Below are 55,635 nucleotides of genomic sequence, written 5' to 3'. Positions count from 1 at the left end.
TCCGAGGAGTACGGCGGCGAGGCCGGGGCCGAGGGCTTTGCCATGGTCGAGGACCTACTGCTGGAAAAACGCAACCTGGGCTGGATCGACCGGCTGGAGTCGCAGGTCGCGCCGGGCGAGCATGTGCTCATCGCCGTGGGCGCCGGCCACCTGCCGGGCGAGGTGGGCATCCTCAGGCTGCTCGAAGACAAGGGCTACACCGTCACCCGCGTGGACCTCTGACGCCACCGGCCACGCGCCCGTCCCGGACGTGATCCGGGACCTCGTAGGGTGGGGTTCCACCCCACCACGCACCCTACGACTTCACCCACCCAAATCGCGCAGGGCTATCTTCACCCCGCCACCCAAACCGCGTAGGGTGGGTGAAAACCCACGCGCCCTGCGTTAACCACCCCTTAACCACGCACGCTCGGTTAACCACCGCTCCCGCGACAACCGCACCGTCGCAATACCACCCGAATACCGACGAGATACCGACGTCGATTTCGCCACGCCGGCCCGATTAACCCTTTGATTCGCTAAGCCGGTCCAACACCCGCTGCGCCGCCACGCTGGGCACCGTGCGCCCCGCAGCCACGTCCTCGGCGCCCTCTTCCATAAGCGCCCGCGCCTCCGGTGTTTCCAGCTGCGCCATCAGGCCCCGCTTCACTTCCTCGCCGAACCAGTACCGCGCCTGTTCCTCGCGCCGCGCATCGAAATGCCCGTTCTCACGGCGCCAGTCGACCAGCGCATTCATCTCGTCCCAGGCCGCGTTCAACCCCTCGTCCTGCAAGGCCGACACCATCATCGCCTTGGGAAAGCCCTCCGGATCCTGCGGCCGTTTGCGCAACAATCGCAACGCGCCGGCATAGTCGGTGCAGGTCCTTGTCGCCGCCGATTTCAGATCGCCATCCGCCTTGTTCACAAGGATCAGATCAGCAATCTCCATGATCCCGCGCTTCACCCCCTGCAACTCGTCGCCGCCCGCCGGGGCCAGCAGCAGCAGGAACAAATCGCACATCTCCGACACCACCGTCTCGGACTGTCCCACGCCCACGGTCTCGATCAGCACCACGTCGAACCCCGCCGCCTCGCACAGCGTCACCGCCTCGCGCGTGCGCCGCGCCACGCCGCCCAGATGCGTCTGGCTGGGCGAGGGGCGAATGAACGCACCAGGCTCGCGGCTCAGCCGCTCCATCCGCGTCTTGTCGCCCAGGATCGACCCGCCCGACCGCGCCGAGCTGGGGTCCACCGCCAGCACCGCCACACGCAGGCCCTTGCCGGTCAACATCATGCCAAACGCCTCGATAAACGTGCTTTTTCCAACCCCCGGCGTGCCCGACAACCCGATGCGAACGGCCTGTTTTCCATGCCCCGCCACCCGGTCCAGCAGGGCCTGCGCCGCGTCCCGGTGATCGGCCCGCCCGCTTTCCACCAGCGTGATCGCCCGCGCCAGCGCCCGGCGTTCCTGCGCCACCAACTGCTCGGCCAGCTTTTCGGTATCGGTCATCGCGCGTCGTCTCCTCCGGTCCGGATCGCCGCATTGCGATCCCTGTCAGGGCCTTCCGCCTTGTGCCCCAGCCGGGCCGGAAATGTCCAGCAACCGCAACAGCCCCCGGCACCGCAGGGCCGGTTTACCCGATGGTAACCACTTGCGCGCCACACTCCCGCACGGACCCACTTCATATGCCGGGATGAAATCCGGGCTGAACGTGTTACTTTCGTTCTTGCGCCATGTCCTTCCACGGATGCAATGCAAGAGGCCCGCACGTGACAGTCAAGATCCGGTTAACCTTTGTCGCCCTCGCGGCGCTTCTTACCGCGCTCGGCGCGACCACCGCGCTCGCGGACAGCAGCCAGGCCCGCTACGACGTCCGCCTGATCGGCGCCAAGGTCGGCGAAATGGCCATGGCCAGCAACGAAACCGCCAGCGCCTACAGCACCCGCGCCCGCTTCGCCACCACGGGCGCACTCTCCGCGCTGAAACAGGCCAGCTTCGATCTGTCCGCCAGCGGCGGCAAATCCGGCAATCGTTTCGTCCCGCGAAGCTATTCCGAGGTCACCTCCGAGGGCCGCCGCTCGACCAACCTCAAGATCTCCTTTTCCGGCGGCGTCGCCACGCGAGTCACCGGCGACACCGGCAGCAGCGCACCCGCCGTCAATCCACGCACCCTGCCCGGCGCCTACGACCCGTTGACGGCGCTCTATGCCGCCCTGCGCGACCAGGCTCCGAACCAGCTTTGTTCCTTGAACGCGGACGTTTACGACGGCCACCGCCACGCCCGTCTCAGCCTTACCAGCCGCAAGGCCCTCGATGGCGGACGCGTCCAATGCTCGGGGCAGTACCGCCGCATCGCCGGCTATTCCACCAGCGAACTGCGCCACAGCGCCGCTCCGGTGTCGATCATCTATGTCCCGCAGGGGAACGCCATGCGCGCCGACACCGTGGTCGTGCGCACCCGCTATGGCAAAGTGTCGATGCATCGCCGATAAGGCGGGACATGACCCGCGACAGGCTTCCCATCGACGACGCCATTCCGGCGCTTCTGACCGCGTTACGCAACACCGGCCGCGCCGTGCTGCAAGCGCCCCCCGGGGCGGGCAAGACCACCGTCGTGCCCTTGGAAATGCTGACCGCCCGCCTCACCCAAGGCCGCATCGTCATGCTGGAGCCTCGCCGCCTCGCCGCCCGGGCCGCCGCCGAGCGCATGGCGTCCACCTTGGGCGAAAAAACAGGCGAAACAGTGGGCTACCGTGTCCGCGGCGATGCCAAAGTCTCCGAGGCGACCCGGATCGAGGTCGTCACCGAAGGCATCCTCACCCGCCGCATCCAGTCCGACCCGGAACTCACCGGCATCGGCGCCGTGATCTTCGACGAGTTCCACGAACGCTCTCTCAACGCCGATCTCGGGCTTGCTCTCTGCCTCGAAGTGGCCGGTGCCCTGCGCGACGACCTGTTGCTCCTGGCCATGTCCGCCACACTCGACGCCACCCCGGTGGCCGAGCTGATGCAGGCCCCCATCGTCACCTCCGAAGGCCGCAGCTTCCCGGTCGAAACCCGCCACATCGACGCGCCCATACCTAAGAAAACAAGGTGGGACGCGGCCCTTTCCGACCTCGTTACCAAGGCCGTGTCCGAGACCACGGGCGGCGTCCTCGTCTTCCTCCCCGGCGAAGGCGAGATCCGTCGCACCGAGGCCCTGCTGAAGGACCGCCTGCCGCCCGACTGCCAAATCCGCCCGCTCTTCGGCGCGATGGACTTCGCCGCCCAGCGCGCCGCCATCGCCCCCGTGTCCGAAGGCCGAAAGGTGGTCCTTGCGACCTCCATCGCCGAAACCTCGCTGACCATCGAGGATATCCGCGTGGTGGTCGACGGCGGCAAGTCCCGCCGCGCCCGGTTCAACCCCGGCTCCGGCATGTCGCGGCTGGTGACCGAGCCCGTCACGCGCGCCGAGGCCACGCAACGCGCAGGCCGCGCGGGGCGCGTCGCGGAAGGCACCTGTTACCGCCTCTGGACCAAGGGAGAGGAAGGCGCCCTGCCCGCCTATCCCCCGGCCGAAATCGAGGCGACCGACCTGTCGGGCCTCGCCCTCGAACTGGCGCTCTGGGGCGCCACGCCCGAAGACCTGCCCTTCCTGACCCCGCCCAATCCCGGCAGCTATGCCGAGGCGCAGGCGCTCTTGCAGATGCTGGGTGCCCTCGATGCACAGGCCCGCATCACCGAGCATGGCAAGGCTTTGGCGAAGCTCCCCCTGCACCCGCGCCTCGCCCATATGCTGGGCACGGCCGGGCCCGACGCGGCCCTGCTCGCCGCCCTGCTGGCCGACCGCGACCCGCTGCCACGCGGCGCCCCGGTTGACCTCACCCTGCGCATGGCCACCCTGCGCGACCCCAAGGGCCGACACCCGCACCCTGCCAACCACGGCGCGGTGATGCGCATCCGTGCCGAAGCCAAGCGCCTGGCGGCACAGGCAAAATCGACGCGGGCCAACGGGATGTCCGACGCGGAATGCGCCGCGCTCGCCTACCCTGACCGCATCGGCCTGCGCCGCAAGGGGGACGCCCCTCGCTTCGTCCTTTCGGGCGGCAAGGGCGCGCTTTTGCCCGACGAAGACCCCCTCGCCGGTCAACGCCTGCTGGTCGCCACCGACCTTGACGGCAACCCGCGCGAGGCCCGCATCCGGCAGGCCGTCGCGCTTTCCGAGTCCGAGCTTCGCGCCCTCTTCGCCGATCAGATCGCCTGGCACGACGTCTGCCACTGGGACCGCCGCGACCGCCGCGTCGTCACCCGCAGACAGGAACGTTTCGGCGCGCTGGTTCTGGACGACCGCATGTGGAAGGACGCCCCTGACGACGCCATCGCCCGTGCCATGCTCGACGGCATCCGCGACCTCGGCCTGAACTGGTCCGACCCCGCCCGCCGCTTCGCCGCCCGCGTTGCCCTGCTGCGCGAGGCAGGCGAGGACCTGCCCGACATGTCAGACGCCGCCCTCCTCGAAGACCTCGAAACCTGGCTCCTGCCTTACATCACCGGCCTCAAGACCGCCGCCGACTGGAAGCGCTTCGACATGCTGGACGCCCTGCGCGCGCGGCTGACCTATGACCAGATGCAGCGCGTTGACGCCGCCGCCCCGGCGCATTTCACCACGCCCCTCGGTCGCCGCATCCCCATCGATTATTCCGGCGACCATCCCGAAATTTCCCTGCGCCTGCAGGAAATGTTCGGCCAGACCACCCACCCCACCGTGGGCCGCACGCCGCTGCGCGTCACCCTTCTGTCGCCCGCAGGCCGCCCGGTGCAAACCACGCTCGACATTCCCGGCTTCTGGGACAGTTCGTATGCGGACGTCCGCAAGGACATGCGCGGGCAGTATCCCAAGCACCCCTGGCCCGAAAACCCGCGCGAGGCCGACCCGACCCTGCGCGCCAAACGCCGCCAGGGCTGAGCCTCTTTCTTTTGCAACAGCCAAAAGTTGATTCCTGCGGCAAAAAACGTATATACTTAAAAGAAAACAAATATATTGAGAGCAGCGGCATGACGACAGCGATGAAAAAAGCCTGGACGGAACTTTTCCAACCCATTCTGCGACGCCCGCCGGAATTGCAGGTGGCCGCTCTATGTTACCGCAACAGTAAAAAGCACGGCACGCAGGTTCTTTTGATCACCAGCCGCGGCACGGGCCGCTGGATTGTCCCAAAGGGCTGGCCGATGGAAGGCAAGAAAGCCGCCGAGGCCGCGCTGCAGGAAGCCTGGGAAGAGGCCGGTGTCAGCAAGGGCGCCAAGATCGAAGGGCATGTCGGCAGTTTCGGCTACGACAAGCAACTCGACGGCGGCTATGAAGCCCCGGTCGAGGTCGAGGTTTTCAAGGTCCACGTCGACCAGCTCGCCGATATCTACCCAGAACATGACGAACGCAAGCGTCGCTGGGTCAGCCCCGCCGATGCGGCTGAAATGGTACAGGAACCGGGTCTGAAGTCCATTCTGCTGGAAATGTAACGGTTTTATGACATCGCGGCATTGAACCGCCGCGCCAGAACGGCTAGCGCTCTGCCCCGAACCGGACCGGGAGGGACCGTTGGCCGATAACCCGCAGAACAACCAGTGGAAGACGCTCGACAAGGATCTCGGGCGGATCTCCCAGATCGAATACGCGACGGCCTATGTCTCGCGGCCGCTGGTTTCGCTTGGCATCGCACTGGCCTTCATGGTCATCGCCGGTCTCGGTGCGGCCCTTTTCTTTGGTGCCTTCCCCAACAACATGGTGGTGATCGCCGCGGCGACATTTGGCGCCTACATGGCGCTCAACATCGGCGCCAACGACGTGGCCAACAACATGGGCCCCGCCGTGGGGGCCAACGCCCTCACCATGGGCGGCGCGATCGTCATCGCGGCGATCTGCGAAAGCGCGGGCGCGCTTCTGGCGGGGGGCGACGTGGTCTCGACCATCTCCAAGGGCATCATCGACCCCGAGGGGATGCAGACTGCACAGACCTTCATCTGGGCAATGATGGCCGCCCTCATCTCTGCCGCGCTCTGGGTCAACCTCGCCACCAAGGTCGGCGCCCCTGTGTCGACCACGCACTCCGTCGTGGGCGGGGTCATGGGCGCCGGCATCGCCGCCGCGGGCCTTGCCACGGTGAACTGGCCGACCATGGGCGCCATCGCCGCCAGCTGGGTGATCTCGCCCGTGCTGGGCGGGGTCATCGCCGCCGGCTTCCTGGCCCTGATCAAGACCCGGATTGTCTATCGCGAAGACAAGATCGCCGCCGCCCGCCGCTGGGTGCCGATCCTTGTGGGGCTCATGGCCGGCACATTCGCCACCTACCTTGCCATGAAGGGCCTCAAACGCATCGTCAAGATCGACATCGGCACCGCCCTTCTGATCGGCGCGGCGACCGGGGCAGCGATCTACGCCCTGACCATCCCCCTGATCCGGCGCCAGTCCGAGGGAATGGAAAACCGCCGCCGCTCGCTCAAGGCGCTCTTCGGCCTGCCGCTCATCATCTCGGCGGCGCTCCTGTCCTTCGCTCACGGCGCGAATGACGTCGCCAACGCCGTGGGCCCCCTCGCGGCCATCGTCTACGCCTCCGAGGCCGGCGGCTTTGCCGGCGAGGTGGCGATCCCGCTCTGGGTCATGATCATCGGCGCCTTCGGCATTTCTTTCGGCCTGTTCCTCTTTGGCCCCAAGCTCATCCGCATGGTCGGCAGCCAGATCACCAAGCTCGATCCGATGCGCGCCTATTGCGTCGCCCTGTCGGCGGCCATCACCGTCATCGTCGCCAGCTGGCTGGGCCTGCCGGTCAGCTCTACGCATATCGCGGTGGGCGGCGTCTTCGGCGTCGGCTTCTTCCGCGAATGGTACATGGAACGCCGCCTTCAGAAAGGGCTGACAACCGGCGGCACGGGCAAGCGCCTCGCCCCCGAGGAACGCCGCCGCCGCAAGCTGGTGCGCCGCAGCCATTTCATGACCATCGTCGCCGCCTGGATCATCACGGTCCCCGCCGCCGCAGTAATGTCCGCGGTCATCTTCTTCGTGCTCAACAGCCTGACAGGCTGACCCTCAGGCGCGCCGGTCTTTCAGGGCGCCTCGACCGTGCCGTCGCTCGAGACGCGTGCCCTTCGGGCATAAGGATCAATCCCACCACGGCCCGTGAAACTTGCCGTCCTGTCCCAGCCGCGCGAAGCCGTGATAGCCGAAGAAATCCCGTTGCGCCTGGATGATGTTGGCGGTGCCATAGCCCTGACGCATACTGTCGTACCATTGCAGCGCCGCCGACAGCGCCGGGATCGCGTGGCCATGCGCCACAGCCTCCGCAACGACCTTGCGCAGCGCCGGCACGGTCCGTTTCAGGATCTCCGCGAAACGCGGCGACAGGAACAACTGCCCGTGCGGCAGATCCTCGCGAAACGCCTCCGAGATATCATCCAGCAGAACAGATCTGATTATGCAGCCCGCCCGCCAGACCTCGGCGATCCGGGCGCAATCGAGCGCCCACTCATACTCCTGCGATGCCGCCTCCAGCACGCGAAACCCCTGCGCATAGCACAGAACCCGCGCCGCCATGAACGCCTCTGCCAGGATGTCCTCGTCGAGGGACAGCAGACCGCGCTCGCCGCCCAGCAATTCCTGCGCCTTGATGCGCGTGTCCTTCTCCGACGACCAAGCGCGCGCGCCCACCGCTGCCTCGATCATGGTCGCGGCCTGGCCCATGCGAACGGCCTCCACCACGGTCCAGCGCCCCGTACCCTTTTGTCCCGCGGCATCCTTGATGACATCCACCACCGGATGCCCCGTCGCCGGATCGGTATAGGCCAACAGTTCGCCGGTGATCTCCACGAGGTAGGATTTCAGCGCGCCGTCGTTCCAACTGGAAAACAGCGCCCCGATCTGCGCCGGCGACCAGACACAGCCGTAATGCAACAGGCCATAGATCTCGGCGATCACCTGCATGTCGGCATATTCGATGCCGTTATGCACGGTCTTGACGAAATGCCCCGCCCCGTCCGGGCCAAAGTGATCGACGCACGGGTCATCTTCATACCGCGCCGCGATTGCCCGCAACACGTCGCGCAACTGATCCCAGCTGTGGTCGCTGCCACCCACCATCATCGACGGCCCGTGCCGCGCGCCGTGCTCGCCGCCCGACACCCCCATGCCGACGAAATGCAGACCTTTCTCCGCCAGCGCCTTCGCGCGTCGCCGCGTGTCGTGGAAATCGGCATTGCCGCCGTCGATGATCGTGTCGCCCTCCTCCAGCAATGGGGCCACCTCCTCGATCATCGCATCCATGGGCTTGCCGGACGGGATCATGAACAGCATCACCCGCGGCGTCTTCAGCCCGGCCACGAAATCGCGCAAGTTTTCATGCGGATGCAACCGCGCGGCCAGCGGCCCGGCCTCATCGACAAAATCGCTGATCCAGTCGGCTTCGCGGTTGGTCACCGCCACCTCGAAGCCCTTCTCGGCCATGTTCAGCGCCAGGGCGCTGCCCATTGTCCCCAGCCCGTAAACGCCGATCTGTGCGAAACCGCCTGCCATGTCCGCTCCTATGCTTCACGGCCAGCGTAGACCGCCCCGCACCGGATGCCAAGGAACCCGACCATGCGGTCCGGGGAGGTTCCCACGGCGCGCCCTTTTTCTTGGCAGAAATACTCTCGCCGAAGGCAGCCCCGCCTTTCGCAAGGCCGCCTGACCGTGCCCTGACGCGTCACGCCCGCCAGACGCCCCCCGAGGCTTTGCCCGCAAGGGCAACGACGAGACAAACCTGCGCGCGTGAAACGCGCTCCTTCGCACCGGCGTCAGACGCCCAGACACCAGCGCATGATCGCTTTCTGCGCGTGCAGGCGGTTCTCGGCCTCGTCGAACACGACCGAATGCGGCCCGTCCATCACCGGGCTCGTCACCTCTTCCTCGCGATGCGCGGGCAGGCAATGCATGAAAAGCGCGTCGTCCTTGGCGTGCTTCATCAACTCCGCGTTCACCTGGTAGGGGCGCAGCATGTTGTGGCGGCGTTCCTTGCTCGACTGGCTGTCGTGCATGCTGACCCAGGTATCGGTCACCACCAGGTCCGCGCCCTCCACGGCCTTGGCCGCGTCGCGCTCGATGGTGATCGTGCTGCCCGCCTTGCGCGCCAGCCCGACGAATTCCTCCTCCGGGTCCAGCTGCGCCGGCCCGGTGAATGTCATGTCGAACCCGAACTGTCCCGCCGCATGCAGGAAGGATGAACACACGTTGTTGCCATCTCCGGCCCAGACCACCTTCTTACCCTTGATCGGTCCGCGATGTTCCTCGTAGGTCATCACGTCCGCCATGATCTGGCAGGGATGCGTGCGGTCGGTCAGCCCGTTGATCACCGGCACGTCGGCATATTCGGCCATCTCCTGCAGCACGCTTTCGTCGAAGGTCCGGATCATGATCAGGTCCACGTAACGGCTCATCACACGCGCGGTGTCGGCGATGGTCTCGCCATGGCCCAGCTGCATGTCCGCGCCCGACAGCACCATCGTCTCGCCGCCCATCTGGCGCACGCCCACGTCGAAACTGGTGCGCGTCCGCGTCGACGGCTTCTCGAAGATCAGCGCCACCATCCGGCCCGCCAGCGGCTGCTCGTCATCGGCCGCGCCGCGCGGACGGCCCTCGCGCGCGGTCTTCATGTGCCGCGCTCCGTCGATGATCCCGCGCAACTCGCCCGCGTCGGTGGTGTGAATATCCAGGAAATGCCGCATCGGTCCGCTCCTCATGCCTCGGCCAGGGCCGTCTTCACCGCGGTCGCGGCCTTGTCCAGCCGCGCCACCGCCTCGCCGATCTCGTCGTCCGAGATGATCAGCGGCGGCAACAGGCGCACCACGTTCTCCGCCGCCGGCACCACCGCGACCTCGGCATCATAGCCCGCGGCCACCACGTCGGTATTGGTCACCACACATTCCAGCCCCAGCATCAGGCCCGATCCGCGCACGCCCTTGAACACCTCCGGATGCGCCGCGACCAAGCCTTCCAGCTTCTGCCGGAACAGGCCCGACTTGCGGTTCACCTCGGCCAGGAATTCGGGATCGGCGATGATGTCCATGACCGCGCAGCCAACGGCACAGCCCAACGGGTTGCCGCCATAGGTCGAGCCATGCGTGCCCGCCGTCATCCCGCTGGCCGCATCCTCGGTGGCCAGCACCGCGCCCAACGGAAAGCCCCCGCCGATGCCCTTGGCAACCATCATGATATCCGGGGTGGCCCCGGACCATTCATGCGCGAACAGCTTGCCGGTCCGGCCCATCCCGCACTGTACCTCGTCGAATATCAGCAGGATGCCCGTCTCGTCGCACAGATCGCGCAGCCCTTTCAGGCACTGATCGGGCACCGGCTTGATCCCGCCCTCGCCCAGCACGGGCTCCAGCAGGATCGCAGCCGTGTTGTCGTCGATGGCGGCGTGCAACGCGTCGTGATCGCCGAACGGCACATGCTTGAATCCCGGCAAGAGCGGCCCGAACCCCTTGGTCATCTTCTCCGACCCGGCAGCGGCAATCCCCGCGCTGGACCGGCCGTGGAACGCGCCCTCGAAGCCAATGATGTCGGTCCGCTCCGGCTGGCCTTTGTCATGGAAATACTTGCGGCACATCTTCACCGCCAGTTCGCAGGCCTCGGTGCCCGAATTGCAGAAGAAGGCCGTGTCGGCAAAGGTCTCGGCCACCAACTTGTCGGCCAACTCCTGCTGCTTGGGTATCTGGTAGAGGTTCGAGGTGTGCCACAGCGCCCCCGCCTGCTCGGTCAACGCCGCCACCAGCGCCGGGTGCGCATGGCCCAGCGCGTTCACCGCGATGCCCGCGCCAAGGTCCAGAAAACGTCGACCATCCGCCTCGATCAACCAGGCGCCCTCGCCTTTGACAAAGCTGAGCGGTGCACGATTATACGTCGGCAGAACGGAGGGGATCATCTGTGGTATCCTCAAGTATGGAAGCCCTTTGAGTGCCGTATGGCAGGGCGTTCGTCAATGGTGGAAAGGGTTTGGTGCGCTCCGGCACCGGATGGATCGAACAGGCGAGCGGGACGTCAGGCGCAGGTGCGGCGGCGTCGGCTCCGAATATTTGTGCGGCGTTCGATCATGCGCGCTGACATAGCCGGTTCCGCGCCCCGCGCAAAGTGTTTTCTGCGCGCTCCGATATGGCGCTTGAGTTTCTCCCGCCCGCCTGCCACTGGACAGGCGATGACACCGCCCGTCCAGAACCCCGGCGCCGCCGCGCTCCTGACCCTTGCCGCCGCAGCCTTCATCGCGGGATGCACGCTCCTGGCCAAGGCGCTCGGCACCGACGCGCTCGGCCCCGCGCTGCATCCGCTGCAGATCAGCCAGGGCCGGTTCCTCTTCGCGCTCATCGCCTTCTCGACCTTCGCCGCCGCCACGCGGTTCCCCATCGTGCGCCCGGCCCTGCACCTCCACCTTCTGCGCTCGGGCCTCGGCTGGGGCGGCGTCACCCTGATGTTCGCTGCCGCCGCCTTCATTCCGCTGTCCGACGCCACCGCGATCAGCTTCCTGAACCCGGTCTTCGGCATGATGCTGGCCATTCCCATCCTTGGTGAGAAAGTCGGCCCCGTCCGCTGGACCGCCGCCGCCATCGCCCTTTGCGGCGCGCTGATCCTGACCCGCCCCGGCGGCGGCACGATCGAGCCCGGCGCGCTACTTGCCCTCGCCGCCGCTGCCTGCCTCGGGGCCGAACTTATCGCGATCAAGTTTCTCTCTGGCCGCGAACGCCCGCTTCAGATTCTACTGATCAACAACGGCTTCGGCTGTCTCATCGCCAGTGCGGCGGCGTTCTTCGTCTGGGCCGCACCCACCCCGGCGCAATGGGCCGCCCTCGCCGGGATCGGCCTGCTGATGGCCACCGCACAAACCTGCTTCGTCAACGCGCTGGCCCGCGCCGATGCCAGCTTCGTCGCCCCCTTCTTCTATGCGACGCTTGTCTTCGCCGCGCTCTACGATGCCGCCGTGTTCTCTGTCCTGCCCGATGCGATATCTGTCCTCGGCGCGTTGACCATCCTCTCCGGCGCGGCCCTTCTGGCGTGGCGCGAGGCGCGGCTCAAATCTCCCACCGTGCCGCCCGCGCGCCCGCTCTGACCCGGCTTGCCATCGTGGGCCAAATGCGTACCGTCCGCCCCGACGCTGAAAGGAATCTGCCCCATGGCCCATCGCCCCAACCGCCCGCTTTCGCCCGCCACCAAGCTCGCGCAGGCCCTGCGCTATCTCGACCCCGCCACCGGTGCCATCGTGCCGCAGATCCAGACCGCCGCCACCTACGCGAGGGATGACAACTACGAACTGCGCCAAAGCTACATGTACCGCCGCGACAGCAACGTGACGACCGAACAGGCCGAGGCGATCATCGCCGACCTCGAAGGCGCCGCCGAGAGCCTGCTCTTTTCGTCGGGCATGGGCGCGGCCACTGCGGTGATCGAACACCTGCCCGCGGACGCGCACGTGGTGGTGCCCGAGGTGATGTATCACGGTGTCCTCGCCCAGTTCAAAACCTACGAGGCCAAGAACCGCCTGCGGGTCAGCTACTATCCCGCCGGCGATCTCGACGCGATGAAGGCAGCAACGGTCAAAGGCGAGACCGCGCTGGTCTGGGTCGAGACCCCCAACAATCCCAACTGGGACACGACCGACATCGCCGCCGCCGCCGAGATCGCCCATGCCGCCGGGGCGAAACTGGTCACCGACTGCACCGGCACGCCGCCCTGCGCCACCCGCGCGCTGGAACTTGGCGCGGATATCTCCTTTCATTCCGCCACCAAGTACCTCAACGGCCATTCCGACGTGACCGCCGGCGTACTGTCTGTGCGCGAAACCGGGACCTACTGGGACGAGATCTTCCACGTCCGCATGATTCAAGGGACCGTCCTGCATTCCTTCGACGCCTTTCTGCTCATTCGCGGAATGCGCACGTTGATGCTGCGCTACGAACGCGCGACCGAGAACGCCCTGGCCGTGGCGCAACATTTCGAAGGCCATCCCGGCATCGACGCCGTGATGTATCCCGGCCTGCCCTCGCATCCCGACCACGAGATCGCCAAACGCCAGACCGGCGGCCTCTATGGCGGTATGCTCTCGATCCTCGTCAAGGGCACCGAGCAGACCGCCATCGACGTCAGCCGCTATTGCGAGGTCTTCTATCCCGCCACGTCGCTTGGCGGCGTCGAAAGCCTGATCGAACACCGCAAGACCGTCTCGGGCGAAGGCTTTCCCGTCCATCCCCGCCTTCTGCGCCTGTCGATCGGTATCGAGGACGCGGACGATCTCATCGCCGACCTCGAACAGGCGCTGGACCGCGCGGGGGCGGCGTCGTAACGTCACCCTTGATCGCCGCCCCCCTTCCTTGGCTAAATGCGGCGCGAGGGAAGAGGACATGCCGCTCAGCATCTTGCTACCGATGGTCGTGCTCGGCATCGCAGGGATTGCGGTGCTGCTGCACCTGCTCGGCCTCTCGAAACCCGCCACGTTCGATGACGGGTCCGCCGCCACCCGCGCCTGGCTCCGCGAATTCCCCGACGATACGCCCACGCGCGTGATCCTCAGCCACGACCGCCACGCCGCCCTCGTGGAAACGTCCCGCGGTCCCGGCGTGGTCTGGCCCATGGGCGCCGACACCACCGCGCGGTATCTCGACGGCGCGCGGATCACGCAGACCGACACAGGGCTGCGCATCGCCCTGCCCGATTACACCGCGCCGCGCATCACCCTGAAGCTCGACCCCGACGAGGCCCGCCTCTGGCCCGGCCTGATGGAGGCCTCCCGATGACGGATCAACTGACCTATCCCGACGTGGTGAACTTCGCCGTGCCGGTCTTCATCGCGCTCATCCTGATCGAACTCACCTGGATCGTTCTCAAGCGCCGCGGTGGCCGGTACGAGACCTACGACGCGCTGACATCGCTCGTGATGGGCGCCGGCAACGTGGCCTCCGGCATCCTGCTGGGCTTTGTCGCATACGGGTTCTTCATGGCGCTCTGGGCCATCACACCGCTCGACCTCGGCACGTCGGTCTGGGTGGTGATCCTCTGCTTCGTGCTGGACGACCTGCGCTACTACTGGGTGCACCGTTTCGGGCATCGCATCCGCTGGGTCTGGGCCAGCCACGTCAATCATCACTCCTCGCAGCACTACAACCTCACCACCGCCCTGCGCCAAACATGGACCGGCACCTTCACCTTCATGATGCTGGTCCGGGCGCCGCTGATCCTGCTGGGCTTTCACCCCGCGATGGTGCTGTTTTGCGGCGGTTTGAACCTGATCTACCAGTTCTGGATCCATACCGAGGCGATCACCCGACTGCCCCGCTGGTTCGAGGCGTTGATGAACACACCCTCGCACCACCGCGTCCACCACGGCCGCAATGCGCGCTATCTCGATGCCAACTATGCCGGTGTCTTCATCATCTGGGACAAGATGTTCGGCACCTTCGTCCCGGAACAGGACAGCGAAAAGGTCGATTACGGTCTCGTCCGCAACCTGGGCACCTTCAATCCCATCCGCGTGGCCTTCCACGAGTGGGTGGGTATCTTCCGCGACGTGATCCAGCCCGGACTCACCTGGCGCGATCGACTGAACTACTGCATCAAGCCCCCGGGATGGAGCCACGACGGCAGCCGCGATACCTCCGAGACGATCAAGCGCAAGCACCTTGCCAATCACCCCGAGGATGCGAACACGCCGGGCTTCGAGACCCTCGGCTAACGCGGGCGCGGGAATTTTCTTTCAAAGAAAATTGCCCGGAATTTTTTCAAAATTCCGCCCCCGCGCCAATGTGAGTTTCCTTCCACCCAGCCCCGCGCTACGCATGGTCCCATGCGTCTCTTCCTGCTCACCGCCCTGACGATGGTGGCCTTCGCCGCCAACTCCATCCTCAACCGGCTCGCCCTGGCGGGCGGGCATATCGACGCCGTTCCCTTCGGGGCGATCCGTCTCGTCGCGGGCGCAGCGATGCTGGCGGGGCTTTGCATCGTCCTGCGCGGCGGGCTCCGCCTTGGCGGTCCCGCGCGCGTATCTGGCGTCCTGTCGCTGCTGGTCTACATGTACGGCTTCTCATTGGCCTACACCGCGCTCGACGCGGGGCTTGGCGCGCTCATCCTCTTTGGCATGGTGCAGATCACCATGTTCGCCGCTGCCCTACTCACACGCGAGATCCTGCCCGCCCGCCGCTGGATCGGCGCGGGTCTGGCGCTCGCCGGCCTCGCATGGCTGATGTGGCCCGGGGCCGGCACGACCGTCAGCCCGTGGCATGGTGCGCTCATGGCGCTCGCAGGCATCGGTTGGGGCATTTATTCTCTGGCCGGCCGTAAATCCAAAGACGCGCTTCAAGCCACAGCCGCCAACTTCACCCTCGCCGCGCCCGTCGGCCTGCTGGCCTGGCTCGCCCTGCCCAGCCCTGCCGACGCAGCGCCACTCTCCGGCTACGGCATCTTTCTCGCCATCATCACCGGCGCAGTCACCTCGGGGCTGGGATATGCGCTCTGGTACACCGTCCTGCCCTCGCTTGCCGCTTCCGTGGCCGCCGTCGCGCAACTCACAGTGCCGATCATCGCGCTCCTGGGCGGCATCCTTCTGTTGAGCGAGTCCCTGACCGTGCAGATCGTGCTCTCCTCCGCCCTCGTTCTGGGCGGGGTTGCGCTTTCCATGCCGCGCCGCCGCAATTCCTGACGCAGGGGGCTGTATCTGCGAGGCCCGAAGGCTTATCTCCCTATCCATGAAATCCGCGCTGACCGCCCTTGCCCTTCTGCTCCCCGCTCCGGCTTTGGCCGATTGCGTGGTGCTGCTGCATGGCCTGGCGCGGACCGAAACCTCCTTCATCGTGATGGAGGAAGTGCTGAAAAACGAAGGTTACACCACCTTCCGCACCGATTATCCCTCGACCGAACTCGATATCGCCGAACTGGCCGAGGAAACCCTGCCCTACGCCGCCCGCGTCTGTGGTCAGGACAAGATCCATTTTGTCACCCATTCGATGGGCGGCATCCTTCTGCGCCATTGGCTGCGCTACAACCGCCCCGACGACATGGGCCGTGTCGTCATGCTTGGCCCACCCAACCACGGCTCGGAACTGGTGGACCAACTGGGCGGGCTGGAGCTTTTCGAGTGGATCAACGGGCCCGCCGGGATGCAGCTCGACACCGGCGAGGACGGATTTGCCAACAGCCTTCCGCCGATTGACTTCGAGCTTGGCGTCATCGCCGGCACGCGCTCGCTCAACCCCTATTATTCCACGCTGATCGAGGGCGCCGATGACGGCAAGGTCTCTGTCGAGTCCACCAAGGTCGACGGCATGGCCGACCATATCGAACTGCCCGTCAGCCACACCTTCATGATGAACAATCCTTACGTGATCGCGCAGGTTCTGTCCTTCCTGAGGACCGGCAAGTTCGACCACGACATGAACATCACAGACATGTTCATGGGCCTCACGGAATGAGCCTGTCGTTGCGCCTGACCGGGGCCGAGGTGCTGACGCCCTCGGACCTCGCAGACACGCCACTCTGCCTGTCGGACGGTGTGATCACTGATGAGACGCCAGCGCGCGAGATCGACCTTTCGGGTTATCTCATCCTGCCGGGCCTGGTCGATGCCCATGGCGATGCCTTCGAAAAACATCTCGCCCCGCGGCGCGGGGCCATGAAAGACCTCGACCAGGGCCTGATCGTGGCCGAGGCCGAGCTGGCCGCGAACGGCATCACCACCGCCACACTGGCACAGTTCTACAGCTGGGAAGGCGGGATGCGCGGGCCGGACTTCGCCCAGCGCGTGCTGGAAAGCCTCGACGATATACGCCCCCGCGTCGGCACCGACCTGCGCGTGCAGCTGCGCTTCGAGATCTCGATGCTGGACGACTACGCCACGATAGAGGATTGGATCACACGCTACGCAATCCCCTATCTGGTGTTCAACGACCACCTGCCGCATGACCTGCTGGCCAAGGGCAAGACACCCCCGGGCCACGTCGGCAAATCGCTCAGGATCGGCAAGAACCCCGACAAGCATCTCGAAGACATTCACGCGCTCCACGACGGCATGGCCGACGTTCCGTCCGCCCTCGACGCCCTCTGCGCCCGGCTGGCAGACCTGCCCGTGCGCCTTGGCAGCCACGACGACGCCACCACCGAACAACGCGCTGCATGGACCGCGCGCGGTGTGCATATTGCCGAATTTCCCGAAACCGCCGAGGCGGCGGAAGCCGCGCGCGACACCGGCGCACCGATCGTGCTGGGTGCCCCGAACGTGGTGCGCGGCGGCTCGCACAAGGGCAATGCCAGCGCGCTCGACCTGATCGCGATGGGGCTGTGCGATTCACTCGCCTCGGACTACCACTACCCGTCGATGCGCCGCGCCGCGTTCCTGCTGGCCGATGGCGGCCTGATGGACTTCGCTGCCGCCTGGGGGATGATCTCGTCGGGTCCGGCACAGCTTCTGGGTCTGTCCGACCGCGGCACGCTTACCCCCGGACAACGCGCGGACCTCGTCATCGTCGATGCCAGTACCCGCGATATCTGCGCCACGATCTCGGGCGGCCAGGTCACCTACTTGAAAGGCGACGTCGCGCACCGCTTTATCGCTTAGCCCGACCGCGTGACCCGGTTCACATGCCCCATCTTGCGCCCCGGCTTGGCCTCGGCCTTGCCGTAAAGATGCAGGCTCGCGCCCGCCTCCCCGGCAATCGCCGGCACGCGGTCCATGTCATCGCCAATGAGGTTTTCCATCACCACGTCGGCATAGCGCGACCCGTCGCCCAGCGGCCACCCGGCCACCGCCCGGATATGCTGCTCGAACTGGTCCACCGTGCAACCCTGCTGCGTCCAGTGGCCCGAGTTGTGCACCCTTGGCGCAATCTCGTTCACGATCAGGCCCTGCGCCGTCACGAACAGTTCCACGCCCATCACGCCGACATAGTCCAGCGCGTTCAATATCCGCCCGGCCAGCAGCACGGCATCCGTCCGCTGCGCCGTGCTCAGCGTCGCCGGAACCGTAGTCGTGTGCAAAATCCCGTCGCTGTGCACGTTCTCGCCCGGATCGAAACAAGCCACCTGCCCGTCCACGCCGCGCGCACCGATCACCGATACCTCGTGACTGAAAGCCACGAACCCTTCCAGGATCGCGGGTGCGCCGTTCATCTCGGCCAGCGCTGCTTCAGCTTCGGCGGCATCGTTGATCCGCACTTGGCCCTTGCCATCATAGCCAAACCGCCGTGTTTTCAGGATCGCGGGCGTGCCCATCTCCTCCAGCGCGGCCTCAAGGCTCGCAAGATCGGTGATGTCGGCGTAAGGCGCGGTGCTCAGTCCCAGCCTGGTCAGGAACGCCTTCTCGGTCAGCCGGTCCTGGCTCACCCGCAGCGCCTCGCGCCCCGGACGAATCGGGCGGGCCGCTTCCAGCACGTCCAGCGCCGAGGTCGGGATGTTCTCGAACTCGTAGGTCACCACGTCCACGGCATCCGCGAACTGCCGCAGCGCGTCTGCGTCTTCGTAAGACTTCTGCAAGTGAAAGTTCGAAACATGGCTGGCCGGGCAATCGCCCCCCGGCTCGAAAATGCAGGTCTTGAACCCCAGCCGGCTGGCCGCGACGGACAGCATCCGCCCAAGTTGCCCGCCACCCAGGATTCCGATCACCGCACCCTGCGGCAAAGGTTCAGTCATCCGATGGCTCCTCCGCGATCGATGCCGACAACGCATCACGCCACTTGTCCAGCCGCTCCGCCAACGCCGCATCGCCATTGGCAAGGATCGCCGCCGCCATCAGCCCGGCATTGGCCGCGCCCGCCGATCCGATCGCCATGGTCGCCACGGGAAACCCCTTTGGCATCTGCACGATGGAATAAAGGCTGTCCACACCGCTCAGCGCCTTGGTCTGCACCGGCACGCCGATCACGGGCACGCGCGTCTTGCTGGCCATCATGCCCGGCAGATGCGCGGCACCGCCCGCACCCGCGATGATCGCCTTCAGGCCGCGGTCCACGGCGCTTTTGCCATAGTCCCACAGCCGGTCCGGCGTGCGATGCGCCGAGACGATCTTCGTCTCGTACGACACGCCCAGCTCGTCCAGGATCAAGGCGGCCTCCTTCATGGTGGCCCAGTCCGACTGGCTGCCCATGATGATGCCGATCTGCGGATTGCCCATGTCTCGCTCCCCTTTGCGGAGCGCGAACTATACCGATCAGCGGTGCCTACGCAATGATATCCGGCAGCAGCCGATCCTCGATCCACGAGATCCGGTCCTTCAGCCGCAATTTTTGCTGTTTGAAGCGCTTCACGGTCAGAAAATCGCTGGTGCCTTTTTCCTCCAGCGCGCGGATCGCCTCGTCAAGGTCGCGGTGCTGGCGCCGGAACTCCTCCAACTCCACCCGCAGCACTTCGTCCGACTTCATCGAAAGGTCGTTGAACTTGTTCATTCGCCCCGATTCTCCGAAAAATGCCCCGCGTTGGGGCAGAATAGCGACAAACCCTCTCGCAGCATAGCCCTTGCAGGCCCCGCCCCGCGCCCCCATATTCACTGCAAGAGGTCGCCGCGAACGGGGCCTTCACATACGGACTGTCGCTTGACTGCATAAGGACACGCCCATGACAAAGCACACGATGGGATCGCACCCCTACATGCTCGGCTTCGAGCAGCTTGAGCGCCTGCTGGAACGCAGCGCCAAGTCGGGAAACGAAGGCTACCCGCCTTTCAACATCGAACAGACCTCCGAGAATTCCTATCGGATCACGCTGGCCGTGGCCGGATTCGCCGACGGAGACCTGTCGATCACGCTGGAAGACCGCCAACTGGTGATCCGCGGACGCCAGCGGGACGATGCGGATGGCCGCGTCTATCTGCATCGCGGCATCGCCGCCCGCCAGTTCCAGCGCAGCTTCGTGCTGGCCGATGGGGTCGAAGTGGGCGAAGCGATCATGGAAAACGGGCTGTTGCACGTCGACCTGACCCGCGCCGCACCAGAAACGGTGGTTCAGACCATCAAGATAAACAAGGGGTAAATAGTATGGAAACGCAGTACGAATTCGATCACGAGGCCGAGCGTCCCATCGTCTATGTCCGTCAGGTCAACGCCGAGGATCTGCCCGACGACATGCGCGAGCAGGTGGGCGAGCTGGAAACGCTCTACGCCGTGCACAACGAGGAAGGCGAGCGCCTGGCGCTTGTCGCCGACCGCAAGATGGCCTTCGTTCTGGCCCGCCAGAACGACCTCGATCCGGTCGCCGTGCACTGATACGCCCAATCCCGTTTCGGCCCGCATCCCGGGCCGAAACCCCGGCTGGTCAAACAGCCCCTTCGCTGGCATACGGTTTTCGACACTTAACGACGCGAAAGGCCCGTATCGCAGTGACCCAGATCATCACTTCCCTCTCCGAAATCTCCGGCAATTACGACGCGCTTTTCGTCGACCTTTGGGGCTGTGTGCATAACGGCGTCACCGCCTACCCGGACGCGGTCGAGGCGCTGATGACCTACCGCGCCGATGGCGGCACGGTGGTGCTGGTCACCAACTCCCCCAAGCCCCGCGCCGGCGTCGAATCCCAACTCGAAAGCTTCGGCGTGCCCGCGTCCTGCTATGACGCCATTGCCACGTCCGGCGACAGCGCCCGCGCCGCGATGTATCGCGGGATGGTCGGCCGCAAGGTGTGGTTCATGGGCGAATGGGCGCGCGATGCGGGCTTTTTCGAACCGCTGGAAGTCATCGACAACCCCGTCGAGATCGAGCGCGTTGACCTGAAAGACGCCGAGGGCATCGTCTGCTGCGGTCCCAACGACACGATGGCCGATCCCGAAACAAATCGCGCCGATTTTCTCTATGCCAAGCAGAAGGGCCTGAAACTGCTTTGCGCCAACCCCGACATCATCGTTGATCGTGGCGACGTGCGCGAATGGTGCGCGGGGGCGCTCGCCCGGCTTTACACCGAAATGGGCGGCGAAAGCCTCTATTTCGGCAAACCGCACCCGCCGATCTACGACCTCGCCCGCCGTCGCCTTTCGGCCTTGGGCAAGGATATCTCCAGCGACGGCATCCTCGCCATCGGCGACGGCATCGCCACCGACATCCAGGGCGCAACGGGCGAGGATATCGATTCTCTCTTCATCACCGGCGGGCTGGCGGCGGACGAAACCAAAACGTCGCACCAGCCCGACCCGCAGGCGCTAACCGCTTACCTGCAAAAGGAAATGTCGTCTCCGACCTACGCCATCGGCAAACTGCGCTGACAAAATAACCCTTGATTTTCTGCGCCTGCAAAGTAATAAAGTTGCATCCTTACCTATCGTATGGTGTTATTTATTGCGCACCCGTTAGGGGCGCAGGTGGAAATGGAGGGTCTGATGTTGGACAACATGCCGCGCGGAACGATCACGATCGAAGAGATCGAAATGGGAATGACCCGGTCGCTGCGCAAAGTGGTGACCGACGAGGACATTCGCATGTTCGCCGAGGTCTCGACCGACCATAACCCGGTGCACATGGACGACGATTATGCCCGCGACACCATCTTCGAGGGGCGCATCGCCCACGGGATGCTCACGGCCGGCCTGATATCTGCGGTGATCGGAGAACAGCTTCCGGGGCACGGCACCGTATACATGGGCCAGACCCTGAAATTCCTCGGTCCCGTGCGCCCCGGCGACATGGTCGAGGCCGAGGTCGAGGTGACCGCCATCGACTACGCCAAGCGCCGCGTGACGCTGGAAACCCGCTGCCTCGTGGACGGCAAGAAGGTCCTCGTGGGCGAGGCGACCGTGCTGGCCCCGACCGGCAAGTTTGACTGAGCCGCGTACAACCGCCCGGCGATAGATCGCCGCGCGTCACACGACCGGAACACGAATCGTGTATAATGCGTTTCACAATTGGACAACCAGAGGGAGGACCCAACCGATGGATGCAATCCAGACAGCCGAATACGCCCGCGCGCTGCTGAGCGCGCACGGCCCCAAGGCCGAGGCCGAGGCCGCGCGAAAAATGCGCGAGTCGCAGGACGCCGGACGCAAGTCAGAGGCCGACAGTTGGGCTGCCATCCGCCAGGCCGTGATGCAGCGGCGCGGCCCCAGTCAGACCTGAGGCACGCGCCACGGGCGATCAGCCCATATCGGGCTCGGTCGCCTTGAAGCTTTCGATCTCCTGCATCGGCGTCCACCACCGCGCCAGCTTGCCGGTGATGATGTTGTCGGCCTCGGGCGTCAGCGACACGTAATAGATCATCGGCGCAAGCATGTAGTCCGCCAGCGTCGGTTCCTTGCCGCAGATGAATGGATCGGCCCAATCCATCAGCAGCGCGTTCAGCGTCTGTGAATCCGCAAGGCTCTTCGACAGGGCATCGTCATTCTTTCCGCCGATCAGCTCGGGGAACAGGTGATAGCCTGCCGCCCCCATCAGGGCGTCGTACCCATAGCTGGTGAAAACGCTGATCGCCTCGTTCATCTTCGCCCGCGCCTTGGGATCGTCCGGCACAAGGCTCGGCCCCTTGCCCGTCTCGTCGATGTAGCGGCAGATCGCGTCGCACTCGCGCAGGCGCATATCGTCGATGTCCATGACCGGCACCTTGCCGAAGGGATGCCGCTTCAAGTGCTCGGGCTGTTTGGGCTCGCCTTCCAGCACGTTCACATGCACCTGATCATAGTCAATCTCGTTGTCCATCAGGACCATGCGCGCCGTCCGCACATACGTCGATCCGTTGAAACCGTAGAGCACGGGTTTGTCGGCCATTCATTCTCTCCAATCATCTTGTTGCTGCTGCATGAACGCATCAGAACGGTTTGCGTTTCTTTCAAACTGAATGCGCGGCACCGCCTCTTGATCACCCCCCCGCATCCGGCTACCCCTGCGCCATGCGCATCATCCGCGATTACACCTTCATTGATCCCGAAGACCGGGGCGCCTCCGTCGCCATCGGCAATTTCGATGGTGTGCATCTGGGCCACCAATCGGTGATCGACCTTGCCCGCAAGGGCGACGGTCCCCTTGGTGTGCTGACGTTCGAGCCGCACCCGCGCGAGTATTTCGCCCCCGACGCGCCGCCCTTCCGCCTGATGGGCCACGAGGCGCGCGCCAACCGCCTCGCCAAGCTGGGTGTCGAACGGCTCTACGAACTCAACTTCAACGCCGCCCTCGCCAGCCTCACACCCGAGGAATTCGCCCGCAACGTCATCGCCGACGGTCTGGGCCTGACGCATGTCGTCGTCGGCGCCGATTTCTGCTTCGGCAAGGGCCGCGCCGGCAATTCCGCCGACCTGCAGCGGTTCGGGAGGGAAATGGGCTTCGACGTCACCATCGCCACGCTTCTCGAAGGCGACGACGGCCAGGTCTCCTCCACCGCCATCCGCGACGCCCTGAGCGAGGGTCGCCCGCGCGACGCGGCCGCCATGCTGGGCCACTGGCACCGCATCGACGGGCCTGTCATCGGCGGCGAACAACGCGGCCGCGACCTCGGCTATCCCACCGCCAACATGTCCATCGAAGGGCTGCACCCGCCCCGTTTCGGCGTCTACGCCGTGCTGGTCGACGTGCTGGACGGTCCGCACCGGGGCCACTACCACGGCGCGGCGTCCCTCGGCACGCGCCCGATGTTCCAGGGCGAAGTCCCCAATATCGAGACCTTCCTCTTCGATTTCTCCGGCGACCTCTACGGCGCCGACCTGTCCGTGGCCCTCGTCGAATACCTTCGCCCCGAGGAAACTTTCGACAGCCTGGAGGCCTTCATCGCCCAGATGGACGCCGACTGCGACCGCGCCCGCGCGATCCTGGCCGCCATATGACCGACACCTCCGACCCCATCGACCGCTCCGGCCTGCGCCCGCGCTACTGGGAAACCGTGCCGCTGGACCGCATGACCCAAAAGGAATGGGAAGCGCTCTGCGATGGCTGCGGCAAATGCTGCCTTAACAAGCTCGAGGACGAGGACACCGGCGAGGTCGCGCTGACCCGCATCGCCTGCCGCCTGTTCGACGACAGCACCTGCCGCTGCGCCAATTACGACATCCGGCACCAGTTCGTGCCCGAATGCATCTCGCTCTCGCCCAAGAATATCGAAGGCAGCCTCTACTGGCTGCCGGAAACCTGCGCCTACAAGCTCCTCTGGACCGGCAAGCCGCTTTACGACTGGCACCCGCTCATCTCCGGCACACCCGACAGTGTGCACGCCGCCGGGGTTTCGGTGCAGAACGCCACCCTGCCCGAGTTCGAGATCTCGGAGGACGAGTGGGAAGAGCACCTGATAGAGGAACCCCTGGGATGCGACTAGGCTCCGACAACACCGGCCCCGCCCTGCCCCAGGTGATGGAAGCGCTGGCCCGCGCCAACGAAGGCCACGCCACGCCCTACGGCGCCGACGCGCTCACCGACGCCGCCCGCGACAAGGTGCGCGAGGTCTTCGCCGCCCCCGACGCCGCGGTCGAATTCGTCGCCACCGGCACGGCGGCCAACGTCCTTGCGCTCGCTACGCTCACCCAGCCGTGGCAGACCATCTTCTGCACGCCCCGCGCACATATCCTCGTCGATGAATGTCACGCGCCCGAGTTCTACACCGGCGGCGCGCGCCTGACCCTGACGGGGCATGAGGACAAGATGACGGCCGATGACCTCGCCGCCGCTATCTCAACCCTGCCCCGCCGCGACGTCCACACGTCCGAGCCGGGCACCGTGGCCCTCACGCAGGTCACCGAAATGGGCCAGCTTTACACGCTGGATGAACTACGCAGCATCACCGACGTGGCCCACGCCCACGGCCTCTCGGTGCATCTCGACGGCGCGCGCTTTGCCAATGCCTGCGCCGCCCTCGGCTGTACGCCCGCGCAGATGAGCCATGAGGCCGGGATCGACGCCGTCTCCTTCGGCGCCTCCAAGAACGGCTGCCTGAATGTCGAGGCTGTGGTCATGTTCGACCCGGCCAAGGCATGGGAACTGGAACGCCGCCGCAAGCGTGGCGGACACCTCGTGTCCAAGGGCCGCTTTCTCGCCGCGCAAATGCTGGGCTATCTCGAAAACGATGTCTGGCTGACCTCGGCACAGCGCGCCAACGCCAACGCCGCCCGCCTTGTCGCGGGCCTGCGCGCCTTGCCCGGCTGCACCTTTACCGCCGAACCGCAGGCCAACATGATCTTCGCCCGCCTGCCCCGCGCCACGCACCAGCGCCTGCACGCGGGCGGCGCAGTCTACGGTCTCTACGAAGGTCCTTTGGAAGGTGGCGACCCGGACGAACCACTCCTGATGCGCTGCGTCTGCGACTGGTCCCTCACAGACGAGCAGATCGACGACTTCCTGGCGCTCGTCAAAGGCTGACGCGGACCCTCAGGCCCACCACCGCGCCACCGCGACACCCACCGTGGCCGACGTGCCCGTCAGCAGCGTGCCCCAGGTAAAGTCCGTGGCGACCATCCGCCACGTCCAATCCTTCAGCGTCGCAAGGTTGGTGAACTCGTAGGTGCCATAGCCCATCGCCCCGATCAGCGCCGCGGTGCCAAACACCCACAGCAGCGTCCGCTCCTGCTGGATCGCGGGCCAGCTGACGAACCACAGCACGCAGAAGATATAGAAGGCGTAGAAAACGACCGCCGGCCCCATGCGGGGGCTGTCCAGCAGCAGGCCCTTGATGTCCTTCTCGAAGGTCGGCTTGATCAGGTAACTCAGGCCCAGGTAATCCAGCCCGAGGAAAACCGCGAAGGTCACGACGTAAAGAATGGCGATGGTCATGCTTGGCCTCCAGACCGGTTGAACGCGGCCCGAACCGCGCCGGTTCCTGCCGCCCCTCAAGAGCTAGCGTGAAAACCTTCAGGGCAACGCTTCTGCGTCACACGTTGCGCAGGAATCGCAAGATTTCCGCACTCACCTGCCGCGCATGGGTCAGCGGCACCATGTGCCCCGCCCCGGCCATGACCGCGCGCTCGGCCTTTGGCAATCGCGCCGCCAACCCTTCGTTGATCGCACCGATGATGGCGGGCGAGGCGGTGCCTTCGATCAGCAGCACGGGCTGGGTCACGCCCTGCAGGACACCGGGCGCCAACAGGCTCCCCACATCATCGTACAGCGCGGCATGCCCCGCCTCGATCAGCGACATCTGCGTCGCCAGCCGGTCGCGCTCCGCCGAACTCAGGCTCTCCCACTCGGTGCCGTTCCCCCAGACCGACAGGAACGCCCGCGCCGCCGCATGTCCGTCACCAGCTTTCATGCCGTCGGTGAACCCGGCCATCTGCGCCGCGAAGCCGTCCCGCATCTGCGGGTGATCGGTCAGCGCCACGGCAAAGAACACCGGCTCGATCAGGACCAGAGACCGCACCAGCTCGGGCCGCATGACCGCCAGCCGCAACGCCACCGTCGCACCAAAGGAATGCCCGATCACATGCGCCGGACCATCAGCCAAGTCGGCGGCAATCTTCGCCGTCACCTCCTGGATCTCGCCGCGCCCGTCCCAGTCGCCACTGCGCCCATGACCCGGCATGTCGAACGCCGTCAGGGTCAGCGCCCCCGACAGGTGCCGCGCCAGCGCGCCCCACGTGCCCGAATGCGCCAGCGAACAATGGATGGCCAACGCTGGCTGCGGCCCTTGCCCGAACGTCGTCCAATACGTCGGAAACCCGGCTTTCAACGCCTCAGGCATCGCGCGTCACGGGGGCATCTGCGGGGAAATGCGGCAGGGTGCGTCTCATTTTCATGGCCTTTCGCGGCATTCGGCACCCTCGCCCAATGCATGTCTTTGCCAGACGTGCCACCCATGCTAATCGGTGTCAACGTCACGAATCTGTCAAGATCGACCACCTGGGGACCCTTTCACATGTCAGTCACTCACGAGCCGAAGCTCATTTCCGGCAACGCCAACATGCCGTTGGCCACAGCCGTCTCGCGCCGCATGTCCATGCATCGCGGCGTCAATGTCGGGCTCGTCGATGCCCGCGTCGAACGCTTCAACGACGGCGAGATCTTTGTCGAGGTATTCGAGAATGTCCGCGGCGAGGACATGTTCATCATCCAGCCGACGTCCAATCCGGCCAACGACAACCTGATGGAACTGCTGATCATGTCCGACGCGCTGCGCCGCTCGTCGGCCAAGCGCATCACCGCCGTCATCCCCTATTTCGGCTATGCCCGGCAGGATCGCCGCACCAAGGCCCGCACGCCCATTTCGGCCAAGCTGGTAGCCAACATGATCGTCGAGGCCGGCATCGAACGGGTCCTGACGATGGACCTGCATGCCGCCCAGATCCAGGGCTTCTTCGACATCCCCGTCGACAACCTCTACGCCTCTCCGGTCTTCGCGCTCGACGTGATGACCCAGTTCCGCGACCACCTCGACGACGTCATGATCGTGTCGCCCGATGTCGGCGGCGTGGCCCGCGCCCGGGAACTCGCCAAGCGGATCAATGCGCCCCTCAGCATCGTGGACAAACGGCGCGAAAAGGCCGGCGAAGTGGCCGAGATGACCGTGATCGGCGAGGTCACCGACAAGATCTGCGTGATCGTCGACGACATGTGCGACACCGCCGGCACCATGTGCAAGGCGGCCCAGCACCTGATGGACAACGGCGCACGCGAGGTTCACGCGTACACGACCCACGGCGTCATGTCCGGCCCGGCGGTCGAGCGGATCACCAACTCGGTGCTGAAATCCATGGTCATCACCGACACGATCCAGCCCACCGAGGCGGTCAAGAACACCCCCAACATCCGCATCATCCCCACCGCCCCGGTCTTTGCCCAGGCAATCCTGAACATCTGGAACGGCACGTCCGTCTCGTCGCTCTTCGAGACCCCGACGCTGGAGCCCATCTACGAAGGCCAGTTCGGCACCTGAGCCTGATCCGATCGAGTGGCTGAGCCACGCTCTATTGTTTGATTGGGGCCAGAGGAAAAGGCATGCCCGCGCGTCTTCCTCTGGCGAAAATTATCCCCGCCGGAGGCCCGAAACTCTTCAGTAGAGCTGCCAGTCGTCCTCGTGCGGGACGGCGCCGATCGCCATCCACCGGATGCGGGCGCGGGCCACGCGCGTGTCACCCCATGTGCGGAAAACCACATCGAACCCTGTTGCGGCCACGTTCTCGGCGGTAACGTCCGCGCGGGCGTTCGTCGCGCTTGCCATGTCCCACATCGACAGGCTGACATGCACCGAAGGCGGCTCTTTGAAAGCCGTCCCGAATTTCACCTTGCGGCGGCGTTCGCGGGCGCCGGTGCCGGTCCACATCTCGCCACCATCCTCGTAGTCGGAGAACAGGACGTCGTCGCCCTGTTCAATCCCCATGGTCTGATTGACAAGATACTTCATCTACCGCCGCGCGCCGTCACACAATTGGTTCTAATATCGCTTTTCGGCGAAATTGCTAAACAAAAAGGAAAAGGGCCCGACATTTGTGGGCCCTTTCCGAAACATGTCTTTTGCCCGACCGCGCTCAGGGAGCGGGGGCCTTGGACGAGGTCGAAAGACCGATCTGGTCGCCCATCGCCACCATGTCGGACAGCAGTTTCGCCGCGTCGTCCACCGGGCCGGGCTCGTTGACGAAGGTTTCCTGCGCTTTGGCCAGGCGGTCGGTAGCCTCGTCGACCATCTTCTGAAACTCGTCCTGCGTCATGTCCTCGCGCGGCAGCGCGCGTTCGGCCAGGACCGAGATCGAGTCGGCGTTGATCTCGGCGAAACCACCGGTGACGACATACTCCTTGTCGCCCTCCGGGCCGGACACGCTGACGACACCGGGGCGCAGCGTCGTGATCAGCGGCGCGTGGTCGGCCATCGCCGTCATGTCGCCGTCGCTGCCAGGGATCTGCACCTGCGTCACCTCGATCGACGCCAGCAGGCGCTCGGGGCTCACCAGGTCGAATTGCACTGTATCAGCCATATTGGCCTCCGTTTCTGTCGCGCCAGGCTTCTCCCACCCCGCGGATCTATCCGTAGGGTGGGTGAAAACCCACGCTTATGCGGCGTCCGCGGCCATCTTCTCGGCCTTGGCCTTCACGTCGTCGATGCCGCCGACCATGTAGAACGCCCCTTCGGGCAGGTGGTCGTATTCGCCGGCAACCACGGCCTTGAAGGACGCGATCGTGTCTTCCAGCGGCACCTGGATGCCGTCCGAGCCGGTGAACACCTTGGCCACGTCGAAGGGCTGGCTGAGGAAGCGCTGGATCTTCCGGGCGCGGGCCACGGTCAGCTTATCTTCCTCGGACAATTCGTCCATGCCAAGGATCGCGATGATGTCCTGCAGCGACTTGTAGCGTTGCAGGATCCCCTGCACGTCACGCGCCACCTTGTAATGCTCCTCGCCCACGATCTGCGGGTCCATGAGACGCGAGTTGGAGTCGAGCGGGTCCACCGCCGGGTAGATGCCCAGCTCCGAAATTGCACGGCTCAGAACGGTCGTGGCGTCGAGGTGGGCAAAGGTCGTGGCCGGTGCCGGGTCGGTAAGGTCGTCCGCGGGCACGTACACGGCCTGGATCGAGGTGATCGATCCCTGCTTCGTCGAGGTGATGCGTTCCTGCATCGCGCCCATGTCCGTGGCCAGCGTCGGCTGGTAGCCCACCGCCGAGGGGATACGGCCGAGCAGAGCCGACACCTCGGAGCCCGCCTGCGTGAAGCGGAAGATGTTGTCCACGAAGAACAGAACGTCGGTTCCCGACGCGTCGCGGAACTGTTCGGCCAGCGTCAGGCCGGTCAGGGCGACACGGGCACGGGCACCCGGCGGTTCGTTCATCTGGCCGTAGACCAGCGCCACCTGGGAGTTTTCCAGGTTCTCGGGGTCGATCACGTTCGACTCGATCATCTCGTGGTACAGGTCGTTACCCTCGCGGGTCCGCTCGCCCACACCGGCGAAAACCGAGTAGCCCGAGTGCACCTTGGCGATGTTGTTGATCAGTTCCATGATCAGAACCGTCTTGCCCACGCCGGCGCCGCCGAAGAGGCCGATCTTGCCGCCCTTGGCGTAAGGCGCCAGCAGGTCGACGACCTTGATGCCGGTGACCAGGATTTCCGACTCGGTCGACTGTTCCTCGAACTCGGGTGCGGGCTGGTGGATCGCGCGGGTCTCTTTCGCCTTGATCGGCGCGCCCTCGTCCACCGGCTCGCCGATGACGTTCAGGATGCGGCCCAGGGTGGCGTCGCCCACCGGCACGCTGATCGGGCCGTCGGTGTCGGTCACTTCCTGGCCGCGCACCAGACCCTCGGTGGAGTCCATGGCGATCGTGCGCACGGTGCTTTCGCCAAGGTGCTGCGCCACTTCGAGGACCAGCCGCTTGCCGTTGTTGTCGGTTTCCAGCGCGTTCAGGATCTCGGGCAGGTGGTCGGTGAACTGCACGTCCACCACGGCGCCGATCACCTGGGTGATTTTGCCTTTTGCTTTGGCCATTGTCGTCTCTCCGGTTGTTCTTAAAGCGCCTCGGCGCCCGAAATAATTTCAATCAGCTCGTTGGTGATCACGGCCTGACGCGAGCGGTTGTACTCGATGGTCAGGTCCTCGATCATCTCGCCGGCGTTGCGCGTCGCGTTGTCCATGGCCGACATCCGTGCGCCCTGTTCGCTGGCACCGTTCTCCAGCAGGCCGCTGAAGATCGCGGTCGCCACGCCACGGGGCAGCAGGTCGCGCAGGATCGCGTCCTCGTCGGGCTCGTAATCGTAGACCGTGCCGGCATCGTCCGACTCTTCGGCCGCTGCTTCGTCGACCTCGAAGGGGATCACCTGCTTTATCGTCGGCTTCTGGCTGACCACGTTCTCGAACTCCGAGAAGAAGATCTTGCAAACGTCGAAATCGCCTTGGTCAAACAGGTCCAGCACCCTCTGCGCGATCGCCTGCGCGTCGGCATAGCCCACGTTCTTGACGTCCGACAGATCGACATGGTCGATGAACAGATCCGCAAAGTCACGCTTCAGCGCGTCGCGGCCCTTCTTGCCCACGGTGATGACCTTCACGGTCTTGCCATCCGCCTGCAGCTTGTTGATCTCGCCCCGCGCCAGCTTGGCGATGTTGGCGTTGAACCCACCGCACAGACCACGCTCGGCGGTCATCACCACCAGCAGATGCACGTCGTCCTTGCCCGTCCCGCGCAGCAAAGGCGGCGCGTTCTCGGCGTCGCCCGCCGCGGCGGCCAGCTTGGACATCACGGCGTTGAACCGCTCGGCATAGGGGCGGGCCATTTCGGCCGCATCCTGGGCCCGCCGCAGTTTCGCGGCGGCCACCATCTGCATGGCCTTGGTGATCTTGCGGGTCGATTTGACCGACTCGATCCTGTTTTTTAGGTCCTTCAGACTCGGCATTGCCTCGTCACCCCCTTATCCGAAGTCGGCTGCGAACTCTTCGATGGCCGACTTGAGCTTGTCTTCGGCGTCGCCCTTGATCTTGGGATCCTCGTTGGTGATCCAGTCAAGAACGTCCTTACGCTTGCTGCGCATGTGGTTCAGCAGACCATCCTCGAACCGGCCAACCTGGTCGACCTTGATCTTGTCGAGGTACCCGTTGGTGCCCGCGTAGATGACGCAGACGATCTCGGCGTTGGTCAGCGGCGAATACTGCGGCTGCTTCATCAGCTCGGTCAGACGCTCGCCCCGGTTCAGCAGCTGCTGGGTCGAGGCGTCGAGGTCCGAACCGAACTGGGCGAAGGCCGCCATCTCACGATACTGGGCCAGTGACAGTTTCACCGGACCCGCGACCGACTTCATCGCGTTGGTCTGGGCCGAAGAGCCCACGCGCGACACTGACAGACCGGTGTTCACGGCGGGGCGGATGCCCTGGTAGAACAGTTCCGTTTCCAGGAAGATCTGACCGTCGGTGATCGAGATCACGTTGGTCGGAATAAACGCCGACACGTCGCCGCCTTGGGTCTCGATGATCGGCAGCGCCGTCAGCGAGCCCGAGCCGTTGTCCTCGTTCAGCTTCGCCGAACGCTCCAGCAGACGGGAGTGCAGGTAGAAAACGTCACCCGGATAGGCTTCGCGGCCCGGCGGGCGGCGCAGCAGCAGCGACATCTGGCGATAGGCCACGGCCTGTTTCGACAGGTCATCGTACACGATCAGCGCGTGGCGGCCGTTGTCGCGGAAATGCTCCGCCATGGCGGTCGCCGAATAGGGCGCCAGGAACTGCATCGGCGCGGGGTCGGATGCGGTGGCGGCCACGACGATGGAGTATTCCATCGCGCCGGCTTCTTCCAGCTTCTTCACCAGCTGCGCCACGGTCGACCGCTTCTGGCCGACGGCGACGTAGACGCAGTAAAGTTTCTTGCTCTCGTCGTCACCGGCCGCGTCGTTATACGACTTCTGGTTCAGCATCGTATCGAGCGCGATTGCGGTCTTGCCGGTCTGGCGGTCGCCAATGATCAGCTCGCGCTGGCCACGGCCAACGGGGATCATCGCGTCGACCGATTTCAGGCCGGTTGCCATCGGTTCATGAACCGATTTACGCGGGATGATGCCCGGCGCTTTCACGTCGGCAACGCCGCGGCTCTTGGCCTTGATCGGGCCCTTGCCGTCCAGCGGGTTGCCAAGGCCGTCCACGACTCGGCCCAGCAGCTCGTCACCGATCGGAACGTCCACGATCGACTTGGTGCGCTTGACGGTGTCGCCTTCCTTGATGTCGCGGTCCGAACCGAAGATCACGACACCGACGTTGTCGTTTTCCAGGTTCAGCGCCATGCCCATGATGTTGCCGGGGAATTCCACCAGCTCACCGGCCTGCACATTGTCGAGGCCGTGCACACGGGCAATCCCGTCACCGACTGACAGCACGCGACCCACCTCGGCAACTTCGGCCTCCTGGCCGAAATTCTTGATCTGGTCCTTAAGGATCGCAGAAATCTCTGCAGCTTGGATACCCATTTATCCGACCTCTTTCATTGCATTCTGTAGGGAATTGAGGCGCGAGCGGATCGACGTGTCGATCATCTTCGAGCCCACCTTTACGACAAGACCGCCAATGAGGCTTTCATCGACGGTCGCATTGATCTTCACGTCTTTTCCGACGGTGCTTTTCAGCGTCTCGGCCAGCTTCTTCGACTGTGCGTCGGTCAGCTTGACGGCGCTGGTCACATCGGCGGTCACTTCGCCCTTGTGGTCCGCGATACGCTCGTTCAGCTGGCGCACCAGTTGCGGCACCGCGAACAGGCGGCGTTTCTGCGCCATCAGCGCCAGGCCGTTCTTCAGTTCGGGCACGAGCCCCATCTTGTCCGCAACCGCCGTGATGGCGCGTTCCTGATCTTCCCGGCTGACAACCGGGCTGCTGAGCAGGTCACGCAGATCGGCACTGTCATCAAGAGCGGCGGAAAGATCGGCGAGGTTCGTTTCAAGCTTGTCCAGCGAGTTGGCATCTTTGGAAAGCTCGAAAATGGCAGTGGCATAGCGTTCGGCAATGCCGGAGGAGATCGAAGCTGGTTCGGACACGTCCACCCTTCCGATAGTTCTGACCCCGGCTCGACAAAAGACGGCGCAAAGGCCGTCTTTACCAGGGTGGTTAGAGACGATGAAACTCGCGAGACATCGATTTTCGTGGGCGGTTTAGCAGACCGTTGTGAACCTCGCAAGCCAGCAGGACGGACTAAGACCCCGGCGGTCGCCCTTACTTTTCAATGACTTACGCGCTCTGCGACCGAATGCGCAATTTTATTGCGACAAAAATCGTAACTTTTCGTCGCTTTTTTGCGATTCCTTCCTGCGCAACCTGCACAGAAGTCAGGCATCAAAGGGTTTTGGCGCATCAAAAGCCGTTAACGCTACCACACTCTCAAGCACGCGCATGTGGGCCCACTTTCTTCCACGTTGCACAGCGTGCTCCATCTCCCTAAGGACGCCTGATGACCCGTCCCGCCCCCTTCAGTCTACGTCTCGCCCACGTCCTGACCCTGGCGCTCGCGCTCGGCATCCTTGTCACCACGCTTTGGCCGTCGCACGGGCACCCCCCGCCGTTCACATTGCACGACAAGGTGCTTCACCTTCTGGCCTTCGCGGCCCTGATCCTGCCCATGGCCGTGACCGAACCGCGCCGCGCCCTGCGCCTCGCGCCCGTCTACATCGCGTTCGGCGCGGCGATCGAGGTGATCCAGCCAGCCTTCGGGCGCGGCGCCGAATGGCTGGACCTGCTGGCCGATGCGCTCGGCGTCGGGCTGGGCCTCGCCCTGGGGTGGGGGTTTCGCGCAGCCTTCCGGCGCCGTTAAACCGGCTTCGCCTCCGGTTTCGGCTTCGGCGCCAGCACCCCCAGCGGACTGCGCACCGTGTCCCGGATGGCCGAGCCGCGATCGGTCGGCGCGTGCACCCGTTTGGTGGCCTGCACGATCAGCACCCCGCCTTTCAGCACCACCGACAGCTTGCCGCCCATGTTTTCCCACATGCCCGCGGTCTTACGCCAGAATTTCCGGTGCGACGGCGGCTGGTAAAGCGCGGTCACATGCCGCTCGGGCAGGAAATTGCGGGTCTTCAGCTGTGCCTCCAACTGGCTCTGGCTATAGGGTCGCCCGTACCCGAACGGCGTCCGGTCACTGCGCGACCACAGCCCGGCGCGGTTCGGCACCACGAAGAGCGCCGATCCCCCCGGCCCCAGCACCCGCCAGCATTCCTCCAACAGTTCACCTGGCCGCTCACAGGTCTCCAGCCCATGCACCAGCATCAGCTTGTCGACCCGCCCCGTTTCCAGCGGCCACAGCGTTTCCTCGCACAAAACGCTGATATTGGGCTTGTCGGCGGGCCAGTGGATCACGCCCTGCGGCGCGGGCATCAGCGCGATCACCCGCCGGCTGTCTTTCAGGTAGGGCCGCAGGAACGGCACGGCAAAGCCGTAACCGGCCACTGTCTGCCCCTTCGCTTCGGGCCACAGCGCCCTGATCTCAGCGCCCACGGTTTTCTGCACCGCACGCCCCAGCTGGTTGCGGTAATAGAAATTCCTCAGGTCCTGCACATCCAGATGCATTGCAGCCCGCGCCTCGATCCGTCACTCTCGGAACAAACATAACCACGAATTCAAGGATGGACCAATGACATTGCAGATCGAAACCGTCCCGTGCCTTTCGGACAACTACGCCTTCCTCGCCCACGACCCCGAAACCGGCGACACCGCCGTCGTCGATGTCCCCGAGGCCGCGCCGATCCTCAAGGCGCTGGCCGACAAGGGCTGGTCCGCCACGCATGTGCTGATCACCCACCACCATGCCGACCACGTGCAGGGCCTGGACGAGCTACTGGCCGAACATGACGCAAAGGTCGTCGGCCACGCCGCCGACGCCTCCCGCCTGCCAAAACTCGATATCGCGCTGAATGACGGCGATACGGTCACCATCGGCTCCGACACCGGCACCGTCATGGATGTCTCGGGTCACACCATCGGCCACATCGCCTTTCACTTCCCCGACAGCAAGGTCGCCTTCACCGCCGACAGCCTGATGGCCTTGGGCTGTGGCCGCGTCTTCGAGGGCACCATGCCGCAAATGTGGGACAGCCTGTCGAAGCTGGCCGCCCTGCCGCCCGACACGACCATCTGCTCGGGCCATGAATACACCGCCGCCAACGGGCGTTTCGCGGTCACTATTGATCCCGACAATCCGGCGCTTATATCAAGGGTCAAGGCGGTCGAAGCCGCCCGCGATCAAGGGAAACCGACCGTTCCCTCCACCCTGTCCGAAGAACTGGCCACCAACCCCTTCCTGCGTGCCACCGATCCCGCCGTGCAGGCGCATCTGGGCATGACGGGCGCCGACGCCGCCGACGTGTTCGCCGAAATCCGCACCCGAAAGGACAATTTCTAGGCGCGCCCACGCGGGCTGGCCAAATTGTCACGGCATGGCCTGTAAAAGCAGCTTTTGTAAGATAGGAAAGGGAAAAGTGAACGGGTTTGGGAAAAAAGTCCTTGAAGGCTGGCCTGTATCGACCAAACTTTAATCATATAAGGCGAAGGTCGTGGGACCGGCCCTAGCCCAAGCAGAGGGAGCACACCGTGCCGTCATTCTCGAACACCCTTGAACAGGCAATCCACGCCGCATTGGCCCTGGCCAATGCTCGGCAACATGAATTCGCGACGCTGGAACACCTCCTGCTCGCCCTGATCGACGAGCCCGATGCGGCCCGCGTGATGAAGGCGTGCAGTGTCGATACCGAGGACCTGCGCACCACGCTGGTCGAATTCATCGACGATGACCTGTCCAACCTAGTTACCGACATCGAAGGCTCCGAGGCGGTTCCGACCGCCGCCTTCCAGCGCGTTATCCAGCGCGCCGCCATCCATGTGCAATCCTCCGGCCGCACCGAGGTCACGGGCGCCAACGTGCTCGTCGCCATCTTCGCCGAGCGCGAGTCGAACGCCGCCTACTTCCTTCAGGAACAGGACATGACCCGCTACGACGCGGTCAACTTCATCGCCCATGGCGTCGCCAAGGACCCCGCCTACGGCGAATCCCGCCCGGTGCAGGGCGTGGGCGAGGAAGAATCCGAATCCGCCAAGTCCTCCACGGAGGGCGAGCAGGTGGAGAATGGCGAATCCGCGCTGGCCAAATATTGCGTCGATCTGAACGAGAAATCCCGCCAGGGCGATGTCGACCCCCTGATTGGCCGCGACAGCGAGGTCGAGCGCTGCATCCAGGTGCTCTGCCGCCGCCGCAAGAACAACCCGCTTCTGGTGGGCGATCCCGGCGTGGGCAAGACCGCCATCGCCGAGGGCCTGGCGCACAAGATCGTCGGCGGCCAGACACCCAAGGTCCTGTCCAAGACAACCATCTTTTCGCTCGACATGGGCGCGCTCCTTGCGGGCACGCGCTACCGCGGTGATTTCGAGGAACGGCTCAAGGCCGTCATGACCGAGCTTGAGGAACATCCCGACGCGGTGCTCTTCATCGACGAGATTCACACCGTCATCGGCGCCGGCGCCACCTCTGGCGGCGCGATGGACGCCTCCAACCTGCTGAAGCCCGCGCTTCAAGGCGGCAAGCTGCGTTGCATGGGCTCCACCACGTTCAAGGAGTTCCGCCAGCATTTCGAGAAGGACCGCGCCCTTTCCCGCCGGTTCCAGAAAATCGACGTGGTCGAACCCACGGTCGATGACGCGATCAAGATCCTCAAGGGCCTCAAGCCCTATTTCGAGGAGCATCACAGCGTGAAGTACACCGCAGAGGCCATCAAGTCCGCGGTGGACCTTTCGGCGCGCTACATCAACGACCGCAAGCTGCCCGACAAGGCCATCGATGTCATCGACGAAGCCGGTGCCGCACAGCATCTCGTGGCGGCCTCCAAGCGACGCAAGTCAATCGGCCCCAAGGAGATCGAGAATGTCGTGGCCAAGATTGCCCGCATTCCCCCGAAAAACGTCTCCAAGGACGATGCCGCGGTTCTCAAGGATCTTGAAGGCTCGCTCAAACGCGTCGTCTTCGGTCAGGACACTGCGATCGAGGCGCTGTCGGCGGCGATCAAGCTGTCCCGGGCCGGTCTGCGCGAGCCTGAAAAGCCCATCGGCAACTACCTCTTCGCCGGCCCCACCGGCGTGGGCAAGACCGAGGTGGCGCAACAGCTGGCCGATACGCTGGGCGTGGAACTTCTGCGCTTCGACATGTCCGAATACATGGAGAAACACGCTGTCTCGCGCCTCATTGGCGCACCTCCGGGCTATGTCGGCTTCGACCAGGGCGGCCTTCTGACCGATGGCGTCGACCAGCACCCGCATTGCGTGCTGCTGCTGGACGAGATCGAAAAGGCTCACCCGGACGTGTTCAACATCCTTCTGCAGGTGATGGACCACGGCAACCTGACCGATCACAACGGCCGCACGGTGAACTTCCGCAACGTGGTCCTGATCATGACCTCGAACGCCGGCGCCACCGAGCTTGCCAAGTCGGCCATCGGCTTTGGCCGCGACAGCCGCGAGGGCGAAGATACCGCCGCGATCGAACGCACCTTCACGCCGGAATTCCGCAACCGGCTGGATGCGGTCATCTCCTTCGGCGCGCTGCCCAAGGATGTCATCCTGCAAGTGGTCGAAAAGTTCGTGCTGCAACTCGAGGCGCAGCTGATGGATCGCAACGTGACCATCGAACTGACGAAGCCCGCCGCCGAATGGCTGGCCGACAAGGGCTACGATGACAAGATGGGCGCGCGTCCGCTTGGCCGCGTGATCCAGGAACACATCAAGAAGCCGCTGGCAGAAGAACTGCTGTTCGGCAAGCTCGCCAAGGGCGGTGTGGTCAAGGTCGGCGTCAAGGACGGCCAGATCGACCTGCGCATCGAAGGGCCGGAGCATCCGCGCCTTTCGGGCAAGAAGCCGCCGTTACTCACGGCCGAGTGACACCGGCGCAGGCTTTGCGATAGACTACATGACGGGCGGCATCCAATGCCGCCCGTTTTCCGTTCGACCAGCCTGCGAGATGACCCCGTGCCGACACGCCTCTCCCTTGCCGCCCTTGCCATCGCCCTGCTGACCACACCTGCCCTGGCCGAGCCGCCCACGCTCGCGCTGCCCATCGACTGCGCCCTGGGCCAGACCTGCTATATCGAGGATTACGTCGACCTCGACCCCGGCCCGGGCCAGCACGACTTCATGTGCAGCCTCAAAAGCCGCGACGGCCACCGCGGCACCGACATTCACCTGCTCTCGTTCGAGGCGATGGATCAGGGCGTCAACGTCCTCGCCGCCGCCCCGGGCCGCGTCGCCGCCCTGCGCGATGGGATGGAAGACACCCCCGTGACCGAAGAGACCCGCGACGCCATCGCAGGCCGGGAATGCGGCAATGCCGTGCGCATCGACCACGGCAGCGGCTGGCAGACACTCTATTGCCACATGAAAAAGGGCTCCATCGCCGTGACCGAAGGACAGGAGGTCGACAGCGGCACGCCCTTGGGTCAAATCGGCCTCAGCGGTCTCACCAACGCGCCCCACATCCACCTTTCGGTCCTCAAGGACGGCGAGGTGATCGACCCGTTCCTGCCCAAGGCCGAGCCGGGCACCTGCGGCACCGCCACCGGCCCGGGCCTATGGGAAAGCGCCCTGCCCTATGACCGCGCCGGGCTTTTCACCGCCGGTTTCTCCACCGCCGTGCCGAAATTCGATGACGTGAAATCCGGCGACGCCCGCGTGTCCGAGACAACGCCCGACACGCCGCTAGTGCTCTATGGTCACGTTTTCTATGCCCAACCCGGCGACGCCATGCGCGTCACCGCCTCCGGCCCCGAAGGCGAAATCTTCACCCATTCCGAAACGCTCGAGGCCCCGCAGGCTCAGCTTTTCCGCGCCTATGGCCGCCGCGCGCCCGAGGGCGGCTGGCCCCCCGGCGCCTATCGCGGCTACGTGACGCTGGAACGGGACGGCCAGGTGCTGGCCAACCGCCACGCCGACATCATCGTTCTGGCCGAGTAGCGCCACCGGGGTGTCCGCGACAGGCTCGCGCCTACTTCTCCGTCAGCTTCAGCTCGATCCGCCGGTTCTGCGCCCGCGCCTCGGGGGTGTCGGCGGGGTTGATCGGCTGGTACTGCCCGAACCCGTTGGCCGACAAACGCTCCGGCGGCAGACCCAGGAAATCCACAAGGTAGCGCACCACCGACAGGGCCCGCTGCTGGCTTAGCTCCCAGTTGTCCTCGAACCGCGCGCCCGCGCGCACCGGCACGTTGTCGGTATGCCCGTCCACCTGGATCACCCAGTCGATATCCTCGGGAATGTTCTCGGCCACGGTGCGCAGGATATCGGCCACCTTCGCCAGCTCGCCTTCGCCCGCGTCCGACAGGCGCGCTTCACCCTGTGCGAACAGTACTTCGGACGAGAAGACGAAGCGGTCGCCCACGATCCGCACGCCTTCCTGTTCTTCCAGCAACTGCCGCAACCGGCCAAAGAACTCCGACCGGAACTTCTCAAGGTCCGCACGTTCCGCCTCCAGCCGCTTGCGCTCGGCTTCCTCCAGTTCGCGCCGCCGCCGTTCCTCGGCCGCCACCCGCGCCAGCGCGGTGTTCAACTCGTTGCCCAGCGATTGCAGCTGCACTTCCGATGCGGCCTCGCGCGCCTTGGCATCGTCCAGAAGCGCCTGCAACTGCCCCAACTGATCACGCAATGCGCGCACCTGCTGGTTCAGCAGCGCCTCTTCCTCTTGCGCCTCGTCGGCCAACGAACGCTGCCGGTCCAGCTCCGCCTGCACCTGCCCCAGCATCGCCGCCCGCTGCTCGGCTTCCGTCAGCCGCGCTTCGGCCTCCTCTTCGGCGGCCAGCTTCGCGGCCAGGGCCGCGGCCAGCTGCGCGCGCACATCTTCCGCCGACATGGCCTCCGCCGTGGCCGCCTCGTTCGCCGCCATCAAAGACGCGATCCGCTTGTCGCGCGCCTGCACATCTGCCTCCAGCGCCTCGACTTGTCGCCTCAAATCCGCGATCAGATCGGCATTCTCCACCGCCTCGTTCTCGGCGGCGGTCTTGGCCGCCAATGCCTCGGCCAACCGCTCTTCCAGACTTGCCGCGGTCTGCGCCACCTCGCCGCTTTCCTTACTCAAGGCGGCCAGTTCCGCTTCGGTCTCGCTCAGCCGAAGCTGCAACTCCTCGGCCCGCACCGTCTCGGCCTCCATATCCGCCAGCGCCTGCGCCAGTTCCGCCTCGACAGAGTTCAACTGAGAGCGGGTCACCTCCTGTCCGCTCTCGGCCTCCGTCAACGCGGCTTCGGCCTCCTGCTGCGCCATCAGCGCCGCCGCCAGCCGCACGTCCAGATCCTCCTGCGCGTCCTCGGCCGCGGCCAGCATGGCCAGCGTTTCCTCGGCTTTCCTGCGCTGTTCCTCCAGCGCCAGCGTCATCGCCGTCAGCTCCGCATCCGCGTTTTCCAAGCGATCACGCAGTGCCTCCGCCGCAGCCGCCTCGGCCAGCCGCGCCTTCTCTTCGTCCGATAATTGCGCCTGCAAATCCTCGACCTGCGCGGTCAGCTCCGCCTGCGCCGCCTCATCCGCCTCGGCCTCGCCGCGCAATTCCGCGATCATCGCCTCCAGCGCATCGGCCTGTGCCGCCGCCAACCGCGCGGCTTCTTCCTGCGCATCGATCTCGTCGCGCAAACCCGCCAATGCCAACTGCAACTGCTCCTGCTCACTCAGCAACTCTTCGCGCTGGCCTTCCAGGTCCGCAATCGTGCCAAGGTTTTCGTCGCGCTGCGCCAACAGCCCCGCCACCTGTTCCTCGAAACTGGCGATCCGGGCCTCTGCCTCGGCGATCTGCGATTCCTGTGCCGCGATCAGCGCCGCCTGCTGTTCCTGCCGTTCCCGCGCATCGCCCAGCGTCGCGGTCAGCGCACCCACCCGCTCGGTCAGCGTGGCGTTGCGGTCCTGTTCCAACCCCAGCGCCCGGCTCAGCGCCGCCACTTCGGACGACAGCTCGTCCAGCCGGCTTTCCTGTCCGCTGATCGTCTCGCGCAAAACGAACTGCACCACCATGAAGATGGTCAGCACGAACATCAGCACCAGCAGAAGGCCCGTCATCGCATCCACGAATCCCGGCCAGATAGAGGCCTGGAATCGTGCGCCGGTGCGCCGTGACAGGGCCATCGCCTAGCTCCCCTGCTCCCGCTCGGTGCGGCGCAGTGCCCGTGGCGCCGCATCGCTTCGCCCATGGCTCGACGCCAACTGCCCGATCGCCCGCGACAGCGAATTCAGGTCGGTGCGCAACTCGCTCATGCTTTCCTGCCGCCCGGCGCTGATTTCCTCCAGGATGCGCAACATCTGCACGTCGATCGACCGCAGCCGCATCCGGCTTTCCGCGTCGATCCCACCGCTCTCGCCCTCGTGGCTCGCCATCTGCCGGATCAGCTCTTCCTGCCCGTCCGCCACCCGCGACAACGCGTCATGCAGGGGCGCGCTATCGGTCAGACGCGCGGTCAGCTTCTCCATCGAATCCGCCAGAAGCCCCAGCTTTTCGTCCACCATCGCGCGGCTTACGTCGGATTGCGTCAGCATCAGCTGCAGGCTCTCCATCTGCTCGCCCATGTGGTCGACGACGCTGGCCATCACGCCCGCCTCGCTGCCGCCCTCGCCGTCACCCGACGCAAGACCGACCCGCGTGATCGTCGACATCCACTCTTCCAACTCGCGGTAAAACCGGTTCTGCCCGTGCCCCGCGAACAGCTCCAGAAGGCCCACCACCAGCGACCCGGCAAGGCCCAGGAGCGAACTGGCAAAGGCCACGCCCATGCCGCCCAACTGCGATTCCAGCCCGGTCATCAGGCGGTTGAACACGTCCACGCCTTCCTCGCCGTCCTGCGGGGCCAAGCTGCGGATCGTGTCCACCACCGCCGGCACCGTCGTGGCCAGGCCATAGAACGTCCCCAAAAGGCCGAGGAAAATCAACATGCTGGTGATGTAGCGCGTGATCTCCCGTGCCTCGTCGATCCGCTGTGCCACCGAGTCGAGGATCGACCGCGCCGAGCCCGACGCGATCTTCATCCGCTTGCCGCGCTGCTTCAGCAGGGTCGCCAGGGGTGCCAGCAGCAGCGGCGCCTTGATATCCTGGGGTGTTTCCCGTTCTTGGACAAACCCCTCGATCCAGCGCACCGAACCGATCAGCTGGTACATCTGCCAGAAACAGGCCACCACCCCGATCACAAAGACGAACAGGATGAACCCGTTCAGGTACGGGTTGGCCTGGAACACCGGCAATACCCGCGGCAGCGCGAAGAACGCGCCAAGCCCCGTCAGGGCCAGCACGATCAGCATCAGCGTGATCTGCCTCACGGGGTGTGAAAAGTTGGGCTCGACCTCACGGTCCGGCTGGTCCATCTGGACGGCTCCCGGCGCGGTTATTGTTTGGCGACACCCTACGCGTTAACCACTTTGAAGCCAAGGTTTTAAAGCGTTTGCCGCACCTTCGCCGCAGGTTTGCTCAGACCCCGATCCCCTTCACCCGCCGCACCAGCCAGTCCAGTTCGGGATCAACGATGCCCAGCTCCTCCAGATGCGCGACGGTCTGGAAAAGATACTCGTGGTTCGGCCCCCGCCCGCCATGCGCGCGCGCGATGATCCGGGCCTGTTCCTCCAGGTCCAGCCCGCCGCAATACTGCACGTGATCGGCGTCGATGACATAGGTCAGCGCCCGCACCTGCCGCCCGTCGCGCAGCATGATGTCCAGCTCTTTCTCAAGATAGGCCGCCGACACCAGTTCCCGCTCGCGCAGATAGGCCAGCACCTTGTCCTCTTCGTCCTCGTGCACCGCCAGCGCCACACCCCGGCACAGCGCATCCGGGCTTTCGTCCAGCGCCAGCACAAGGCCGGGGTTCTCCTCGGTGCCGCGGTGGTGGATCGAGCGCATGCAGAAGCTGCGATGATAGCCCGGCAAGGCGGCCAGCACGCGCTGCACCGGCGTGAAGCCGGGGTTCCACACCAGCGACCCATAGCCGAAAACCCACATCGTCATTTTTCCGCTCCTTGCGCTTTCCCCTGCCCCCTAATCACTTTAAATACCACTCGGCAAGGGCTCGGAAGAAGGCTGATAGGCAGATGCGCGGCATGTTGATCCTGATCGTGGTGGCGGCCCTGGCATGGTCCGTCTACTGGGCCGTCGGCTCCACCGGCGCGACCAAGGCGTTCGAGGCGTGGTTCGAGGGCCGTCGCGCCGATGGCTGGGTGGCCGAGTATTCCGACCTCACGACCCGCGGCTTCCCCAACCGCTTCGACACCACCTTCACCGATGTCAGCCTCGCCGACCCCGACACCGGCCTTGCGTGGGAGGCACCGTTCTTCCAACTCTTCGCGCTCAGCTACAAGCCCAACCACATCATCGCCGTCTGGCCCGATCATCAGCTGGTCGCGACGCCCCGGGCCAAGTACGACGTGACCAGCACGGACATGCGCGCCAGCCTTGTTACCCGCGCCGCGCCGGGCCTGCCGCTGGATCGCCTGACCCTGACCGCCGAAAATCTCGCCATTCAGCCTGACACCACCGTCCAGCCGACCACCGCCGACAGCCTGACGCTCGCCGCCGAACGCTCGACCGCCGCCGACAGCAGCTATCGCCTGGGCCTCAACGCCGACGGGTTTACCCCTGCGCTCGACTGGCGTGTCAAGGTCGATCCCGGCGACACCCTGCCCGACTCGCTCGAGGCGCTGTCGATAGACATGACCGTGGCGTTCGACAAGCCCTGGGACCTCTCGGCGATCGAGGACGCCCGCCCCCAGCCCCGCCGCATCGAGCTCAAGCTGGCCGAAGCCCGCTGGGGCCGGCTGGAATTGCAGGCCGCGGGCGAGGTCACGGTCGACGCCGCCGGCATTCCCACGGGCGAAATCACCGTCAAGGCGCGCAACTGGCGCGACATCCTGCGCCTCGCCGTGGACAGCGGCGCGCTGCCACAGGGCTTTGCCGGCACGCTCGAAGACGGCCTCGCGCTGGTGTCGCAAATGGCCGGCAACCCCAAGACGCTCGACATTCCGCTGGGTCTGCGCGATGGCCGCGTTCTCTTGGGCCCGGTGCCCCTCGGCCCCGCGCCAGTACTGCGCCTGCGCTAGAGGCCAAAAGATTTCAGAAATCTTTTGGCAAATCTTTTTGCAAAAGATTTGATACGCCCTATCGACAGTAGGACCCGCTCCGGTAATCCGCCGTGTCGAAATGGAAGTGATCGCGGTGATACCCGTCTGATCCCGGCCCCAGAACCGTGCCGAACGGCCCGCAGGCCGAGCCATGCAACTGCCGCAAGATCTTGCCGCGCTTGCCCGTGCCCCAGTCGTTCAGAACCGAGATATCCGTGCCATCACGCAACAGGAAGGCCGAGATGTCGATCGCGTTGCCCTTGGAATGTTCCGACAGCCGCGCGCCGCGCTTGTGATTGCGCGTCCGGCACACGTAATGCGCCGCGACCTTCAGGCTTCTGACGCCTCCGCCGGTATCGCCGACAATCGGCTTCATGTCGTTCTTCACCCAGGCGTTCAGCGTCCGCGCTGTCTTGCAGTTCATCGTCGCGGGCTGGCTCAGCAGAACCCCGCCGACAGCATCCACCTCGACCGCATTGGCGATCCCGCAGGCCCCGTTTCCGGGCACATCGCCCACCACCACGCCCTGTATCGACGGGTCGCCGCAGACAGCCCCCCGCGTGACCAGTTCGGGGTCATCCCCCTTGCCGCCGCCAAACGAACAACTTGCCAGAAAAACTGGAAAAATCCACGCCAAGCGCATCCTGCTCAACCCTTTTTCACGCGCCCGAAATCCGGCGCATCCGTATCTTGCCCGGCCTCGATGATACCACGCCGGATGCTGCGCGTCCGCGTGAAATAATCATGCAGCAGATCACCGTCCCCGGTGCGGATCGCCCGTTGCAACGCGAACAGCTCCTCGGTGAAACGCCCCAGCACTTCCAGCGTCGCCTCCTTGTTGGTCAGGAACACGTCGCGCCACATGGTGGGGTCGCTGGCGGCAATCCGGGTGAAGTCGCGGAACCCCGCGGCGGAATACTTGATGACCTCGCTGTCGGTCACCCGGCGCAGGTCGTCGGCCACGCCGACCATCGTATAGGCAATGAGGTGCGGCGTATGGCTGGTCACGGCGCAGACAAGGTCGTGGTGGTCGGCATCCATCTCGTCGGTCCTGGCGCCCATCGCCTGCCACAACGCCTCCAGCCGCTCCACCGCCGCGCGGTCGCTGCCCTCCACCGGCACAATCAGGCAGTACTTGTTCTCGAACAATTCGGCAAAGCCCGAGCGTGGCCCCGAATGTTCGGTCCCGGCCATCGGATGGGCGGGTACGAAATGCACGCCTTGCGGCAAATGCGGACCAACCGCCTCGATCACCGCCTTCTTGACCGAGCCGACGTCGCTGACCGTGGCGCCCGGCTTCAGCGCCGGCGCAATCTCTTCGGCCACCGCGCCCATCACGCCCACCGGCACGCACAGCACCACCAGGTCCGCACCCTCCACGGCCTCGGCAGCGCTATCACAGACCCGGTCGCACAGCCCGATCTCGCGTGCCACATCGCGGGTCTCCTGCGACCGGGCATATCCCGTGACTTCGCCCGCCAGACCGGCGCGCTTCATCGCCCAGAACATCGAAGAGGCAATCAGCCCCAGTCCGATCAGCGCAACCCGGTCATAGATCACGCTCATTCCGCGTCTCCCATGAACTGCCCTACCGCATGGGCCACCCGGCGCGAGCTGGCCTCGTCACCAACGGTGATCCGCAGGCAATGCGGCAGGTTATAGCCTGCCACCCGGCGCACGATCAGACCCTCGGATTTCAGGTACTCGTCACAGGCCTCGGCCTGTTCCTGATCGGCAAAGCGGGCGAGAACGAAATTCGCCAGGGACGTGTCCGACGGGACGCCATGCCCGGCCAGCGCCTCTGCCAGCCACGCCCGCATTCGCGCATTGTCCGCGCGGCATTTGTCGACCCAGGCCTGGTCGCGCACCGCGGCCTCGGCGGCGACCAGCGCCGACTGGCTCAGGTTGAACGGCCCACGCACCCGGTTCAGAACATCCACCACATGTGCCGGACCATACCCCCACCCCACGCGCAGCCCGCCCAGCCCGTAGATCTTGGAAAAGGTCCGCGTCATCACCACGTTTTCGCGCGCATCGACCAGCCCCGCGCCACCGTCGAACCCCTCGACATACTCCGCATAGGCGCCATCCAGCACCAGCAGCACGTGCTCCGGCAGCCCCTCGGCCAGCCGGGCGATCTCGCCGTCGCCTATCATCGTGCCGGTCGGATTGTTGGGGTTGGCGATGAACACCAGCCGCGTGCGCTCGGTCACCGCGGTCAGAATCGCATCCACATCCGTCACCCGCTCGCGCTCGGGCACCTCGACCGGCGTCGCGCCATTGGACAACGCCGCGATCTTGTAGATGGCAAAGCCATGCTCGGTATGAATGACCTCGTCGCCCGGCCCGGCATAGCACTGGCACAGCAGCGACAGGATCTCGTCACTGCCCACGCCACAGACGATGCGGTCGGCATCCAGCCCGTGCACGTCTGCAATCGCGCCCCGCAGGCTGGCATGGTCGGTCGACGGATAGCGATGCAGATCATACGCCGCCTTGCGGAACGCGTCCTTCGCCGCCTCGCTCGGCCCGAACGGGTTCTCGTTCGAGCTCAGCTTGACCACGTTGCTTACCCCCTCCACATGGCTCGACCCGCCCACGTAAGGGGCGATGTCCAGTATTCCGGGCTGGGGAGTGATATTGGTCATGTGATGTCATTCCTCACGGGGCAGCGGCACACCGCCCAGGGGCCGCAGCGGCCCTGAACGGATGGTCATGTTCCGCATTACCGAGACGCGCGCGCCCTGACCAGCCCCACCAAGTCAAATCGCACCAGATGCGGCGCGAAGACCACGCCGCGTGCATTGAAATACCAGCGTAGACGTCCACGTTCCGCACCCCGGCGCGGAATCAGTGGCAAAGCCCGCCCCTCACGACGCAAGCACGTTCCGGAAAAGCCATGGATCGCTCTCGTCGATATCCTCGGGGAAATGCTCCCACCGGTCCTGCAACGGTGTCCAGTCGGTATAATGAGCCTCCACCGGGCCCAGGTAAGGCCGCTGCACCTCGAGGCATCGCGCGTGGTCCATCTCGTCGGTCTCCACGATACCCGCGTCCGGGTTCTCCAGCGCCCAGACCATGCCCGCCAGAACGGCACTCGTCACCTGCAACCCGGTGGCATTCTGGTACGGGGCAAGGTCCTTGGTTTCCTCGTTCGACAGCCGAGAGCCATACCACATCGCGTTCTTCTCATGCCCGTAAAGCAGCACGCCCAACTCGTCGATGCCGGTGACAATCTCATCCACGTCCAAAATCTCGTGCGTGCTCTGCTGCCGCCCCGCGCCGAACATCTCGTGCAGCGACAGCACCGCGTCGTCGCAGGGGTGATAGGCATAGTGGCACGTCGGGCGGAACTCGGGGGCTTCCGGCGCGCCCACCGTGTAGAAATCGGAAATCGAAATCGCCTCGTTATGCGTCACCAGGAACCCGAATTGCGGCCCCGGCGTCGGGCACCACGTATGCACACGGGTGATCGCCCCCGGCCGTTCCAGCCAGATCCCCGCTCGACAGCCTGTGTCGTGGCTGTGTCCGTTCTCCGGGAACCACGTCTCATGCGTGCCCCAGCCCAGCTCGGCGGGCTGGAACCCTTCGGCAATGAACCCTTCGACGGACCACGTATTCACGAAGGTCCCCCGGGGTCTCGGCAGGGCGCGCGCCTGCGTGTCGCGCTCGGCGATATGCACGCCCTTGACGCCCAGGCCCTTCATCAGCTTGGCCCAGCCTTCCCGATCCTTCGGCGCCTCCGCATCCTTGCCGGTGTCGCGGGCCAGCGTCAGCAACGCCTCTTTTACGAACCAGCTGACCATGCCCGGGTTCGCCCCACAGCAACTCACCGCCGTGGTCCCGCCCGGATTGGCCGCCTTCTCGTCCCGCACCGCCTGCCGCAGGGCATAGTTCGTCCGCGCCGCGTTGTCTTGGGTGTCGAAATAGTACCCCGCCCACGGCTCCACCACCGTGTCGATATACAGCACGCCCTGCTCGCGGCAGAACTTCATCAGGTCGAGCGACGAGGTATCCACGCTCAGGTTCACCACGAACCCCTTGCCCGGCTCGATCAGCCCGCCCAGCAATTCGCGATAGTTCTCCGCAGTCACAGCCTCCGGCACGAACCGCAGTCCAAGCTCGCGCAAAGCCTCGTGATTGGCCGCGTTCGGCTCGATTACCACGAACTTGTCCGCGTCATAGTCGAAATGCCGCTCGATCAGCGGCCACGTTCCCTTCGCGATCGACCCGAAGCCGATCATCACGATGGTCCCGTCGATGCGACCGTACTTTGGAAAGTCCTGTGCCATGCTCTGCGTCTCCTCCACTTACAAATGCAAAAGGCCGCGCCCAGCGGCGCGGCCTTCCGGATCAGGCGCTGCAGACCTAAAAACTTAGTTCTGCGCGTAGAATTCGATGACCAGGTTCGGTTCCATCATCACCGGGTACGGCACGTCGCCCAGGCTGGGTGTCCGCACGAAAGTCGCGGTCAGCTTGGAATTGTCCACGTCGATATAGTCCGGCACGTCGCGCTCGGGCAGCTGCGTGGCTTCCAAGATAGCGGCCATCTGCTTGGAACGGTCGCGAACCTCGATCACGTCGCCTTCCTTAACACGGTAGGACGGGATGTTCACCAATTGACCATTCACGCGGACGTGACGGTGGTTCACGAACTGACGCGCGGCAAAGATGGTCGGCACGAACTTGGCGCGGTAGACGACCGCGTCCAGCCGGCGCTCCAGCAGGCCGATCAGCAGCTCGCCGGTGTCGCCTTTCAGACGCTCGGCCTCGCGGAAGATGCGGCGGAATTGCTTCTCGGTCAGGTCGCCGTAATAACCCTTCAGCTTCTGCTTGGCGCGCAGCTGCAGGCCGAAGTCGGAAATCTTCGCCTTGCGGCGCTGGCCGTGCTGGCCGGGGCCGTATTCGCGGCGGTTGACCGGGGATTTCGGACGCCCCCAGATGTTTTCGCCCATCCGGCGGTCGATCTTGTATTTGGCAGCCGTTCTCTTTGTCATCGACTGATCTCCTTCGTTTAAGGTTTCGAAGGGCGTTGTCCTCTCCGTGGATTTTGCCACGGCGACAGGCATCCCCTTGCGGGGGCCACCAACACCAATGAAGCCGCGCTTATATAAGGGTTCGTGGTGGAGTCAACACGTCGCTTCGCCCAACCCGCAAGTTTCCCGCAGCGCAGGAGTAAGGTGGGTGAAAACCCACGCGCCCTCACGTCCTACTTCAAGCTCTGCGCATACTCTTCTAGCTGCGTGGCCACCGTGCCCCAGCCATCGAAGAACCCCATGTCCTCGTGGGTTTTCTTCGCCTCGGGCGACCGGTGCCGCGCCGTCGCGGTATAGATCGTGCCGCCATTCCCGTCGTCTTCCAGATCCAGGATCGCCGTCATGAACGGGTCCGGCACGGGCGCCCAGCCCTCGGTATAAGTGTCAGTAAAGACCAGCCGTTCCATCTCGACCACCTCCAGGTACACCCCCTTGTTGTCCATCAGGTGTCCCTCCACGTTCATCACTGTGTTGAACCGCCCGCCCACGCGCAGGTCGATCTCGCAGCTTTCGATGCTGTGCGGCTTGGGCACGAAGAAATGCTTGATATGCTCCGGCGTGGTCCAGCACTCCCAGATCAGCGCGCGCGGCGCGTTCAGGGTGCGGGTAAAGCTCAAGTCGGTCTCGGGATTCAGGTTCATTTCTTTCGGTCCCTCATCAGGGTTGCAACATAATCGTCCAGCCGGTCCAGCCGGCCCTCCCAGATCCGCCGCTGCTCGCTCAGCCAGTCATCGACCGGGGCGAACGCGTCCGCGGCAAGGGCAAACGTCCGTGTCCGGCCCTGCTTGTAGGAGGTGACCAGCCCGGCCTCCTCCAGCTTTCTCAGGTGGCCCATGAAGGACGGCAGCGCCATGTCATGCGGCGCGGCCAGTTCGCTGACACTCGCCGGGCCGCGGACCAGCCGCTCAAGGATAACCCGCCGCGTCGGATCGCCCAGCGCGGAAAAACACAGGTCCAGCTTCGAATCAAACTTAGCCATATGCCTAAGTAAACGGATCACCAAGACCGCGTCAATAACACTAAGCCAATAAGCTAACTTTCAGCGGAAGTTCACGTAGGGTGGGTGAAAACCCACGCGCCGCCCACCTCGCAGGCCGCGCCCTACTCCCGCGCCTTTGCCGCGTCCGCCTCGGCCTCTTTTTCGACGTCCGGATCCGTCAGCGTCGACCATGTGTCGTCACGCGGCGGGCTCGGCGGTGTCTCGCAGGCCCGTTTGTGGATGTTCACCTTGGCGATGAAATGCGCCGAAATTGGCGCCGTGACGAACAGGAACGCCATGATCAGCGGCTCGTGATAAGACCTGTCGCCGACCAGGAACGAGTGGATCATCGACGCCAGCAGGAACATCCCGATCCCCAACGTGCCCACCTTCGTGGGCGCGTGCAGGCGAGTCATCGGATCGTTGAACTTCAGCAGGCCGAACACACCGACCAACACGAATCCCGATCCCACCAGCAGGCAGAACGCGACAGAAAGATATCCGATATCCATGGCAGTCATTCGATGATGTCCCCCCTCAGGATGAACCGCGCCAGCGCAACCGTGGACACGAAACCCAGCATCGCGATCAGCAGCGTGACCTCGAAATAGACCTGCACGCCCTGGAAGATGCCCACCATCACCACCAGCCCCAGCGCGTTGATCACCATCGTGTCCAGCGCAAGGATCCGGTCGCCCGGTGTCGGCCCAATGACAAGGCGCACCATCGACAAAAGCTGCCCCAGCGCCAGCGCCACGAAAGAGATGACGATGGCAATATCCATGATGTCAGATGGCGAACTCATGCGAAAATCTCCTCCAGCCGGGCCTCGTAGCGGGTCTTGATCTCGTCGCGCACCGCGTCCGGGTCATCGGTGTGCAGCACATGCACCAGCAGGCTGTGCCCCTCGTCCGACAGGTCCGACGACACCGTGCCGGGCGTCAGGGTGATCGTGCCCGCCAGGATGGTGATCGCCTCGGGCTTCACCAGATCCAGTGGCACCACGATCCACGCCGGTTTCAGCTTGGAATTCGGCACCGTCAGCACGATCCACGCCACCTGCAGGTTGGCGATGATGATATCGTAGATCACGATCAGGCCATAGGTGAACATGCGGAACAGGTTGAAACCCTTGGGCGTATCCGGCCACCAGATCGACGTCATCCACGGGATGATGATGCCCAGGATCAGCCCGAACACCGCCATGCCGGCGGAAAATCCGTTCTGCAAAAGGACCCAGACCAGCGTCAGCAGCAGGGTCAGAAACGGATGCGGGAACACCCAGTAGAACGCGCGTGTCATGTCAGTGCCCCCCGCTCTCTTGTTCGTCCGCGCCATGGCCCTCATCGCTCTCGCCATGGGCCGCGTCGTCGCCATAACCGTCGTCGCCATGGTCGTCATCGCCATAGCCACCCTTGGCCTTGTCCTCGGGCCGGCCCAGCTTGCCCGGCGTCTCCAGAACCGTCGACTTGAGCGGCTCGGGCGCGAACAGCTGCGCCGAGATCGCCTTGGTATAGCCATGCACCTGACCGGCAAAGACCGTGTGCGCGATCAACAGCGCGATCAGCCCGCCAACAGCGACATAGCTCAGCGCGGACGGGGCGGCCACCACGGGCGCCCCCTCGGGCCGCGCGATGCTGCGCGCCTTCCAGAACACATTGCTGCCAGCACGTGCAAACCCCACGACGCTGATCAGGCTGGACACCAGCACCACCGCCCAGATCCACGGCATCTGCGCACTGTCATAGGCGGCATCCAGCACCAACAGCTTGCCCAGGAAGCCCGACAGCGGCGGCAGGCCCGCCATGGCAATCGCGCCCACGAAAAACATCCCCGCGGTCAGCGCCGCGCCCGACACCGGCGGCTGCGCCGTCAGGGTCAGGTTGTCCCGCCCCGCCCTTGCAAGGTCGGTGATCAGGAACAGGATCGCGCCCGCCAGCGTCGAATGCACGATATAGTAAAGCGCCGCCGCGATCCCGTCCTCGGTAAAGAGCGCAATCGCCACCATCACCATGCCCATCGACCCGATGATCGAAAAGGCCACCAGCCGGTCCAGCGTCTTGGCGGCCAGCACGCCGATCATGCCAATCGCCAGCGAGATCAGCGCCGCAGGCATCAGCCACACCACGTGCAGCCCCGCCGTCGCCTCCAGGTCGGGCGGAAAGATCATCGTGTAGACCCGGATGATGGCATAGGCCCCCACCTTGGTCATGATCGCAAACAGCGCCGCCACGGGGGCCGGTGCCTCGGCATAGCTCGACGGCAGCCAGAAATGCAGCGGCACCAGCGCCGCCTTGATCGCGAACACCAACAAGAGCAGCACGGCAGCCACCCGGATACCCACCGTCTCCTCCGCGCCGATCTGCGTCACCCGCTCGGCTAGGTCCGCCATGTTCAGTGTCCCGGTCTCGGCATAGATCGAGCCCAGCGCGAACAAGAACAGCGTCGAGCCGATCAGGTTATACAGAACATACTGCACCCCCGCCCGCAGCCGTTCATTGCCGCCCCCATGGATCATCAGGCCATAGGAGGCGATCAGCAGCACCTCGAAGAACACGAACAGGTTGAACAGGTCGTCCGTAAGGAACGCCCCCATGATGCCCATCAGCTGGAACTGGAACAGGGCGTGGAAATGCCACCCCCGCTCGTCCCATCTCGACCCGATGGCATACAGCAGCACGAACAGCGCCAGAACGGAGGTCAGCAGTACCATCATCGTCGACAGCCTGTCGCCCACCAAAACGATCCCGAACGGCGCGGCCCAGTCGCTCAGTTGATACAGAATCACGTCGCCATCCGACACCGACCACGCGAGACTCGCCGAAATGGCGATCAGCGCCACGACACCCGCGACAGAAAACGCCCGCTGGATGCCAAAATGAAACCGTGCGGCCAGCACGATGAACGGCGCCAGCAGCGCCGGCAGCACGACGGGCGCGATAATCCAATGGGTCATTGCTGGCCCTCCGCCTGCGCGTCGTTTTCGTCTTCTTCCGGCTGGTCGTCCACGTGGTCGTCATCCGCACCAAGGAACGACCCCAGCGCGATCATCACCACCACAGCCGTCATCCCGAACGAGATCACGATGGCCGTCAGCACCAGCGCCTGCGGCAGCGGGTCGGTATAGGTCTGGACCCCGTCCACCAACACCGGCGGCGCCCCGACGGTCAGCCGCCCCGAGGCGAACAGGAACACGTTCACAGCATAGGTCAGCAGCGAGATCCCAAGGATCACCGGGAATGTCCGCAGCCGCAGCACAAGGTAAAGCCCGCCCGCGGTCATGACGCCGATGGCAGATGCAACAAGAAACTCCATCAGACAGGCCCCCCGCTCGCGCCCACCGTTTTCGGCGGATCATCCCTCGACGGGTCAATATCCATCGGATGCTCGGTATCCGGCGTATGCGCCCGCCGCGCCAGCCGCGAGAAGCTCTCCAGCGACAGCATCACCGCGCCCACGACCGCCAGGAACACACCCAGGTCGAACAGCGCCGCCGTCGCCAGCTCGAATTTCTCGAACGGCGGAATGCGCACATAGGTGAAATCCGAGGTCAGGAATGGCTTGCCCACGAACCACGAGCCGATGCCGGTCAGCCCGGCGATCAGCACGCCCGCGCCGATCACCCCGTGATAAGGGTATCGCAACCGCTGCGAGGTCCAGGCAAAGCCGCTTGCCATGTACTGCATCACCACGGCGATCGACACCACAAGCCCGGCGATGAACCCGCCGCCCGGCTCGTTATGGCCGCGCAGGAAGATGTAGAAGCCGACCATCAACACCACCGGCATGATCACACGGGTCAGGACCACCATCATCATCGGATGCATGTCCCCCGCCCGCGGCTGGTCCGGTTTGCGGTTCAGCAGCCGCGCCCGCACATTGCTGTTCAGCAGCGTCTCGGTCAGCGCATAGATCAGCAGCGCGGCGATCCCCAGCACGATGATCTCGCCATAGGTGTCAAAGCCCCGGAAATCGACAAGGATCACGTTCACCACGTTGGTGCCGCCGCCCCCTTTATAGGAATTGGCCAGGTGATACTCGGAAATCGGGCTGCTGACCGCATCGCGCAGAAGATAGTGATAGGATAGCGCAAAGGTCGCCAACCCGCCGACGATCCCCATGCCCGCATCGCGCACCCGGCGTAGCAGGCTGCTTTCCACGGGCGTCGTCTTGGGCAGGAAATTCAGCGCCAGAAGCAACAGGATGATCGTCACCACCTCGACGGTGAACTGCGTCATCGCAAGGTCCGGCGCGCTGAAGAAGATGAAGCCCACAGACACCATCAGCCCCACGATCCCGATCAGGATAAGCGAGAAGAAGCGATTGCGATGCAAGATCACCAGCGCGCCCGTGGCGGCCACCAGCATCAGCCACCCGGCTATTGCCACGGCACTCGGCGCCTGCATCGCCCGCGTGGCTTCGGCCACCGTGCCCGTCGCCCAGGCATAGTATCCCGCCACGATGATTGCCGCCGACCCCACGGCGGCATAGCGCGTGAAAGATCCGTTGTGGATCGGATGGATCAGCGCCCGCGCCCCCGCCGCCGCCGTCTCGACGATCCACTCGAAGATCACCTTGGCCTCGGGGCGTGGCGCCGCGTCCCACAGCTTCAGCAGCGGCTTGAACAGCAGCAGCACGATCAACCCGCCCACCACGGCGGCGATCGACATGTAAAGCGCCGGCACCAGCCCGTGCCAGATCTTGATGTATTTCACTTCCAGCGGCTCGACCCCGCCAATCACGGCCTTGGCCACAAGGAACACGAAATCCTGCACCAGGAAGGGTGCGGCCCCGATCACCACCACCAGCACCACCAGGATCGCGGGCGGCAGCCACATGCCCGCCGGCGGGTCATGCGGCTTGGCCGGGTAATCGTCGCGCACCGGGCCCAGGAACGTGTGCGAAATGAAGCGGAAGCAATACGCGGCCGAAAAAAGCGAGCCGATGACGGCCAGCGCCGGCACGAACCACCACGTGTCGAACAGCACCGTGTGGTTGGCCTCCTCCAGCATCATCTCCTTCGACAAGAAGCCATTGAGGAACGGTATCCCCGCCATCGACAGCGCCGCCAGCGTGGCGATGACGAACGTCACCGGCATCAGCTTCCGCAACCCACCGAGCAGACGGATATCCCGCGTATGCGCCTCGTGGTCGATGATCCCGGCGGACATGAACAGCGCCGCCTTGAACGTCGCGTGGTTCAGGATGTGAAACACCGCCGCCATCGCGCCAAACGCCGT

General features: G+C 64.9%; 59 protein-coding genes (2 of these 59 only partly in view). 26 read left to right on the top strand and 33 right to left on the bottom strand.

Going from position 1 to position 55,635, the window contains the following annotated elements:
* Positions 1–222: the 3' portion of a TraB/GumN family protein gene (locus C2I35_RS12115; RefSeq protein WP_245890477.1), read on the top strand. 795 nt of this gene lie to the left of the window's left edge; 222 of the gene's 1,017 nt are visible here — the last part of the coding sequence; its start codon lies off the left edge, out of view; its stop codon occupies positions 220–222.
* A gap of 280 nt (positions 223–502) precedes the next feature.
* Here C2I35_RS12115 and meaB read toward each other — a convergent pair whose 3' ends face one another.
* The gene (gene meaB, locus C2I35_RS12110) at positions 503–1,489 is read right to left on the bottom strand and encodes a methylmalonyl Co-A mutase-associated GTPase MeaB (RefSeq protein WP_103763299.1); all 987 of its coding nucleotides are present in this window, start codon (positions 1,487–1,489) and stop codon (positions 503–505) included.
* Positions 1,490–1,749: 260 nt separating this feature from the next.
* On the opposite strand from meaB, the gene C2I35_RS12105 reads away from it, so the two are divergent.
* The 4 genes from C2I35_RS12105 (at position 1,750) to C2I35_RS12090 (ending at position 7,037) form a co-directional block, all read left to right on the top strand.
* Positions 1,750–2,472 carry a DUF3108 domain-containing protein gene (locus C2I35_RS12105; RefSeq protein ID WP_170067194.1) on the top strand — a complete coding sequence of 241 codons (723 nt, stop codon included), beginning with the start codon at positions 1,750–1,752 and terminating at the stop codon, positions 2,470–2,472.
* Between the two features lie 8 nt (positions 2,473–2,480).
* A complete protein-coding gene (gene hrpB / locus C2I35_RS12100; protein WP_103763297.1) occupies positions 2,481–4,925 on the top strand; it encodes an ATP-dependent helicase HrpB in 2,445 nt (814 codons plus the stop codon).
* Positions 4,926–4,936: 11 nt separating this feature from the next.
* Positions 4,937–5,476: an NUDIX hydrolase gene (locus C2I35_RS12095; protein ID WP_342749719.1), complete on the top strand. Its 540-nt coding sequence runs from the start codon at positions 4,937–4,939 to the stop codon at positions 5,474–5,476.
* Positions 5,477–5,555: 79 nt separating this feature from the next.
* Positions 5,556–7,037, top strand: a complete 1,482-nt coding sequence (locus C2I35_RS12090) for an inorganic phosphate transporter (protein WP_103763295.1) — start codon at positions 5,556–5,558, stop codon at positions 7,035–7,037.
* 75 nt (positions 7,038–7,112) lie between these two features.
* On the opposite strand, the gene gndA is transcribed toward C2I35_RS12090, so the two are convergent.
* From gndA to C2I35_RS12075, 3 genes are all read right to left on the bottom strand, one after another.
* Positions 7,113–8,519: an NADP-dependent phosphogluconate dehydrogenase gene (gndA, locus tag C2I35_RS12085; protein ID WP_103763294.1), complete on the bottom strand. Its 1,407-nt coding sequence runs from the start codon at positions 8,517–8,519 to the stop codon at positions 7,113–7,115.
* A gap of 260 nt (positions 8,520–8,779) precedes the next feature.
* Complete coding sequence (gene argF / locus C2I35_RS12080) at positions 8,780–9,706, bottom strand: ornithine carbamoyltransferase (protein WP_103763293.1); 927 nt, start codon at positions 9,704–9,706, stop codon at positions 8,780–8,782.
* A gap of 11 nt (positions 9,707–9,717) precedes the next feature.
* On the bottom strand, positions 9,718–10,905 hold the full coding sequence (locus C2I35_RS12075) for an aspartate aminotransferase family protein (RefSeq protein ID WP_103763292.1): 1,188 nt from the start codon (positions 10,903–10,905) through the stop codon (positions 9,718–9,720).
* A gap of 270 nt (positions 10,906–11,175) precedes the next feature.
* Here C2I35_RS12075 and C2I35_RS12070 point away from each other — a divergent pair, with 270 nt between their 5' ends.
* The 7 genes from C2I35_RS12070 (at position 11,176) to C2I35_RS12040 (ending at position 17,571) form a co-directional block, all read left to right on the top strand.
* Complete coding sequence (locus tag C2I35_RS12070) at positions 11,176–12,081, top strand: DMT family transporter (RefSeq protein WP_103763291.1); 906 nt, start codon at positions 11,176–11,178, stop codon at positions 12,079–12,081.
* A 63-nt stretch (positions 12,082–12,144) separates the two neighbouring features.
* Positions 12,145–13,311, top strand: a complete 1,167-nt coding sequence (locus C2I35_RS12065; RefSeq protein WP_103763290.1) for a trans-sulfuration enzyme family protein — start codon at positions 12,145–12,147, stop codon at positions 13,309–13,311.
* Between the two features lie 58 nt (positions 13,312–13,369).
* A complete protein-coding gene (locus tag C2I35_RS12060; protein ID WP_103763289.1) occupies positions 13,370–13,762 on the top strand; it encodes a hypothetical protein in 393 nt (130 codons plus the stop codon).
* A complete protein-coding gene (locus tag C2I35_RS12055) occupies positions 13,759–14,697 on the top strand; it encodes a sterol desaturase family protein (RefSeq protein ID WP_103763288.1) in 939 nt (312 codons plus the stop codon). The genes C2I35_RS12060 and C2I35_RS12055 overlap by 4 nt, the downstream gene beginning before the upstream one ends.
* Before the next feature lie 111 nt (positions 14,698–14,808).
* On the top strand, positions 14,809–15,660 hold the full coding sequence (locus C2I35_RS12050; protein ID WP_103763287.1) for a DMT family transporter: 852 nt from the start codon (positions 14,809–14,811) through the stop codon (positions 15,658–15,660).
* 46 nt (positions 15,661–15,706) lie between these two features.
* On the top strand, positions 15,707–16,429 hold the full coding sequence (locus tag C2I35_RS12045; protein ID WP_103763286.1) for a lipase family protein: 723 nt from the start codon (positions 15,707–15,709) through the stop codon (positions 16,427–16,429).
* Positions 16,426–17,571: an alpha-D-ribose 1-methylphosphonate 5-triphosphate diphosphatase gene (locus tag C2I35_RS12040; protein WP_103763285.1), complete on the top strand. Its 1,146-nt coding sequence runs from the start codon at positions 16,426–16,428 to the stop codon at positions 17,569–17,571. Before C2I35_RS12045 ends, C2I35_RS12040 begins: the two co-directional genes overlap by 4 nt.
* Here the strand turns inward: C2I35_RS12040 and C2I35_RS12035 are convergent.
* From C2I35_RS12035 to C2I35_RS12025, 3 genes are read right to left on the bottom strand one after another with little or no spacing between them, the layout of a single operon-like run.
* Entirely contained in the window at positions 17,568–18,641 is a 1,074-nt protein-coding gene (locus C2I35_RS12035; RefSeq protein WP_103763284.1) for a 5-(carboxyamino)imidazole ribonucleotide synthase, read from the bottom strand. The genes C2I35_RS12040 and C2I35_RS12035 overlap by 4 nt on opposite strands.
* Entirely contained in the window at positions 18,634–19,122 is a 489-nt protein-coding gene (gene purE, locus C2I35_RS12030; protein WP_103763283.1) for a 5-(carboxyamino)imidazole ribonucleotide mutase, read from the bottom strand. The genes C2I35_RS12035 and purE overlap by 8 nt, the downstream gene beginning before the upstream one ends.
* Before the next feature lie 46 nt (positions 19,123–19,168).
* The gene (locus C2I35_RS12025) at positions 19,169–19,393 is read right to left on the bottom strand and encodes a YdcH family protein (RefSeq protein WP_103763282.1); all 225 of its coding nucleotides are present in this window, start codon (positions 19,391–19,393) and stop codon (positions 19,169–19,171) included.
* A 169-nt stretch (positions 19,394–19,562) separates the two neighbouring features.
* Here C2I35_RS12025 and C2I35_RS12020 point away from each other — a divergent pair, with 169 nt between their 5' ends.
* From C2I35_RS12020 to C2I35_RS12000, 5 genes are all read left to right on the top strand, one after another.
* Positions 19,563–19,976: an Hsp20 family protein gene (locus C2I35_RS12020; protein WP_103763281.1), complete on the top strand. Its 414-nt coding sequence runs from the start codon at positions 19,563–19,565 to the stop codon at positions 19,974–19,976.
* A gap of 5 nt (positions 19,977–19,981) precedes the next feature.
* On the top strand, positions 19,982–20,209 hold the full coding sequence (locus tag C2I35_RS12015) for a DUF1150 family protein (protein ID WP_103763280.1): 228 nt from the start codon (positions 19,982–19,984) through the stop codon (positions 20,207–20,209).
* Positions 20,210–20,322: 113 nt separating this feature from the next.
* Complete coding sequence (locus C2I35_RS12010) at positions 20,323–21,198, top strand: TIGR01459 family HAD-type hydrolase (protein WP_103763279.1); 876 nt, start codon at positions 20,323–20,325, stop codon at positions 21,196–21,198.
* Between the two features lie 114 nt (positions 21,199–21,312).
* Complete coding sequence (locus C2I35_RS12005) at positions 21,313–21,756, top strand: MaoC family dehydratase (protein WP_103763448.1); 444 nt, start codon at positions 21,313–21,315, stop codon at positions 21,754–21,756.
* A 106-nt stretch (positions 21,757–21,862) separates the two neighbouring features.
* Positions 21,863–22,045 carry a hypothetical protein gene (locus tag C2I35_RS12000; RefSeq protein WP_103763278.1) on the top strand — a complete coding sequence of 61 codons (183 nt, stop codon included), beginning with the start codon at positions 21,863–21,865 and terminating at the stop codon, positions 22,043–22,045.
* 18 nt (positions 22,046–22,063) lie between these two features.
* On the opposite strand, the gene C2I35_RS11995 is transcribed toward C2I35_RS12000, so the two are convergent.
* Complete coding sequence (locus tag C2I35_RS11995; RefSeq protein ID WP_103763277.1) at positions 22,064–22,690, bottom strand: glutathione S-transferase family protein; 627 nt, start codon at positions 22,688–22,690, stop codon at positions 22,064–22,066.
* Positions 22,691–22,812: 122 nt separating this feature from the next.
* Between C2I35_RS11995 and C2I35_RS11990 the strand changes: the two genes are divergently transcribed.
* From C2I35_RS11990 to C2I35_RS11980, 3 genes are read left to right on the top strand one after another with little or no spacing between them, the layout of a single operon-like run.
* The gene (locus C2I35_RS11990) at positions 22,813–23,739 is read left to right on the top strand and encodes a bifunctional riboflavin kinase/FAD synthetase (protein WP_103763276.1); all 927 of its coding nucleotides are present in this window, start codon (positions 22,813–22,815) and stop codon (positions 23,737–23,739) included.
* Positions 23,736–24,224 (top strand): YcgN family cysteine cluster protein, encoded by a 489-nt coding sequence (locus tag C2I35_RS11985; RefSeq protein WP_103763275.1) that lies wholly within the window; start codon positions 23,736–23,738, stop codon positions 24,222–24,224. Before C2I35_RS11990 ends, C2I35_RS11985 begins: the two co-directional genes overlap by 4 nt.
* Positions 24,215–25,261 carry a threonine aldolase family protein gene (locus C2I35_RS11980; protein WP_103763274.1) on the top strand — a complete coding sequence of 349 codons (1,047 nt, stop codon included), beginning with the start codon at positions 24,215–24,217 and terminating at the stop codon, positions 25,259–25,261. The genes C2I35_RS11985 and C2I35_RS11980 overlap by 10 nt, the downstream gene beginning before the upstream one ends.
* Positions 25,262–25,270: 9 nt before the next feature.
* On the opposite strand, the gene C2I35_RS11975 is transcribed toward C2I35_RS11980, so the two are convergent.
* Positions 25,271–25,672 carry a DUF2177 family protein gene (locus tag C2I35_RS11975; RefSeq protein WP_103763273.1) on the bottom strand — a complete coding sequence of 134 codons (402 nt, stop codon included), beginning with the start codon at positions 25,670–25,672 and terminating at the stop codon, positions 25,271–25,273.
* Between the two features lie 97 nt (positions 25,673–25,769).
* Complete coding sequence (locus C2I35_RS11970; RefSeq protein WP_103763272.1) at positions 25,770–26,576, bottom strand: alpha/beta fold hydrolase; 807 nt, start codon at positions 26,574–26,576, stop codon at positions 25,770–25,772.
* 174 nt (positions 26,577–26,750) lie between these two features.
* Between C2I35_RS11970 and C2I35_RS11965 the strand changes: the two genes are divergently transcribed.
* On the top strand, positions 26,751–27,767 hold the full coding sequence (locus tag C2I35_RS11965) for a ribose-phosphate pyrophosphokinase (protein WP_103763271.1): 1,017 nt from the start codon (positions 26,751–26,753) through the stop codon (positions 27,765–27,767).
* A gap of 117 nt (positions 27,768–27,884) precedes the next feature.
* Here the strand turns inward: C2I35_RS11965 and C2I35_RS11960 are convergent, their stop codons facing one another.
* The 6 genes from C2I35_RS11960 to C2I35_RS11935 form a co-directional block, all read right to left on the bottom strand.
* On the bottom strand, positions 27,885–28,235 hold the full coding sequence (locus C2I35_RS11960; RefSeq protein WP_103763270.1) for an H-type lectin domain-containing protein: 351 nt from the start codon (positions 28,233–28,235) through the stop codon (positions 27,885–27,887).
* A 124-nt stretch (positions 28,236–28,359) separates the two neighbouring features.
* Positions 28,360–28,803, bottom strand: coding sequence for a F0F1 ATP synthase subunit epsilon (locus C2I35_RS11955; RefSeq protein ID WP_103763269.1), 444 nt, complete (start codon positions 28,801–28,803; stop codon positions 28,360–28,362).
* Between the two features lie 75 nt (positions 28,804–28,878).
* Entirely contained in the window at positions 28,879–30,303 is a 1,425-nt protein-coding gene (gene atpD, locus C2I35_RS11950; RefSeq protein WP_103763268.1) for a F0F1 ATP synthase subunit beta, read from the bottom strand.
* A 20-nt stretch (positions 30,304–30,323) separates the two neighbouring features.
* On the bottom strand, positions 30,324–31,208 hold the full coding sequence (locus tag C2I35_RS11945) for a F0F1 ATP synthase subunit gamma (RefSeq protein ID WP_103763267.1): 885 nt from the start codon (positions 31,206–31,208) through the stop codon (positions 30,324–30,326).
* A 15-nt stretch (positions 31,209–31,223) separates the two neighbouring features.
* Positions 31,224–32,762, bottom strand: a complete 1,539-nt coding sequence (gene atpA, locus C2I35_RS11940; RefSeq protein ID WP_103763266.1) for a F0F1 ATP synthase subunit alpha — start codon at positions 32,760–32,762, stop codon at positions 31,224–31,226.
* Entirely contained in the window at positions 32,763–33,329 is a 567-nt protein-coding gene (locus C2I35_RS11935; RefSeq protein WP_103763265.1) for a F0F1 ATP synthase subunit delta, read from the bottom strand.
* Between the two features lie 404 nt (positions 33,330–33,733).
* Here C2I35_RS11935 and C2I35_RS11930 point away from each other — a divergent pair, with 404 nt between their 5' ends.
* On the top strand, positions 33,734–34,093 hold the full coding sequence (locus C2I35_RS11930; protein ID WP_103763264.1) for a VanZ family protein: 360 nt from the start codon (positions 33,734–33,736) through the stop codon (positions 34,091–34,093).
* Here the strand turns inward: C2I35_RS11930 and C2I35_RS11925 are convergent.
* On the bottom strand, positions 34,090–34,842 hold the full coding sequence (locus tag C2I35_RS11925) for a class I SAM-dependent methyltransferase (protein ID WP_103763263.1): 753 nt from the start codon (positions 34,840–34,842) through the stop codon (positions 34,090–34,092). The genes C2I35_RS11930 and C2I35_RS11925 overlap by 4 nt on opposite strands.
* A gap of 64 nt (positions 34,843–34,906) precedes the next feature.
* On the opposite strand from C2I35_RS11925, the gene gloB reads away from it, so the two are divergent.
* From gloB to C2I35_RS11910, 3 genes are all read left to right on the top strand, one after another.
* Positions 34,907–35,674, top strand: a complete 768-nt coding sequence (gene gloB, locus C2I35_RS11920) for a hydroxyacylglutathione hydrolase (RefSeq protein WP_103763262.1) — start codon at positions 34,907–34,909, stop codon at positions 35,672–35,674.
* 188 nt (positions 35,675–35,862) lie between these two features.
* Positions 35,863–38,196 carry an ATP-dependent Clp protease ATP-binding subunit ClpA gene (gene clpA, locus C2I35_RS11915; protein ID WP_103763261.1) on the top strand — a complete coding sequence of 778 codons (2,334 nt, stop codon included), beginning with the start codon at positions 35,863–35,865 and terminating at the stop codon, positions 38,194–38,196.
* A 45-nt stretch (positions 38,197–38,241) separates the two neighbouring features.
* Positions 38,242–39,264 (top strand): M23 family metallopeptidase, encoded by a 1,023-nt coding sequence (locus C2I35_RS11910; protein ID WP_103763260.1) that lies wholly within the window; start codon positions 38,242–38,244, stop codon positions 39,262–39,264.
* Between the two features lie 31 nt (positions 39,265–39,295).
* Here C2I35_RS11910 and C2I35_RS11905 read toward each other — a convergent pair whose 3' ends face one another.
* From C2I35_RS11905 to C2I35_RS11895, 3 genes are all read right to left on the bottom strand, one after another.
* Complete coding sequence (locus C2I35_RS11905; RefSeq protein ID WP_103763259.1) at positions 39,296–41,410, bottom strand: peptidoglycan -binding protein; 2,115 nt, start codon at positions 41,408–41,410, stop codon at positions 39,296–39,298.
* A 3-nt stretch (positions 41,411–41,413) separates the two neighbouring features.
* Positions 41,414–42,637 (bottom strand): biopolymer transporter ExbB, encoded by a 1,224-nt coding sequence (locus C2I35_RS11900; protein ID WP_245890476.1) that lies wholly within the window; start codon positions 42,635–42,637, stop codon positions 41,414–41,416.
* A 103-nt stretch (positions 42,638–42,740) separates the two neighbouring features.
* Positions 42,741–43,271, bottom strand: a complete 531-nt coding sequence (locus C2I35_RS11895) for a gamma-glutamylcyclotransferase (RefSeq protein ID WP_170067193.1) — start codon at positions 43,269–43,271, stop codon at positions 42,741–42,743.
* An 83-nt stretch (positions 43,272–43,354) separates the two neighbouring features.
* Between C2I35_RS11895 and C2I35_RS11890 the strand changes: the two genes are divergently transcribed.
* Positions 43,355–44,359 carry a DUF2125 domain-containing protein gene (locus C2I35_RS11890; RefSeq protein WP_245890475.1) on the top strand — a complete coding sequence of 335 codons (1,005 nt, stop codon included), beginning with the start codon at positions 43,355–43,357 and terminating at the stop codon, positions 44,357–44,359.
* A gap of 58 nt (positions 44,360–44,417) precedes the next feature.
* Here C2I35_RS11890 and C2I35_RS11885 read toward each other — a convergent pair whose 3' ends face one another.
* The 13 genes from C2I35_RS11885 to C2I35_RS11825 form a co-directional block, all read right to left on the bottom strand.
* Complete coding sequence (locus C2I35_RS11885) at positions 44,418–45,023, bottom strand: extensin-like domain-containing protein (protein ID WP_103763258.1); 606 nt, start codon at positions 45,021–45,023, stop codon at positions 44,418–44,420.
* Positions 45,024–45,028: 5 nt separating this feature from the next.
* The gene (locus C2I35_RS11880; protein ID WP_103763257.1) at positions 45,029–45,946 is read right to left on the bottom strand and encodes a prephenate/arogenate dehydrogenase family protein; all 918 of its coding nucleotides are present in this window, start codon (positions 45,944–45,946) and stop codon (positions 45,029–45,031) included.
* Complete coding sequence (gene hisC, locus C2I35_RS11875) at positions 45,943–47,028, bottom strand: histidinol-phosphate transaminase (RefSeq protein WP_103763256.1); 1,086 nt, start codon at positions 47,026–47,028, stop codon at positions 45,943–45,945. Before hisC ends, C2I35_RS11880 begins: the two co-directional genes overlap by 4 nt.
* Positions 47,029–47,250: 222 nt before the next feature.
* The gene (locus tag C2I35_RS11870) at positions 47,251–48,672 is read right to left on the bottom strand and encodes a homospermidine synthase (RefSeq protein WP_103763255.1); all 1,422 of its coding nucleotides are present in this window, start codon (positions 48,670–48,672) and stop codon (positions 47,251–47,253) included.
* Between the two features lie 84 nt (positions 48,673–48,756).
* Positions 48,757–49,377, bottom strand: coding sequence for a 30S ribosomal protein S4 (rpsD, locus tag C2I35_RS11865; RefSeq protein ID WP_103763254.1), 621 nt, complete (start codon positions 49,375–49,377; stop codon positions 48,757–48,759).
* A gap of 212 nt (positions 49,378–49,589) precedes the next feature.
* The gene (locus C2I35_RS11860; RefSeq protein ID WP_103763253.1) at positions 49,590–50,057 is read right to left on the bottom strand and encodes an SRPBCC family protein; all 468 of its coding nucleotides are present in this window, start codon (positions 50,055–50,057) and stop codon (positions 49,590–49,592) included.
* Positions 50,054–50,395, bottom strand: a complete 342-nt coding sequence (locus C2I35_RS11855; protein ID WP_103763252.1) for an ArsR/SmtB family transcription factor — start codon at positions 50,393–50,395, stop codon at positions 50,054–50,056. The genes C2I35_RS11860 and C2I35_RS11855 overlap by 4 nt, the downstream gene beginning before the upstream one ends.
* Before the next feature lie 122 nt (positions 50,396–50,517).
* Entirely contained in the window at positions 50,518–50,916 is a 399-nt protein-coding gene (gene mnhG, locus C2I35_RS11850; RefSeq protein ID WP_103763251.1) for a monovalent cation/H(+) antiporter subunit G, read from the bottom strand.
* Complete coding sequence (locus tag C2I35_RS11845; protein ID WP_103763250.1) at positions 50,913–51,200, bottom strand: K+/H+ antiporter subunit F; 288 nt, start codon at positions 51,198–51,200, stop codon at positions 50,913–50,915. Before C2I35_RS11845 ends, mnhG begins: the two co-directional genes overlap by 4 nt.
* Positions 51,197–51,697 (bottom strand): Na+/H+ antiporter subunit E, encoded by a 501-nt coding sequence (locus tag C2I35_RS11840; protein ID WP_103763249.1) that lies wholly within the window; start codon positions 51,695–51,697, stop codon positions 51,197–51,199. The genes C2I35_RS11845 and C2I35_RS11840 overlap by 4 nt, the downstream gene beginning before the upstream one ends.
* A gap of 1 nt (position 51,698) precedes the next feature.
* Positions 51,699–53,351, bottom strand: a complete 1,653-nt coding sequence (locus tag C2I35_RS11835) for a monovalent cation/H+ antiporter subunit D (RefSeq protein WP_103763248.1) — start codon at positions 53,349–53,351, stop codon at positions 51,699–51,701.
* Positions 53,348–53,710, bottom strand: coding sequence for a Na+/H+ antiporter subunit C (locus C2I35_RS11830; RefSeq protein ID WP_103763247.1), 363 nt, complete (start codon positions 53,708–53,710; stop codon positions 53,348–53,350). Before C2I35_RS11830 ends, C2I35_RS11835 begins: the two co-directional genes overlap by 4 nt.
* Positions 53,710–55,635, bottom strand: the 3' portion of a protein-coding gene (locus tag C2I35_RS11825) for a monovalent cation/H+ antiporter subunit A (RefSeq protein WP_103763246.1). Its footprint extends 951 nt past the window's final position; the window shows 1,926 of its 2,877 coding nt (coding positions 952–2,877); its start codon lies off the right edge, out of view — the gene reads right to left on this strand; the stop codon is at positions 53,710–53,712. Before C2I35_RS11825 ends, C2I35_RS11830 begins: the two co-directional genes overlap by 1 nt.

This window comes from Roseovarius confluentis (assembly GCF_002917925.1).
GTDB classification, from domain to species: Bacteria; Pseudomonadota; Alphaproteobacteria; order Rhodobacterales; family Rhodobacteraceae; genus Roseovarius; species Roseovarius confluentis.
Note: the sequence above shows the minus strand (reverse complement) of the source record. Positions and strands in the feature narration are given on the sequence as shown.

Bases quoted from the DNA above. Each gene is read 5' to 3' on its own strand.
- C2I35_RS11900 (WP_245890476.1), bottom strand. From the start codon at position 42,637: ATGGACCAGCCGGACCGTGAGGTCGAGCCCAACTTTTCACACCCCGTG.
- mnhG (WP_103763251.1), bottom strand. From the start codon at position 50,916: ATGACTGCCATGGATATCGGATATCTTTCTGTCGCGTTCTGCCTGCTG.
- C2I35_RS11930 (WP_103763264.1), top strand. From the start codon at position 33,734: ATGACCCGTCCCGCCCCCTTCAGTCTACGTCTCGCCCACGTCCTGACC.
- C2I35_RS11870 (WP_103763255.1), bottom strand. From the start codon at position 48,672: ATGGCACAGGACTTTCCAAAGTACGGTCGCATCGACGGGACCATCGTG.
- meaB (WP_103763299.1), bottom strand. From the start codon at position 1,489: ATGACCGATACCGAAAAGCTGGCCGAGCAGTTGGTGGCGCAGGAACGC.
- C2I35_RS12020 (WP_103763281.1), top strand. From the start codon at position 19,563: ATGACAAAGCACACGATGGGATCGCACCCCTACATGCTCGGCTTCGAG.
- hrpB (WP_103763297.1), top strand. From the start codon at position 2,481: ATGACCCGCGACAGGCTTCCCATCGACGACGCCATTCCGGCGCTTCTG.
- C2I35_RS12000 (WP_103763278.1), top strand. From the start codon at position 21,863: ATGGATGCAATCCAGACAGCCGAATACGCCCGCGCGCTGCTGAGCGCG.
- C2I35_RS11975 (WP_103763273.1), bottom strand. From the start codon at position 25,672: ATGACCATCGCCATTCTTTACGTCGTGACCTTCGCGGTTTTCCTCGGG.
- C2I35_RS12070 (WP_103763291.1), top strand. From the start codon at position 11,176: ATGACACCGCCCGTCCAGAACCCCGGCGCCGCCGCGCTCCTGACCCTT.
- C2I35_RS11945 (WP_103763267.1), bottom strand. From the start codon at position 31,208: ATGCCGAGTCTGAAGGACCTAAAAAACAGGATCGAGTCGGTCAAATCG.
- gloB (WP_103763262.1), top strand. From the start codon at position 34,907: ATGACATTGCAGATCGAAACCGTCCCGTGCCTTTCGGACAACTACGCC.
- argF (WP_103763293.1), bottom strand. From the start codon at position 9,706: ATGCGGCATTTCCTGGATATTCACACCACCGACGCGGGCGAGTTGCGC.
- C2I35_RS11855 (WP_103763252.1), bottom strand. From the start codon at position 50,395: ATGGCTAAGTTTGATTCGAAGCTGGACCTGTGTTTTTCCGCGCTGGGC.
- C2I35_RS12015 (WP_103763280.1), top strand. From the start codon at position 19,982: ATGGAAACGCAGTACGAATTCGATCACGAGGCCGAGCGTCCCATCGTC.
- C2I35_RS12055 (WP_103763288.1), top strand. From the start codon at position 13,759: ATGACGGATCAACTGACCTATCCCGACGTGGTGAACTTCGCCGTGCCG.
- C2I35_RS11845 (WP_103763250.1), bottom strand. From the start codon at position 51,200: ATGAGTTCGCCATCTGACATCATGGATATTGCCATCGTCATCTCTTTC.
- C2I35_RS11960 (WP_103763270.1), bottom strand. From the start codon at position 28,235: ATGAAGTATCTTGTCAATCAGACCATGGGGATTGAACAGGGCGACGAC.
- C2I35_RS11970 (WP_103763272.1), bottom strand. From the start codon at position 26,576: ATGCCTGAGGCGTTGAAAGCCGGGTTTCCGACGTATTGGACGACGTTC.
- C2I35_RS12025 (WP_103763282.1), bottom strand. From the start codon at position 19,393: ATGAACAAGTTCAACGACCTTTCGATGAAGTCGGACGAAGTGCTGCGG.
- C2I35_RS11840 (WP_103763249.1), bottom strand. From the start codon at position 51,697: ATGACACGCGCGTTCTACTGGGTGTTCCCGCATCCGTTTCTGACCCTG.
- C2I35_RS11905 (WP_103763259.1), bottom strand. From the start codon at position 41,410: ATGGCCCTGTCACGGCGCACCGGCGCACGATTCCAGGCCTCTATCTGG.
- C2I35_RS11830 (WP_103763247.1), bottom strand. From the start codon at position 53,710: ATGGAGTTTCTTGTTGCATCTGCCATCGGCGTCATGACCGCGGGCGGG.
- C2I35_RS12050 (WP_103763287.1), top strand. From the start codon at position 14,809: ATGCGTCTCTTCCTGCTCACCGCCCTGACGATGGTGGCCTTCGCCGCC.
- C2I35_RS11985 (WP_103763275.1), top strand. From the start codon at position 23,736: ATGACCGACACCTCCGACCCCATCGACCGCTCCGGCCTGCGCCCGCGC.
- C2I35_RS11860 (WP_103763253.1), bottom strand. From the start codon at position 50,057: ATGAACCTGAATCCCGAGACCGACTTGAGCTTTACCCGCACCCTGAAC.
- C2I35_RS11990 (WP_103763276.1), top strand. From the start codon at position 22,813: ATGCGCATCATCCGCGATTACACCTTCATTGATCCCGAAGACCGGGGC.
- C2I35_RS11910 (WP_103763260.1), top strand. From the start codon at position 38,242: ATGCCGCCCGTTTTCCGTTCGACCAGCCTGCGAGATGACCCCGTGCCG.
- atpD (WP_103763268.1), bottom strand. From the start codon at position 30,303: ATGGCCAAAGCAAAAGGCAAAATCACCCAGGTGATCGGCGCCGTGGTG.
- C2I35_RS11880 (WP_103763257.1), bottom strand. From the start codon at position 45,946: ATGAGCGTGATCTATGACCGGGTTGCGCTGATCGGACTGGGGCTGATT.
- C2I35_RS11995 (WP_103763277.1), bottom strand. From the start codon at position 22,690: ATGGCCGACAAACCCGTGCTCTACGGTTTCAACGGATCGACGTATGTG.
- hisC (WP_103763256.1), bottom strand. From the start codon at position 47,028: ATGACCAATATCACTCCCCAGCCCGGAATACTGGACATCGCCCCTTAC.
- C2I35_RS12035 (WP_103763284.1), bottom strand. From the start codon at position 18,641: ATGACTGAACCTTTGCCGCAGGGTGCGGTGATCGGAATCCTGGGTGGC.
- purE (WP_103763283.1), bottom strand. From the start codon at position 19,122: ATGGGCAATCCGCAGATCGGCATCATCATGGGCAGCCAGTCGGACTGG.
- C2I35_RS12075 (WP_103763292.1), bottom strand. From the start codon at position 10,905: ATGATCCCCTCCGTTCTGCCGACGTATAATCGTGCACCGCTCAGCTTT.
- C2I35_RS12040 (WP_103763285.1), top strand. From the start codon at position 16,426: ATGAGCCTGTCGTTGCGCCTGACCGGGGCCGAGGTGCTGACGCCCTCG.
- C2I35_RS11925 (WP_103763263.1), bottom strand. From the start codon at position 34,842: ATGCATCTGGATGTGCAGGACCTGAGGAATTTCTATTACCGCAACCAG.
- atpA (WP_103763266.1), bottom strand. From the start codon at position 32,762: ATGGGTATCCAAGCTGCAGAGATTTCTGCGATCCTTAAGGACCAGATC.
- C2I35_RS11980 (WP_103763274.1), top strand. From the start codon at position 24,215: ATGCGACTAGGCTCCGACAACACCGGCCCCGCCCTGCCCCAGGTGATG.
- C2I35_RS11965 (WP_103763271.1), top strand. From the start codon at position 26,751: ATGTCAGTCACTCACGAGCCGAAGCTCATTTCCGGCAACGCCAACATG.
- C2I35_RS12005 (WP_103763448.1), top strand. From the start codon at position 21,313: ATGTTGGACAACATGCCGCGCGGAACGATCACGATCGAAGAGATCGAA.
- gndA (WP_103763294.1), bottom strand. From the start codon at position 8,519: ATGGCAGGCGGTTTCGCACAGATCGGCGTTTACGGGCTGGGGACAATG.
- C2I35_RS12065 (WP_103763290.1), top strand. From the start codon at position 12,145: ATGGCCCATCGCCCCAACCGCCCGCTTTCGCCCGCCACCAAGCTCGCG.
- rpsD (WP_103763254.1), bottom strand. From the start codon at position 49,377: ATGACAAAGAGAACGGCTGCCAAATACAAGATCGACCGCCGGATGGGC.
- C2I35_RS12045 (WP_103763286.1), top strand. From the start codon at position 15,707: ATGAAATCCGCGCTGACCGCCCTTGCCCTTCTGCTCCCCGCTCCGGCT.
- C2I35_RS11890 (WP_245890475.1), top strand. From the start codon at position 43,355: ATGCGCGGCATGTTGATCCTGATCGTGGTGGCGGCCCTGGCATGGTCC.
- C2I35_RS11895 (WP_170067193.1), bottom strand. From the start codon at position 43,271: ATGACGATGTGGGTTTTCGGCTATGGGTCGCTGGTGTGGAACCCCGGC.
- C2I35_RS11885 (WP_103763258.1), bottom strand. From the start codon at position 45,023: ATGCGCTTGGCGTGGATTTTTCCAGTTTTTCTGGCAAGTTGTTCGTTT.
- C2I35_RS11835 (WP_103763248.1), bottom strand. From the start codon at position 53,351: ATGACCCATTGGATTATCGCGCCCGTCGTGCTGCCGGCGCTGCTGGCG.
- C2I35_RS12060 (WP_103763289.1), top strand. From the start codon at position 13,370: ATGCCGCTCAGCATCTTGCTACCGATGGTCGTGCTCGGCATCGCAGGG.
- C2I35_RS11955 (WP_103763269.1), bottom strand. From the start codon at position 28,803: ATGGCTGATACAGTGCAATTCGACCTGGTGAGCCCCGAGCGCCTGCTG.